Here is a 57,671-nt window from a genome sequence, read left to right on the forward strand (position 1 = left end):
CACGAAGCCCGTTGCGCGGGACGAGAAGTCCGCGGGCGCGATGGAGAAGTCCGCGGACGGGGCACAGGACGCCACGAACGGCTCGACGACGTCGGCAGGCGCCGCACCGACCGCCTGACCGCCGGACCGCCCGGCGTCGCCGTGAAGCCCCCGGTACGTCCATGAAGAACGGCCCCCGCGAGAAATCGCGGGGGCCGTTCTTCTGCTCGTCTGCCCGGGGTCAGCCAGGTGCTCGGTGCAGCCTCAGCGAGGCTGCTCTCCGTGCTTGATCTGAGCGCGGGGGAGTCGGAAGCGACGGATCTGGATGGCGCGCATGATCCCGTAGCCGACCAGGCCGCGCTCCACGGAGCCGAACTGCTCGGTGAGGCGCTTGCGCAGATGGCGGCGCAATACGAGCGAGTCGATCACGCACAGCAGGATCCCGCCCCACAGCACCACGATCATGCCGGTGCTCATCGTCACGTAGAGGTCCGGCTTGATCAGCGGCATGACCAGCGCGACGAGCATGAAGATCAGGGCGATCGGGAAGAAGTACTCGGCGACGTTGCGCCGGGAGTCGACCAGGTCCCGCACCATGCGGCGCTCGGGGCCGCGATGCTGCAGAGGCATCTTCTTCTCGTCCCCGGTCATGAGCGCCTGCTGCGCCTCGGCCCGCTCCTTCGAGGCGCGCGCACGATCGCGCTTGCGCGCCTCCTTCCGATCGTCGACCACGAGGGGCCGACGACGGGCCGCCTCGGCCTCCTTGCGGGTACGGGTGGGCCGACCCTTGGAGCCGGGGCGCACTGGCTGCGTCGGCTCGGGGGTCTCAGGGGTATCACGCTTGCGGAAGATCACCGGGGCATCCTAGTCAAGTTCTCCTGGGATTCCCCGGTGCACGCGCCGGCCCATGGCCTCAGGCCCCGGACGGGGCGCGTGTCGGCGGTACGGTACGTGCTATGACCACGTCGAACGGACCGATGACACCTCCCCCCGCCAGCAGCGATCCGACGGAGATCGACGCCTTGCGCGCACGTCTGGAGCAGTTGCTGCCCGGCGCCGTCGACGATCTGAAGGATCTCGTGCGCATCCCCTCCATCGCGTTCGAGGGCTATGACCGCGAGCCCGTACGACGCAGCGCCGAGGCGGTCGCCGCGCTGCTGCGGGGTGCCGGTATGGCCGAGGTGACCATCGAATCCGTCGCCGACGGCGCCCCGGCGGTGATCGGACGCACGCCCGCCGCCGTTGGACGGCCGACCGTCCTGCTGTACGCCCACCACGACGTCCAGCCCACCGGAGACGAGACGGCTTGGACCAGCGCTCCCTTCGAGCCCGCTCAGCGCGGTCGACGCCTGTACGGACGGGGCGCGGCCGACGACAAGGCGGGCGTGATGGCCCATGTCACGGCGCTGCGCCTGGTCGGTGAGGAGCTGGCCGCGGAGGGACTCGGTGTCACCGTCTTCGTCGAGGGGGAGGAGGAGGCCGGATCGCCGACCTTCCGTCCCTTCATCGAAGCCCATCGCGAAGCGCTCGAAGCGGACCTCATCATCGTCGCCGACTCGGCGAACTGGGCGGTGGGGACTCCCGCGCTCACCACCAGCCTGCGCGGGCTGGTCGACGTCGTCGTCGAGGTGCGAGCCCTGCAGCACGCCGTGCATTCCGGACTGTTCGGCGGCCCGGTGATGGACTCCCTCACCCAGCTGTCCCGTCTCATCGCGACCCTGCACGACGAGAACGGAGAGGTCGCGGTCGAGGGGCTTGCGCGCTCAGCGGATCCCAGCGTCGAGATGGACGAGGCGGACTTCCGTCGCGACGCGGGCGTGCCCGACGGGCTCGAACTGTCCGGCGGAGGGCCGCTGACGGCGCAGCTGTGGACCCGCCCGGCGCTGTCCGTGATCGGGATCGATGCGCCCGCCGTCCGTGACGCCTCGAACACCCTGGTCCCCGTCAGTCGCGCGAAGCTCTCGCTGCGCATCCCGCCGGGGGAGAGCCCGGACTCGGCGATGGCTGCCCTGGTGGCCCATCTGGAGAAGCACGCCCCGGCGACCGCGGAGATCACTGTGCACGAGGGGGAGAAGGGCAAGCCCTACAGCGCCCGCCAGCACTCGCCCGCCATGGATCTCGCCCGCAGCGCGCTCGGCGACGCCTGGGGGACCGCCGCCGTGGACACCGGACTCGGCGGATCGATCCCGTTCATCGCCGACCTGCTCGAGGTGTTCCCGGAGGCCGATGTGCTGGTGACCGGTGTCGAGGATCCGGAGTCGCGCGCGCACGGGGTCGATGAGTCGCTGCACCTCGACGAGTTCGCGCGGGTGTGTCTGGCCGAGGCTCTCCTGCTCCGCCGCGCGGGGTCCCTTGCTCAGGACGATTCATGAACGCCCCCGCACCGCGCCGGGACCCGGGGAGCGCGTCCCCGCAGCGGGGCTCCGCCGTCTCCGCAGCCACTATCCCGCTCCTGTTCCTGGGCCTGATGGTCGGCTTCTTCTCCGGTTACTTCCTGCTGTGGTGGGGCCTGGCCGTCGTGGTCGCCGTGTGCGTCCTGGCCTTCACGATGGTGATGTCCGGGAAGAGCAGGGATGCGGCTACCGGAGCGGTGGTCGGAGTGGTCGCCGGCTTCGGGCTGCTGCTCCTGGTCGCGCTGTTCCGCGGCGTCCTGTGATCGCCCTGTGAGCGTGGCGTCCGCTGCTGAGCACATCGCCCCGCGGGGGATCCCCGTTTCCCAGCCCGGGGGCGTATCCTGGATCGCACACGAGCTTCGAGGAGGATCGCATGACCACGCCCACCACTGAGCGCCCGGCCAAGGCGCATGGCGTCACCCTCACGTCCGGCGCGGCCGCGAAGGTCACCACGCTGCTGGAGCAGGAGGGTCGCGACGACCTGCGCCTGCGGATCGCCGTGCAGCCCGGCGGCTGCTCGGGCCTGATCTATCAGCTCTACTTCGACGAGCGACAGATGGAGGACGATCTGGTCGCGGACTTCGACGGCGTCGAGGTCGTCGTCGACAAGATGAGCAGCCCCTATCTCCTGGGTGCGGTGATCGACTTCGCCGACACGATCGAGAAGCAGGGCTTCACGATCGACAACCCCAACGCCGGGAGCTCCTGCGCGTGCGGGGACTCCTTCGGCTGAGCCGCTTGTGCGGTGATCCGTTCGAGGATTCGGGCTCGACCCGGTGACGATCTCGTCACCTGGTCGGGCCCGTTTTCCGTGGTGCAGTGGCTGAGAACGGATCACGGACCGGCAACGGCGCGAGCCGGGCGCGTGCCGATGCAGTACGCGCTCCGCGGAACACGTATGATGACAGTGTGCCGTCAACGGGCGGGCTCTCCGCCTGCCCGGGCCCGTTCCTCCGAACGGGCGCGGCACCCTGGGCATGTCAGCGCCCAGGTAAGTACCAACTCCGCAGTCCGGAGCCGCTCGCGACGCACAGCGCGAACGGAGCCCGGGAGCCGGAGACGACGAGCGGAAGGTCATCCCCTGTGATCCCCCAGGTCCCCCAGCGCGCGCGGCGAGGCCGCCGCGTGGCGACAGCAGGCCTAGCCCTGGCCACCCTGTTCCTGTCGGGCTGTACCGACGAGCAGCTGCGCGGCTTCATGCCCGGCTACTCCGACGGTCAGGTCACGGATCAGACGGGCCGGATCACCGACCTGTGGGTCGGGGCCTGGTCCGTGCTGGTCATCGTCGGCCTCCTCGTGTGGGGCCTCACCATCTGGTGCGCGGTCGCCTACCGCCGTCGCAAGAACGACACCGGCTTCCCGGTCCAGCTGCGCTACCACGTGCCGCTCGAGCTGATGTTCACGCTCGTGCCCGTGGTCATGGTCCTCACCTTCTTCTACTTCACGCAGCGCGACGCCCGCGAGGTCGAGATGCACGTGGCCGAGCCCGATGTCACCGTGAACATCGTGGCCAAGCAGTGGAGCTGGGACTTCAACTACGTCGATGAGAACGTGCACGAGCCCGCCGGCGTGCAGTCCTTCGAGACCGGCCAGGAGGGCGCGGCGGACTCGCTGCCCGTGCTGTACCTCCCGGTCGATCAGAAGGTCGAGTTCCGGCTCGACTCGCGCGACGTCATCCATTCCTTCTGGGTCGTGGACTTCCTCTACAAGAAGGACATGATGCCGGGCCACACCACCAGCTTCCAGGTCACCCCGACCCGTGAAGGCACGTATTCCGGCAAGTGCGCCGAGCTGTGCGGCGAGTACCACTCGGACATGCTCTTCAACCTGAAGGTCGTCTCCCAGGAGGAGTACGACGCGCACATGCAGGACCTGAAGGACCAGGGCCTCGAGGGTCAGCTGGGGGTTGACCTCAACCGCAACCAGGAGGAGTGGAGCATGCGCGAGAAGCATGACGACGCTGGTCCTCGCTACACCACTCCGGCGACAGAGGGAGAGAACGAGTGAGCGCCGAGACGACCTCCGCGCCGGTGACACCGGCGCCGGAGAGGTACCAGAAGACCGAGAGCACCAGCCTCGGCAAGCAATTCTTCAACCTGCTGACCACGACCGATCACAAGCTGATCGGCATGATGTACATGGGCATGGCCTTCGCGTTCTTCGCGTTCGGTGGACTGCTTGCCCTCGGCATCCGCAGCGAGCTCTGGGAGCCCGGCCTGCAGGTCGTGGCCTCCAAGGACCAGTACAACCAGCTGTTCACCATGCATGGCACGATCATGCTGCTGATGTTCGGCACGCCGCTGTTCAACGGCTTCGCCAACTACCTGGTGCCGCTGCAGATCGGCGCCGTGGACATGGCGTTCCCCCGGCTGAACATGTTCGCGTTCTGGATCACGCTGTTCGGTTCGCTGATCGTCGTGGCCGGCTTCCTCACCCCGCAGGGCGCGGCGTCCTTCGGCTGGTTCGCGTATGCGCCGCTGTCGGACACGACGTTCTCGCCCGGCCTGGGTGGTGATCTGTGGGTCTTCGGCTTGGCCTTGCAGGGCTTCGGCACGATCCTGGGCTCGGTCAACTTCATCACGACGATCCTCTGCATGCGCATGCCGGGCATGACCATGTTCCGCATGCCGATCTTCACCTGGAACGCGCTGATCACTGCCGTTCTGGTGCTGATGGCCTTCCCGCCGCTCGCCTCCGCGCTGCTGGCATTGGGAGCGGATCGACGCTTCGACGCTCAGATCTTCAACCCGGAGAACGGCGGTCCTGTCCTGTGGCAGCACCTGTTCTGGTTCTTCGGCCACCCCGAGGTCTACGTGCTGGCCCTGCCGTTCTTCGGCATCGCGTCGGAGATCATCCCGGTGTTCTCCCGCAAGCCGATCTTCGGATACAAGACCCTGGTGGGTGCGACGATCTCCATCGCCGCCCTCTCGGTGACCGTGTGGGCGCACCACATGTACACCACGGGTGCCGTCATGCTGGACTTCTTCGCCTTCATGACAATGCTGATCGCCGTGCCGACGGGCGTGAAGTTCTTCAACTGGCTGGGCACGATGTGGCGAGGCTCGCTGACCTTCGAGACGCCGATGCTGTTCACGCTCGGCTTCCTGACCACCTTCATCTTCGGCGGTCTGACCGGCGTCATCCTGTCTTCCCCGGTGCTGGACTTCCACATCTCCGACACCTACTTCGTGGTGGCTCACTTCCACTACGTGATGGCCGGAACCGTGGTGTTCGAGATGTTCGCCGGGTTCTACTTCTGGTGGCCGAAGATGTTCGGCTACAAGCTCAGCGAGGGCATGGGCAAGGTGCACTTCTGGCTCCTGACCATCGGCTTCCATATGACGTTCCTGGTGCAGCACTGGCTGGGCGTCATGGGTGCTCCCCGCCGTTACGTCAACTACCTCGCCGAGGACAACTTCGGCTGGCTGAACCAGGTCTCCACGATCGGTGCGGTCATCATGGGTGCGTCGACGCTTCCGTTCCTCCTCAACGTCGTGCTCACGCACGTGAAGGGGAAGAAGGTCGAGGTCGACGATCCGTGGGGCTACGGTGCATCGCTCGAGTGGGCGACTTCCAGCCCGCCCCCGCGCCATAACTTCCATTCCCTGCCTCGCGTCCGGTCCGAGCGCCCCGCCTTCGATCTCCATTACCCGGAGGTGGCTCTTCAGGACCATATGCTCGAGCAGGAGCCCGCTGTGAACCCGAGGACGAACTGACATGAGAGCATCTGCAAAGATCTTCTGGATCCTGGGAGTCTTCTTCCTGATCGTCGCCGTGGCGTACGGCTTCGTGACGGGGAGGTACGAGCCCATGGGCATCGAGCCCGTCGGTTTCCCGGCCTTGCTGGCCCTGGCAGGCCTGGGGTTCATGATCGCGATGGTCCTCACGCTGACCATCCGTCACAACGAGCTGAACTCCTCCGACGATTCCGACGCGGAGATCGCTCCGAATGCGGGCGTCCAGGGCAGCTTCTCCCCGTACAGCTGGGCCCCGCTGTGGGCTGCGATCGGCGCCGCACTGTGCTTCCTCGGAGTCGCGGCCGGCTGGTGGATCTTCGCCTTCGGCATCATGTTCGCGATCTTCGGCATCCTCAGCTGGGTTCTCGAATTCTCGGTGGGTCAGCACCAGCACTGAGTCCCGCTGATCCCGCTCGGGGATCTGCCGCAGCGGCCCCGCATCGATTCGTCGATGCGGGGCCGCTCGCTTGTGTGCAGAGGCGGGCTCGAGTCCGTCGCATCGGAGGACGGAGTGCGGAGACCGCTCGTCAGTGCCTGAGCTTCCCCGTGTCCGGGACGGCACGCGGGTTCCCGGTCGCACCGCGCGGAGTGCGGAGCGGATGCCCTCGCGCAGCAGGACAGCACGGTGCTCAACATGCTGATGCGCGCATTCAGACATGGGGGTCGCGGACCCTGGGGCAGGACGCTGCAGTCCCAGGAATACGACACGATGGTGTGCCGGCATGGGCATGGGCATGGGCATGGGCAGGGGCATGGGCATGGGCCTGGGAACGGGACTCGGCATTGGCGCCGGTGCAGACTTTGCGGTGATCGCACTCTCGGTGGATTCCGCGCCGGCTGTGCGCAGGGAGTCCTCTGACCCGCGTCCGAAGCTCTCTTCCTGAGCACAGCACCACGTCGAGCGAGCTGGCCCACGGTCCCCGGTGAGCACGGATCGAGCGCGCCGCCCTGCAGCCCAGCTGCGGTCACCGGCCCGTGGGGCGGGAGATGCTGGAAGGCTCCGCCACGATAGCGACAGCAGGAATAGCACGTCGGCATCGCAACAGCGTAACTAGTCTGTAAACGGTTGTGCCCGTGTGTGTATGCCTCCGCGAGTGCGTACACGTGCGAATGCATAGGGGGCGCAGACGAGACGGGCTGCGCGGAGGGCGGTCAGGTGTCCTGAACCGTGCCGGTGTTAGCGTTGCCGCACGACCACCGCAGGGAACACGACTCCTCGTGATGCGGCGGCAACCGGGAAGGGTGAGCACGATGATCGGTGGCGTCCGCAGGCCGAGCGACCATGCAGTCATCGAGCTCGAAACGCTGTTCGCCGAGAATGGTGGCGTAGGTGGCGGCATCGAGTGGGCGCGCACCACGCTGGCTGCCGAAGGCATGGACGCGAAGCGCGGGCCCTTGCGAGCAGTGCGTCGTCTGCGGCGCACTGAGCGGCGCCTGAGCATCATCGCGGCGCGCTATCTCGTGGATGCCGTCGCCGGGCGGCATCCGGGGGAGCAGGGGCCCCGCAGCCCCGTGCTGCGCTGAGCGAGACGCTCCACGCGGCAGCACGCGGCAGCACGCGGCGGTACGCGGTGGTACGCGTCGGCACGCGACAGTGCACAGCAGCACACCGTGTCACGGGGCGGTCCTGACGGGGCACGGCTGGACGGGCCACACAGGGGCGGGCTGGGCGTTCTCGGGTCCAACGCTGAAGGGCCCTGGGAAAGATCCCAGGGCCCTTCAGCGTTCGTTCCGCGCAGCGGCGGGAGTGGTCAGCCTTCCGGGTGAGCCTTCTCCGCCGGGGTGCGGTAGTCGCCACCAGTGACGGCGTCGATCTTGTGCTTCTCATGACCGGCGTGCTCCAGAGCAGCGCGCAGCTCGGCCGGGGTGACCGGCTCGATCCGATCCTTGAAGAAGAAGCTCGTGGCCTTCGCTCGGAGCGAGGACACGCCCTTGCCTGCGCGGAGCGGGCGGTAGTCGTCGTGCTGCACGAGGACCCAGCGATCGAACTCGTTGAGCGGCTCGTGGATCTCGAGCATCTGCCCGGCATCCGTGCGGACGACACGCGAGGTCTCGGTGCCGTGCAGCGCCTTCTCGCGAGCATGACGCTGGAACGACAGGCACAGCCGCTTCGTGATGAAGAACAGCAGCACCGGTGCCACGAAGATTCCGATACGGAATGCCCACGTGAGGTCATTGATCGACATGTGCAGGGCGATGGCGATGATGTCGTTCGTCGCAGCGAGGGCCAGGATCAGATAGATGCTGATCCAGGCGATGCCGAGACCCATCCGGACCGGCGCGTTGTACGGCAGGTCGTTGAGGTGGTGCTCACGGTCGTCGCCGGTGACCCAGGCCTCGAGGAACGGGTAGACCGCCATGAAGCCCAGCAGAGCGCCGTAGACGACGAACGGGATCAGCATGTTCAGCGAGACCACGTATCCGAAGATCGTGAACTCCCAGCCGGGCATCAGGCGGAGTCCGCCGTCCGTCCAGAGCATGTACCAGTCCGGCTGGGAGCCGGCAGACACGGGGGAGGGGTCGTACGGACCGTAGACCCAGACGCCGTTGATCGCGGTGGTCGCGGAGATCAGGGTGATGATTCCGAAGACCAGGAAGAAGAATCCTCCGGCCTTGGCAGCGTAGACCGGGAAGACCGGGAAGCCGACGACGTTGCGCTCGGTGCGGCCCGGACCGGGGTACTGCGTGTGCTTGTGCAGGACCAGCAGGACCAGGTGGATCGCGATCAGGCCGAGGATCATAGCCGGCACCAGCAGGATATGGATCGTGAACAGGCGCGGGATGATGTCGGTTCCGGGGAACTCGCCGTTGAACAGCAGCATCGACAGGTAGGTGCCGATGATCGGAATCGCCTTCATCAGGCCGTCGATCACGCGCAGGCCGTTGCCCGAGAGCACGTCGTCCGGGAGGGAGTATCCGGAGAAGCCGGCCACCATGCCCAGGACCATCAGCGTGAAGCCGACGAGCCAGTTGAGCTCACGCGGCTTGCGGAACGCACCGGTGAAGAAGACGCGGAACATGTGCACGAAGATCGCGACCATGAAGACCAGCGCCGACCAGTGGTGCATTTGGCGGAACAGCAGACCGCCCTTCACCTCGAACGAGATGTGCAGGGTCGACTCGAAGGCGCGTGACATCTGCTCGCCCTGGAGCGCCGTGTAGGGGCCGCTGTACACGACCTCCTCCATGGAGGGGTCGAAGAACATCGTGAGGAAGGTTCCCGAGATCAGCAGGATGACGAAGCTGTACAGCGCCACCTCGCCGAACATGAACGACCAGTGATCGGGGAAGATCTTGCGGGCCATGAACTTGACGAAGCCGCCGCCGGAGAGGCGCTGATCGAGCCAGTCGCCGCCCACCGCGCCGAGCTTGTACACGCGAGAGCTGCTCGCGTTGTCGGAAGTCTGCTTCCGGGTATCGGGAGTCGTGGTCGTCACGTGATCACTTGTCCTTGTGGAGGTTCCAGAAGCTGGGACCGATCGGCTCGGGGAAGTCGCCGGAGGCGACGAGGTAGCCCTCGTCGTCGACGTCGATCGGGAGCTGGGGGAGGGGACGGTGTGCCGGCCCGAAGATCACCTTCGCGCCATCGGTGACGTCGAAGGTCGACTGGTGGCAGGGGCACAGCATGTGGTGGGTCTGCTGCTCGTAGAGCGCCACCGGGCAGCCGACGTGCGTGCAGATCTTGGAGAAGGCGAGCACGCCCTCGACGCCGTTCGCCAGGCTCTCGTCGTTCTTCGCCAGCTTCGGGTCGATGCGGACGATCACGGTGGCGGCCTTTGCACGCTCCTCCATGAAGTGCGGAGTCTCGTCGGTCAGGCCTTCGGGCATGACGTGGAAGATCGAGTTCATCGCGACGTCGGAGAGCTTGATGGGCGTGCCGTCGTGGTCGCGAGCCAGGCGCTGACCGGGGTTCTGGCCCCAGAACGTGTGGTGCAGCTTGTTGCCCGGCAGGGGGCCGAGCGTCGACAGCGGTGCGAGAACCGCGATCGGCAGCGCTGCGAGCGAGGCGACCATGGCCGTGACGATGAGGGGGCGCCGGGCGATGCCGGACTCCTCGAGGCCGTCGGTGATGATGCCGGCGGCGACCTCGCGCACCTCGTCGGAGCTGCGGATGTCGTGACGCTCTTCGACCATCTCCTCATCGGGCATCAGGGTCTTGGCCCAGTGGACCGCGGCCGCACCGATGAAGAAGACGGCGATCGCGAGACCGAGGCCCGCGACGAGGTTCGACCACCACAGGGCCTTGGGGGAGCCCTCTGCGGCGAAGATGTTCGTGCCCGTCGGGGTGACGAGGAAGTAGGCGGCGATGAAGATCGCGGTGCCCACCACGGAGAGGAGGAACATGCCGGCGACGAGTCGTTCGGCGCGCTTCTCAGCGGACCTCGAGACGTCGGCCTGGCGATGGACGTGCGGGGGGAGCCCCGGGTTCGGGAAGCCGCCACCCTCCTTGGGGGCGACGGCGGTGACCGTGCCCTCGGAGGTGGTGCCGTCGGGATTCGTGTTCATGCTCGCATTCACTTGGCCTTCGCCCCCAGCCACACGGCGCAGCCGAGGAGCAGGGACAGGATGATCGTCCAGGCGTACAGTCCCTCGGTCACGGGGCCGAGGGAGCCCAGGGAGATGCCGCCGGGGGAGCCGTTCTCCTCCAGGGCCTCCAGGTAGGTGATGACATCAAGCTTGTCCTGCGGGGACAGGTTGGTCTCGCTGAAGACAGGCATGTTCTGAGGGCCGGTGTCCATGGCCTCGTAGACGTGCTTGCCCTCGACGCCGGTGACGGCCGGTGCGAACTTGCCGCGCGTCAGGGCGCCGCCCTGACCGGCCGCGTTGTGGCACATGGCGCAGTTGATCCGGAAGATCTCTCCGCCCTTGGTGGCGTCACCCTTCGAAGTGTCGAGGTACTCCTCGTCCGGAACGGCGGGGCCGGATCCGAGGGAGGCGACGTATGCGGCGAGCTGCCGGGTCTGCTCCTCGTTCATCTGCGGGGGCTTGCGCCAGGCCTGAGCGCCCGAGGACTGCATGGGCATGCGGCCGGTGCCGACCTGGAAGTCGACGGCGGCAGCGCCCACACCGATCAGCGAGGGGCCGATCGTCGAGCCGTCTGCGTCGAGCTCGCCCTCGGCATTGCGGCCGTGGCACGTCGCGCAGTTGGCGAGGAAGAGCGCCTCGCCCTCATCGATGTCGTCCTGCGTGTACGCCTCGGCCTGGGCCGTCTGAGGCTGGAACGCGACGTACAGACCGCCGGTCGCCACCAGGGCGAGCAGAAGGATCACGAGTAGCGCCATCGGGTGATGACGACGTGCGGCGAGTGCCTTCACGGTTCGAACCTCGATTCGTGGAGGGGGCGGGCTGGGGAGGGGCGGAGACGTGGGGACGCACCAGGCGGCGGAGCCTGTGCGGGCGCGGGGCTCAGAAGATGCTCCAGTCGAAGTCGACCGGGATGAAGTGGCCGGAGGTGAACAGCGACGACAGCGGATCGAGCATGTACACGATGAAGAACAGGACGATCCAGACGACGTCGACGAAGTGCCAGTAGTACGAGATGCAGATCGCCGAGACCTGCTCGTGCTGGGTGAACTTGTCCGCGACCAGTGCCCGCATGATCACCATGAGGAAGGCGATCAGACCGCCGATCACGTGGATGCCGTGGAAGCCGGTGGCGAGGTAGAAGATCGACCCGAACGGCGTGGACGAGAGCGTGATCCCGTTGTGCACGAGCTCGGTGTACTCGTACGCCTGGCCGGACACGAAGACCGCGCCCATGATGAACGTGAGCGTGTACCACTCGATCATGCCCCAGCCCGCGACGTTGAAGATCGAGCCCTCGCGGCGCTTGCGCGGGGTGAAGGTCTTCCCGTTGGGGAAGCGGCCCTCGGCGAGGTACACGCCGATCTGGCAGGTCACGGAGCTCAGTACGAGGATCGTGGTGTTCACGAGCGCGTATCCGTGGGCGAAGTGACCTTGTCCGGTCACGAAGGTATCCGGCGCCATGGATCGCAACGTGAAGTACATCGCGAACAGACCGCCGAAGAACATCAGCTCACTGGAGAGCCAGACGATCGTGCCGATCTGCGTCGGGTTGGGGCGGCCGACCGCTGGGGCAGCGGCGGCGGGGCGCTCAGGCAGGGTCGCAGTAGTCACGTCACCATTATGTCGTGTCGTCAGAATCGGTGCGCCAGTTCACGACGTGCAGGCTCACCGCAGGGCATAGCCCCGGAAGGACGGAGCCAGCATATCCCTCCTGACGCCCTGTCACGAACCAGGACACGCTTCCTCTCTGCGCAGGTGGCCGGTGCCAGGTGCGCGTGTGATGCATCTGTGATCCGCACCGTGACCGGAACGACGTTCCCGCGCCGTGAAGTGCGATCATTCAGGCATGAGCGAGAACATCCCGACCTGGTCCACGATCACGTCGCGCCTCGTGCGCGGCGAGGATCTCGACGTCCACGAAGCCTCCTGGGCGATGGACGAGGTCATGCTCGGAAACACCACCGCCGTCCAGCTGGCCGGGTTCCTCGTGGCCCTGCAGGCGAAGGGCGTCAGCAGCGACGAGCTCGCCGCCCTGGCCGATTCGATGGTGGCCCATGCCCGACCGGTGCGCTCTCCGCAGCGCTGCATCGATATCGTCGGCACCGGGGGAGACCTCGCCAAGACGGTGAACATCTCCACGATGGCGTCGATGGTGATCGCCTCGACGGGTCGGCCGGTGGTCAAGCACGGCAACCGCGCCTCGTCGTCGAAGTCGGGGTCGGCCGACGTGCTGGAGGAGCTCGGCGTGCGTCTGGACCTCCCGATCTCCGCCGTCGAGGACCTGGTCGAGGAGATCGGCATGACCTTCCTCTTCGCCCAGGTGTTCCACCCCTCGATGCGGTTCGCCGCGGAGGCCCGCAAGGGGCTGGGCATCCCGACCGTCATGAACATCCTCGGTCCGATCACCAATCCGGCGATGCCTCGGGCGAGCGCCGTCGGGGTCGCGGACGTCACCATCGCCCCGACAGTCGCGGGCGTCTTCGCCGCGCGCGGCACGAGCGCGCTGGTCTTCCGCGGGCTGGACGGGCTGGACGAGCTGACGGTCACCGGCGAGTCCCAGGTCTGGGAGGTCCGGGGCGCAGAGGTGCGAGAGCACCTGTTGGATCCTCACCGGCTGCTCGGCCTGTCGCGTGCCGGCCACGACGCCCTCCGCGGCGGGACGGCGGCCGAGAACGCGCAGGTCGCCCGGGATCTCTTCGACGGGTCCCGCGAAGGACGCATGGAGGCGGTGCGGGATGCGGTGCTCCTGAACGCGGCGTCCGGTGTCCAGGCGTTCGACGGGATCGGGCTCGAGGCGTCCGATGGCTTCGAGGACCGCTTCGTCGTCGCCTACCGGGAGGTCGAGGCCGCGCTGGACTCCGGGCGGCCCAAGGAGCTGCTGGAGAACTGGGCGGCGGCGTCGCAGCGGGTGATGTCCTCACAGGGCTGACCGGCGCAGCGCCCGCAGTGCGGGGCGCGCCCGATCTGCTCTGGTTCAGCCCTCGATGCCCAGATCGAAGGCCGCGTCGAGATCGCTCTTGGAGTAGGTCTTGAAGGCGATGTTCGTCGTGGTGTCCCGCACGCCCTCGACCTTGCCGAGCTGGTCGGCGATGACGCCGGCGAGGTCCTCGTGGGCGCGCACCCGCACGACGGCGATCAGGTCCACGTCACCGGTGACGGAATAGACCTGCTCGATGCCGTCGATGTCGACGATCGCCTCCGCGACCTCGGGGATGCGTGCGGACTCGACGACGATCGAGACGATGGCAGTGATCATGGGAACTCCTAGGAGACGAGGCGCCGAGCGCGCCAGGACGTGTGCTCCGAGCCTATGCCCCGACGCCCGGCTGGGTCCGGGCGAAGCGTTCGGCGAGATGATCCGCGTCGAAGCGTGCGCGCGCGGGCTGTCGCCATTCGCCCTCGGTGAGGACCGTGCGCACGCCGTCCCCCTCCAGCCAGTTCAGCAGGATCTCCGCCTCCTGGTGATAGCCCTGGCACATCGGTGCGGCGAGCTCCGCCTCACCGGTGCCGGTGAGGGCCAGGGAGCGTGCGACGGCGACGGGATCGGCCTGGGCGGGCACCAGTGCGGTGCCCGAGAAGCGACCGTGGCGCACGGCGAGGATCTCCCATCCGCGACCGCCGATGACGGGTTCTGAGCTCGGCCGTGCGGCGACCAGCAGGGGCACGTCGCCGATCGCGCGCAGTCGTGCCCCACGACGTGCTGCGGTGAGGAAGCTCAGCGCGAGGCGTCGTAGCTTCTCGGCGTCCTCGTAGCGGCCGGCGTCGACGTGACGGCGCATGCGCGAGGCCACGTGGTCGAGGACGGCCCGCGGATCCTCGCGCATGGCCCGCCGCAGCTGATCGTGGTGAGCTGCCCGGGGGAGCGGCTCCCGCCCGCCGGCACGCTCGAAGGATGCCCCGCGGCCCAGCACGGCGTCGGTGAGCAGGCCTCGCAGCGGGTCCACGTCGTGACGCGAGGAGAGAGGGCCGATCTGCACCGAGCCGTCGGCTTCCGTCCGGGCGAGGCGCGCTGCGCGCAGCCCGTCCCCGCCGCTGCCGAGCCGCAGCCAGAGCGCCTTCTCGGGGGTCAGGCCGTGCCGGTTCGACGGGGGCTTCTCGGCGCCGATGATGCGCAGCTCGCGGATCGCGGCCTCGGTGGGAGTGGTGCACTCGATGATTCGGATCGACTCCGCCTGCGGGAGCATGTCCAGGACCTTGCGCCGGGTCTCCGAGGCCGTGAAATAGGTGCGCACCCGCGAGCGCAGATTGCGGGAGGTGCCCACGTAGAGCACCGCGTCCTGAGCGTCTCGGAACTGGTAGACCCCGGGGACGGAGGGGATGCTCGCCGCGAGGTGCTTCTTGCGCAGCTGGACAGGCGTGGCCCGTCGGTGCGCGGAGGACAGGTCCTCGAGGGTGGACGTGCCGGTGGGGCCCAGGCGTTCGATGATCGCGTGGAGCACGTCGACCGTCGCCCGGGCATCGGAGAGAGCGCGGTGGTCCGGGGTGATGCTCGCTCCGACATGGGCGGCGAGGGTCGAGAGCTTGTGGTCGCGCACCTCGTCACGTCGGAACACGGTGCGGGCGAGCGCCAGGGTGTCCAGCACTGCGGGCCTCGGCCAGCCGATCTCGCAGCGGGCGGCCTGTGCCGTGAGGAAGGAGATGTCGAAGCGCGCGTTGTGGGCGACGAGGGCGGCATCGCCGACGAAGTCGAGGAACATCGGCAGCACCGTGGTGATCGGCGGCGCCCCGGCGACCGAGGCGTCCGTGATGCCGGTGAGCGAGGCGATGTAGGCCGGGATCGGTCGTTCAGGATCCACGAACGTGCGGAACTCCCCGAGCACCTCGCCGGCCCGCACCTTGACGGCGCCGATCTCGGTGATCGCGTCGGCCGAGGGATCCGTCCCGGTGGTCTCGAGGTCGACCACGACGAGGGTCGCGTCCATCAAGGGGGTGCCGAGATCATCGAAGCTCAGCTGGCGGCGCGCGGACATGCCCGCAGACTATGACGCGGCCCCGACACCTGAGCTCCTGACGCGTGGTGCGCGTGGTCACCCAGGTGCCGGGACCGGCACGGCGGAGCGGATCAGCTCGTGGGCTTGGGTCGCGAATAGATCTTCTCGATGACCGGGGCGAGATCCTTGACGACCACGTTGCGCTTGAGCTTCAGCGACGGGGTCAGATAGCCGTTCTCCTCGGTGAAGTCCGAGTCGATGACCTCGAAGGCGCGGATCGACTCCGCCTTGGAGACGGACCGGTTGGCCTTGTCGACGACGGTCTGCACCTCGGCGAGCACCCGCTCGTCCTGGGCGGCCTCGGAGATGCTCATCTCGGGCAGCGAGTTGTTCTTCAACCAGGTGGGAAGCATCTCGGCATCGAGAGTGAGGATCGCGGCGACGAACGGCTTCTGGTCACCGATGACCACGCACTGGCTGACCAGCGGATGAGATCGCAGCTGGTCCTCGAGCTGCGCCGGGGAGATGTTCTTCCCGCCGGCGGTCACGATGACCTCCTTGGTGCGTCCCGTGATCGTCAGCGCGCCCTGCTCGTCCAGGGACCCGAGGTCGCCGGTGCGGAACCAGCCGTCCTGCAGAGCCTCGGCGGTGGCCTCGGGGTTGTGGTGATAACCGGCGAAGACCATGACGCCCTTGACGAGGATCTCGCCGTTGTCGTCGATCGCGACGGTGGACCCCGGCAGCGGTGGGCCCACGGTTCCGGGCTCGACCGCCCAGGGCAGGTTCACGCAGACCGGCGCGGTGGTCTCCGTGAGCCCGTACCCCTCGAGCACCGTCACCCCGATACCGCGGAAGAAGTGGGCCAGGCGCGCACCCAGCGGTGCGCCGCCGGAGACCGCCCAGCGGACGTCGCCGCCCATGGCCTCTCGTAGCTTCCCGTAGACCAGCTTATCGAACAGCGCATGCTTCGCCTTCAGGCCGAACGGCACCTTCCCCGCGCTCTGCGCGAGGGAATAGGCGATCGCCGCGTCGGACGCGGCGGTGAAGATCTTGCCGCGGCCCCCGGCGATGGCCTTCGCCTCGGCCCCGTTGTAGACCTTCTCGAACACGCGCGGCACGGCGAGCAGGAAGGTCGGCTTGAATGCGGCCAGATCCGGCAGCAGGTTCTTGGTGTCCGGGGTGAAGGCCGTGGTGACGGGCCACGAGGCGGCCAGCACGGTGATCAGCCGAGCGAAGACGTGCGCGAGGGGCAGGAACATCAGCAGGCGCGATCCCGGGGGCAGCACCTGCTCACCCAGGAGGTTCAGGGCGCTGCGGGAGGTGTCCACGAAGTTCCCGTGGGTCAGCTCGGCGCCCTTGGGGCGTCCGGTCGTGCCGGAGGTGTAGATGATCGTGGCGACGTCGTCGAGGGTGCGCGAGGTGCGGCGCGCTTCGAGGTCGTCGTCGCTGACGTCCGCTCCGCGCGCGGTGAGCTCCTGGATGATGCCGTCGTCGATGACACCGATGTGCTCGAGCGCAGGCAGCTCGCTGCGCACGGACTCCATGTCCTCCCGGTGGCGGGTGGCCTCCACGATCGCGAAGCGCGCGTTGGTGTCCGAGGCGATCCACTGGATCTGGCTGGGAGAGGACGTCTCGTAGATCGGGACGCTGACCCCGCCCGCCCACCAGACGGCCCAGTCGGCCAGCGTCCACTCGTAGCGGGTGCGGGAGAGGATCGCGACGACGTCCCCGGACTCCACGCCGGAGGCGATCAGCCCCTTCGCGACCTGCTTGACCTCGGCGATGAAGTCAGCAGTGGACAGGGGCACGTAGCGGCCGTCGGACTGTGCGAGCTCATAGATCGGGACTGACTTGTCCGCACGCAGACGCCCCAGCAGGAGGTCCGTCGTATTCTCGTCTGCGCGGCTCTCGTGCTGCGGAGCCGTGGTGAACTGCTTCATCGAATCTCCTTCGATCCGGGAAGGGGCGCGATCCCGGAATACCGGAGGCCTGCCCGGAAGCGCTGGTCGGGTGGGGACGATCCTACGCCAGCGCCAATTACGATGGGTACGACGAGCTGGGAACCAGACACTGGAAACGACCTGATCACCTGTGATCGAGAAGGAGCGGCATGCTCTCCATCGGAGTGGACATCGGCGGCACGAAGATCGCAGCGGGAGTGGTCGACGAGGGCGGCGAGATCATCGCTGCGACGACCCGCAGCACGCCGGCGACGGATCCTGAGCTGATCGAGGCGGGAGTCGCCGACGCGGTCGCGGAGCTGCGCGCGCACCACGACGTGGTCGGCATCGGTGTGGGGGCGGCCGGCTTCGTCGGCGCGGACCGGCGCACGGTGAAGTTCGCCGCGAACCTCGCATGGCGTCAGCGGCCGCTGGCCGATCAGCTCGAGCGTCTGGCCGATCTCCCGGTCGTGATCGAGAACGACGCGAATGCCGCCGGCTGGGCCGAGTACCGCTTCGGTGCCGCGACCGAGGCGAAGCACATGCTCATGATGACCGTCGGCACCGGGCTCGGCGGCGCGATCGTCCTGGACGGTCAGCTGATCCGCGGCGGGGACGGCTTCGCCGGCGAGGTCGCCCACATGACGGCGGTCCCGGACGGCCAATGGTGCGGCTGCGGGCGCAAGGGCTGCCTCGAGCAGTACACGTCGGGCACGGCGCTGGTGCGCACCGCCAAGCATCGGGCGAGTGCCGGGGACTCGCTGATGGGGCCGCTGGTGCAGGCCGCCGGTGGAGATCGGGAGGAGATCGACGGCCCCCTCATCACCCGCCTCGCGCAGGAGGGCGATCCCGGCTCCCGCGAGCTGATCGCGGAGCTCGGCTCCTGGCTGGGTCTGGGAGTCTCCTCCATCTCCGCCCTGCTGGATCCCGACATGATCGTCGTCGGCGGAGGCGTCGTCGCCGCCGGGGACCTGCTGCTGGATCCCGCGCGCAGGTCCTACGGGGCGAACCTCACCGCTCGCGCGCACCGCAGCCTGGCGCCTTTCGTCGCGGCGAGCATGGGCAACCGCGCCGGGATCGTCGGCGCAGCGGATCTCGCACGCTGAGGCGCTCCGCGCCGCACGCCGAGGCAGTCCTGGTCGCCTGGTCCGCCGGCCCGGACCGGTCCTGCGACCCGGACCGGCGTCGCCGGCCAGGGCTCTCGGACCGGCAAGGTCGCTCGGACCGGCCGCTCAGAGCTGCGCGCCGTTGTCGTCCTCATCGCGAGTGCGCGGAGCCTGCAGCAGCAGCGAGATGACGCCGCCGAGAGAGGCGAGGGCGCCCAGCCATCCCAGGACCGACGGCAGCGCGACCGTCACGGACACCGCGATCAGCAGCAGCACCCCACCGATCAGAGCGGTCCAGGACCACAGGGTGCGGGAGGACATCTGCGGGAAGTCCGGGTCGGGCTGCTCGAAGTCGCCGTAGAGCACCTCGTCGTCGTCGAGCTCCCGGGGTCCCGCCGAGCCCCGGATGCCGGCTGTCGGGTCGGACAGTCCAGCAGCCGGATGCGCAGCACGGGAACGGGCCCGGGATTCTTCGCTCGGAGGCTCGGGCGGGGAATCCGCGCTGAACGGCCACTCGTCGTCGTCGGCCGAGGGCGACCCGGGGGAGAGACTCTGTGGGGAGGAGGCCGGTGCCGCCGGTTCACGAGGCGCGTCCCCGGGCCGCAGGACGACGCCCTCGCCTTCGAGCATGCGGGCGAACTCGGCATCGACGTCACGACGTCCGCCGGCATCGCGCGGCTCGTGGGGCTCGGTGTTCATCGCGGGCCTCCTTCGGCTCCCGGGGGAGAGGACATCTGCTGCTCGAGGAACCGGGCGGAGGTGTCGAACAGAAGCTGTGCGTCATGGTCCAGCGTGGCCAGATGATAGCTGCGCGTCAGCGCAAGACGCTCGACGGGACCGGAGACACCGGCCGCGACGATGTCGCTGTCCGTCGGGGGCACCGTGTGGTCCTGGCTCGAGGTGGCCAGCAGGAGTGGTGCGGTGACAGCTCCGAGACCGGCGCGGGTCGTGCGGAAGAGCCGGCGCAGCTGACCGACGGAGCGCAGCGGCATCCGGTCGTAGGCCTCCTCGGAGACTCCCTGCTTCGCGATGTCGGAGCCGATCCCGGGCAGCGTGCGCACGACCGGAGCGATCAGATCGGCGGCGACGGCCAGGGGAGGCAGCGTCATCCCGGGGTTCACCGCGACCAACGCCCCGATACGTCCGTGCAGATCCGGATCCTGGGCGAGGGCCAATGTGAGCGCGCCCCCCATCGAGAGCCCGCCCACCGCGATCCTGCCGTGCTCCTCGGACAGGGCCAGTGCCGCCTCCCGGAGACGGTCGTACCAGTCCTCTCGCCGCGAGGTGCTCATGTGCTGCCAGGTGGAGCCATGGCCGGGCAGCAGGGGCAGATCGACGACCCATCCTCGGTCCGCATGATCCTGCGCCCAGGGACGCATCGACTGCGGCGAGCCGGTGAAGCCATGGCACAGGAGCAGAGCCCCTCGGGGGTTAGAGTGACCCCGCGCGCTCCACGGGCGGGACAGTTCGCTGAACGCCATGGGTACATCGTCGCACCCGCGCGCACATGCTTCGTCCCCGTTCCGGTCCTGTCCGTGTCCCCCTGTCGTCCCCGCTCCGTCCCGCTCCCTTGCTCACCGCCCTGCGACCGCGCCGCTGCCGCGCCGAGCGCACACCCCCAGGAGACCGCCGTGCTGTACGAGATCGCCAAACCTTTCGTGATGGGCGTGGTGAGGGTGGTCTGGGATCCGACCATCGAGGGACGCGAGCACATTCCGGAGACCGGGGCCGTCATCCTCGCCTCCAACCATCATTCCTACGCCGACACGGTCTTCCTTCCCGGACAGGTGCGTCGCACCGTGCACTTCCTGGGGAAGTCCGACATCTTCACCGGCGCCTCCCCGTGGAACCGGGTGGCCGCCTCGATCATGCGCGGGCTGCATGTGATGCCGGTGGATCGCACCGGGGGCAGCGCCGCGAGCTCGGCGATCGCGGGGGCCCTGGCCGTGCTCGAGGCCGGCGAGATCCTCGGCATCTACCCGGAGGGCACCCGCAGTCCGGACGGTCGGCTCTACCGGGGGAAGACCGGCGTCGCCCGGGTCGCGCTCGCCACCGGGGCGCCGATCGTCCCGGTCGCGATGCTCGGTGTCCATGAGGCCCATCAGGGCCGGAAGTACCTGCCACGGCGTCGGCCCCGGATCCGGGTCGTGGTGGGGAAGCAGGTGGACGCCCGGTCGGTGGCGCTGTCCCTCGGCGCGGCCGACGAGGGCACCGTCCTGCGTGCGGTCACGGACCACGTCATGGACCGCATCCAGGAGCTGTCGGGCCAGGAGCGCACCGAGGAGTACGCGGCGGACGTCAAGCGCCGGCTGCGCGAGGCATCGGCACGGCGCGAGGTGTGATCCCGTCCACTGGATCCTGTCCTCCCCATCGCGAACCACTGCGTACCCTGTGGGGGTGACCCAGTACAGCCCCGATGCCCCCGCCCGCGCTCACGATTTCTCCCTGTCCTCGGCCGACGACGGCCTGGCAGCACTCGGCGCATGGCGCGAGTATCCGAGGGTGCAGCAGCCGGTATGGCCCGATGAGGCCGTGCGCTCGGAGGTCTTCGATGATCTGCGGGCGGCTCCGCCGCTGGTGTTCGCCGGCGAGGTCGACGTGCTCCGCGAGCGTGTTGCCTCGGCGGCGCGGGGCGAGGCCTTCCTGCTCGCCGGCGGCGACTGCGCCGAGACCTTCGCCGACTCCACGGCCGATCGCATCCGCAACAAGATCCGCACGATCCTGCAGATGTCGGCCGTGCTCACCTACGGTGCCTCCGTCCCGGTGGTGAAGATGGGACGGATGGCCGGCCAGTTCGCCAAGCCCCGCTCCGGCGACGAGGAGACCCGTGACGGCATCACCCTGCCGACCTACCGCGGCGATGCCGTCAACGCCCATGCCTTCACGCCCGAGGCCCGCAATCCCGACCCGCATCGCCTGTGGAAGACCTACACCACCAGCGCGAGCACCCTGAACCTGCTGCGCGCCTTCACCGGCGGCGGTTTCGCCGATCTGCGCCAGGTCCACTCCTGGAACCGCGGCTTCACCTCGGGCGCGGGCTACGACCGCTATGAGGAGCTCGCCGGTCAGATCGACAAGGCGATCCGCTTCATGGAGGCGATCGGTGCGGACTTCGACGCCCTCAAGGTGGTCGAGTTCTACGCCTCCCACGAGGCTCTGCTGCTGGACTACGAAGAAGCGCTGTCACGGATCGACTCCCGCACCGGAGAGATCTACGGCTGCTCCGGGCACTTCCTGTGGGTCGGCGAGCGCACCCGCCAGCTCGACGGCGCGCACGTGGACTTCATGGCCCGCCTGCGCAACCCGATCGGGGTCAAGCTCGGCCCGACCGCCACGGTCGACGACGCGCTGAGGCTCGTCGACAAGCTCGATCCCGAGCGCGAGCCAGGTCGCCTGACCTTCATCACGCGTATGGGCGCCGGCAAGATCCGCGACCGCCTGCCTGCCCTGGTGGAGGGAGTGCGCGACTCCGGCGCCCAGGTCGCCTGGGTCACCGACCCGATGCACGGCAACACGATCACCTCGTCCAACGGGTACAAGACCCGGCGCTTCGAGGACATCCTCGACGAGGTCGTCGGATTCTTCGAGGTCCATCAGGCACTGGGCACGATCCCGGCCGGCCTGCACATGGAGCTCACCGGCGACGACGTCACCGAGGTGCTCGGCGGTGCCGGGGAGATCGACGAGGAGGGTCTGACGCGTCGCTACGAGACGCTCGTGGATCCCCGGCTCAACCATCAGCAGTCGCTCGAACTCGCCTTCCTGGTCGCGGAGATGCTCTCCCGCCGCTGAGCAGCTCGCTCACGAGATCACCCCGGCACCGCACGCAGTGCCGGGGTGATCTCGTGCAGCAAGTGCGTGGTACCGCAAATGCGTCCGTCGTGCGTCGTGCGAGGTGCGAGGTGCGAGGTGGTGCCTGGGCGCCGGCTCAGAAGACCGTGATCGTGATGGCCGAACCCTTCGCGAGCTCCGCACCGGCCTCGGCGGACTGCTCGTAGACGAGGCCGAACACCGGCTCGCCCCGATCATGCTTCACGGTGACGTCGAATCCTGCGGCCTCCAGCGTCTTCTTCGCATCGGCCTCTGGCTTCTGGAAGACGTCGGGGACCTTGACCATCTCAGGCCCCAGCGAGGTCACCAGGGCGACGGTGTCGCCCCGATGGCCGGTGCCGGAGGCGGGGGACTGCGAGATGACGTTCCCGGAGGGCACATCAGCGGAATGCGCGCTGGAACTCGTCACGGTGAAGCCGGCCGATTCGAGGGCGGTGCGTGCTGTCTTGCCGTTCGCGCCGGTCTGATCGGGGATCGTGATCGGCTGACGGCCCTGGGAGACGACCACATGCACCTCCCCGCCCTCGGGCAGTGCATCGGCGTCCTGGGACTGGCTGATGACCTGCCCGGCGGGGACCTCCTCCGAGTACTCCGGGTCGTCCTCGACCAGCTCGAGCCCCTGGTCCTCCACCGCAGCGCGCGCCTCCTCGACGTCCGTGCCCTCGACCTCGGGAACGGGGAAGGTCTGCACGCCCTTGGAGACGACGAGCTCGACATGGTCGCCCTTCTTCACCGCGGCTCCGGCCGACGGGGAAGCGGAGATGACGTGGCCCGCGGGCACCGTGTCATCGAACCGCTCCTCGGTGCGGACGCTAAGGTCGGCGGCGTCGAGGATGGACTCGGCATCGGTCAGCTGGGTGCCGGCGAGGACGGGGATCGTCCGATCGGCTCCCGGGCCGGTGTTGAAATACCAGTCGCCGCCGGTCCAGGCGCCCGCACCGAGCGCTGCGACCAGGCTCAGCGTGGCGAGCAGCGCCATCGGAGCGGAGCGGCGTCGGGACGACGCCGGCAGATGCCGGCCGCGGCGTGCGCGCGGAGCGCGGACCACGACCGTGCGTGACGCGGAGTCCTGGTCGTTGTCGTCCCGGTGCTTCTCGCGCTCGGTCTCCTCGACCTCGGTGCTCTCCGCCTCTGCGAGGTCCTCGCCTTCCGTCTCGTCGCCGACGGGGAGCCTCTGGGCGGAGCCGGGACCGGTGGGGTCAGCGGCGTCGCTGTCGGACGCCGCCTGTTCCGGGCGCGCGGCGTCCTCCTGCGCGGAGTCCTCCGGGGTGTGCCCGGCCAGGAGACCAGGCGGGAACGCGCGAGGGTCCGAGGAGAGTTCGGCGACGACCTCATCGAGATGGGAGGTCGGGCGCACCACGTCGGAGGTGTCGGTGTCCTCGCGGGTCGTGGGGCGGGAGTCCAGCACGGCGGCCGGGAGCGTCTTGTGGAGTTCGCGCACGGCCCGCAGCAGGTCCGTCGCAGTCGCTGGGCGCTGCTCGACCTTCCTCGCCGCTGCCCAGGTGACCAAGGAATCGAGCTCCCGAGGGATCCCCGTGACGACGGTCGACGGGGCGGGGATGTCTTCGTGGACATGCTGGAAGGCGACGTGCACGGGCTGTTCGCCGCGGAAGGGCTGGCGGCCGGTCAGCATCTCGAAGAGCACGACGCCGAGGGAATAGAGGTCGCTGCGCTCGTCGCTGTGACCGCGCGTGACCACCTCCGGACTGATGTAGGCGACCGTTCCCAGCAGAGTCGAGCTGGCGGAGGAGTTGCTCGCTCCGATCGCGCGGGCCAGTCCGAAATCCGCGACCTTCGCGGTGCCGTGCTCGTCGATCAGGATGTTCTCGGGCTTGATGTCGCGGTGCACGATGCCAGCGGCGTGGGCGGCGACCAGCGCTTCGAGCACCTGGGCGGTGATGTCCAGGGTGTCCGCGAGGGTGAGGGTGTGCTGCTCGACGATCCGGGCACGCAGGGTCTCGCCCTCGACCAGCTCCATGGCAAGGTAGATGCGGTCATCGTCCGCACCCTGATCGAAGACGCCGACGACATTGCGGTGCGCCAGGCGTGCTGCGGCGCGTGCCTCCCTGCCGAAGCGACGACGGAAATCCTCGTCCATCGCGAGGTGAGGATGCATGATCTTCAGCGCGACCACGCGGTCCAGCCGTTCGTCGTGGCCGCGGTGGACGGTCGCCATTCCGCCGCGCGCAATGGGCTCCTCGACCCGGTAGCGGTCATCGAGGAGCAGGCTGATGCCGGGGGAAGTCGACGTCGCCGCGCTCACCCTGTCAATCTAAGCCGCGGTGGCGGGCAGACCCGGCACCGACACACTGAGAGCGCGCGCGTCGACCGTGATCGGGTGTGACGTGAGGCGGACGAAGGCGATGGGGGACGCCCAGAGGTGCGCGGCGGGACCGGTGCATGGCACTCTGGAGGCGTGAATGCCCTCGACGAACTCATCACCGACTGGTTGAACCTCCCCGATGTCGCCCTGCAGCTGGACCTCGAGGTCTCGCGTGTGCGCCGTCTCATCGAAGACGGGGAACTCGTCTCCGTGCGCCGAGGCGATCCCGAGGTGCGCATGGTTCCCGCGGAGATGCTCACGGAGAACGGCATCGCGCCGCACCTCCGGGGGACGATCACGCTCCTGCGCGACGGTGGTTTCGACGATGTCGAGCTGCTGACGTGGCTCTTCACCGAGGACGAGACCCTCCCGGGACGCCCGATCGATCAGCTGCGCCAGGGTCAGCGGGGAGAAGTGCGCCGTCGGGCGCAGGCGCTCGCCCTGTGAGCCCGTCGCCCGCTCCTGTCGCCGCCTGCACGCCGTATCGCGCGGAGAGATGATCAGGACCGGAGCGAGCTGAGCTCGGTCGCGAGCTCAGCCAGCTGCGACAGGCCCGTACGGCCCAGCAGACCGAGTCGCGCCTCTGCGAGCAGCGTCTGCCCCAGTTCTGCCCGCGTGCGGATCTCGTCGGCCACCGCACGCACCGCACCGGTGGAGGCCATCAGCTCGTGCACCTCGGCGATCTGGGCCGCGGTGGCTCCGGGGTTGCCGACGACCTGCGCCAGCAGACCGCGGCCGGCATCGTCCGACGCGGACTCCGTGCGCGCCAGCAGCACCGTGCGCTTGCCCTCGACGATGTCCCCGCCGATCGGCTTACCCGTCTCGTCCTGATCCCCGACGACGCTCAGCAGGTCATCGCGCAGCTGGAACGCGGTCCCCACCTCGATCGCCCAGTCCGAGAGCTGCCCGAGGACGGCGTCGCTCGCGCCCATCAGCGCAGCGCCGATGCGCACCGGCCGCAGCACCGTGTACGGGACCGTCTTCCAACGGATCACCGACAGGGCGGCCTGCTCGGCATCCGGTGAGGACTCGTAGCCCCCTGCCTGGTGAAGGATGTCCAGGAACTGGCCCGACATGACCTCGGTGCGCAGGGCGTCGAACTCATCGCGAGCGCGAGCCGTGCCGGAGAGGTCGCCGCGGACTCCGGAGGCGACCTGTTCGGCCCAGCTCAGCGCGAGATCGCCCTGCACGATCGCGGTGGCGATCCCGAAGTCCTCCGCGGAGCCGACGAGTCCGGCCTCACGGTGACGGGTCGCGGCCTCGACATGGAGGGACGGACGGCCGCGGCGCACGGGGGAGTGGTCGATGACGTCGTCGTGCATGAGCGCGGCGGCCTGGACCAGCTCGATCGCTGCACCGCAGCGGGCGAGGGAATCGATCTCCTCGTCCGTGGGCTCGCGACCGAGGGCCGCGACACCGCCCCAGAAGCAGAAGCGCGGACGCAGGAGCTTCCCGCCCTCGAGGTAACCGGCGACGGAGTCCACCAGTTCTGCGGTCTCCGGTGAGATGGTCGCCAGGTGCTGGCGCCGCGTCGAGAGTGCCTCGTCCGTGATCGCCCTGACCCCCCGGACCAGGGCGTCGTCGAGCACGCGGAGGCTCTCGGCGCTCGGCAGCGCGTCGTCGGCAGGCATCAGGACTCCTTTTCCTCGGTACCCAGGGATCCTCCCACGACCACCTGATCGGCCGGGGCCCGCTCCGGCACCTTTCCTCCACAGGCCGTGCCGGTCCCCACTCCGGGTCCGGCACTGTTCGGCACGTGCACGGGGCACGAAGGTCGGTGCATGTCGACCAACACCTCATCCAGCATCCCTTCGGCAGGGTCCGGACGCCGGGTCCTGCACACCGACGACCCCTCGGAGTTCCTCGCCGAGACGCGCATCAGCCTGAAGCAGGCGCCCACCGACTGCCTGATCCTCCTGGGCCACGGGGGCCACGGGGGCCACGGGGGCTACGGGGGCCACGGCGGTCACGAGGTCGTTCCCGTCGTGACGACCTCGAGCCTGTCGGATCTCTTCGCCGACGACCGCATGACCCACCTGCAAACGCTCCTGGGCATGCTGCTGGACAAGGGCATGACACGCGGTGCGGCCATGCTCGTGCTCGGGGACGGGTACGAGGAGATCGCCCCGGACCTGGTGGAGGACATCACGATCCTGTCCGCCTCCCGACTCCTGCTGACCGCATCGAGCCTCCTGCCCGACCCGTTCCCCCTCGACGCCGTCTGGGTGGTGGGCAACAGCGAGGGCCGCCGTGTGCTGCTGGGATCACCGGACGGGGACGGGGAGAGGATCCTCGTCTCACCGCCACGACCCCTTCGCGACTTCGCCGAGACCCGCGCAGCGGCGGGGGAGGTGTACACCGGGCGCCTCGTACCGCTGCAGGGCGACCGTCGCGCTGCCGTCGGTCGACTCGAAGCGGTGCCCCGCTCCCTGCGCCTGGAGCGCACCGGGCTCGCTGCGCGCTGCGATCCCGGTACCCTCTTCGCCGAGGCCCGTGGCGCACTGGGACGCTTGCAGGCGTCCTCCCGAGGTCCGGAGGCGCCCGGCTTCGTGACGGACTGTGAACGGGTCGCCTCGCTGCTGTCCGCGGTCGCGGTGGACCGCCTCCATTGGGAACTGCTGGCGCAGTGCGTGGATCTCGGGAACGCCGCCACGATCGACCGCGAGGAGCTCCTGCAGCTGCTCGTGCGCGACGGTTCTTGGCGCCCACATGAGGACGTCTGTGCAGGTGGGAGCTGGTATGAAGCGCTCAGCACGCTCCGCGAGATCGCGCGTGGTGCCATGACGGAGCTGCCGATCGCGCAGCGCGGCATCGCCCGTGAGGCGTGGCGCGGTCTCACCGCGATGCTGGTGATCCTCTCCTGGTGGAATCACCGCTTCTCCACCGGTGGCTGCTTCGTCGATGAGCTCTGGGAGCGTGAACCGGAGTCGTCTCTGGCACCCTTGCTGGCACGTATGACCGACACGCCGATCTTTCCGGCCTGGTGGCCCAGCACCTGACCCCAGGACCGCTGTCGCCTGCCGGGCGGGAATGCAGGGAGGAGGAGCCGCCGATGACCGTTCTCGGAGCTCTGGGACGGAGAGTGTCGGCTGCTGCGTCGACCACAGCCACGACGGACTTCGCATCGACGCAGGCTGCCATGAGCGAGGACGGCGCGGCTGCGACACCGCGGAGCGGGATCGTCGAGGGAGGTGCGGGCGCCACGACGGCGACCACCACGACCGCGACCACCGGGGCCTGGCTCCCCGAGCACGGCGTGGGAGACCGCCGGTTCCTCGACATCGGCGACGTGGAGCTCGAGAGCGGGGCCGTGCTCCAGGACGTGACCATGGCCTACGAGACCTGGGGGACCCTTGACCCCGATGGTGGCAACGCGATCCTGGTGCTCCATGCCCTGACGGGCGACTCGCACCTCCGCGGGCCGGCGAGCAGGGCCCACGCCAGCCCCGGATGGTGGGAGCAGATGGTCGGCCCGGGGTGCCCGATCGACACCGATCGCTACTACGTGATCGCCCCGAACATCCTCGGAGGGTGTCAGGGCAGCACGGGGCCGAGCTCCATCGCCCCGGACGGACGGCACTGGGGCTCGCGGTTCCCCCTGCTGACCGTGCGTGATCAGGTCGAGGCGGAACGTCGGCTGCGCGACGCCCTGTCGATCCAGCGCTGGGCGCTCGTGGTCGGCGGCTCGATGGGCGGCATGCGCGCGGTCGAGTGGGCCGCGTCCTATCCCTCGGAGGTCGAGAGGCTCGCGGTCATCGCGAGCTCGGCGCGGGCGACCGCCGACCAGATCGCCTGGAACACCGCCCAGAGCGCGGCGATCCGTATGGACCCCGAGTTCCGGGGCGGCGACTACTACGACGTCCCCGGCGGTCGTGGCCCTCAGCACGGTCTGGGCATCGCCCGGCGCATCGCCCACACGACCTATCGCACCGCCGATGAGCTCGAGGACAGGTTCGGCAACCGGCCCCAGGCCGACGAGGACCCGTTCGACGGCGCGGGCCGCCACCAGATCACGAGCTATCTCGAACACCATGCCGGGAAGCTCTCACGGCGATTCGACGCGAACTCCTATCTGCTCCTGGCGCACTCGATGAACACGCACGACGTGGGTCGCGGACGCGGGGGAACGGCGGCGGCCCTGGAACGGGTCCGAGCCCGGACCCTCGTCGTCGCGATCGACACAGATCGACTGTTCCCGCCAGTCCTGGTCGAGGAGATGGCCACGCACATACCGCACTCGGACTGGCGCGTCGCGCACTCCGTGATCGGTCACGACGCGTTCCTGCTCGCCCATCCCGATCTCGACGAGTGGATCCGCGGCCTGCTCGGTCGCTAAGCTGGCCGGATGAGCCGACGTCCCGGGAGGGATGTTGCGAGAATCGTCCCGAGAAGGAGCAGGCGCATGACCATCGTCGTGGCATACACGCCGTCTGAACAGGGCAGGGCAGCACTGCAGGCCGCTGTGAGGTCCGCGCGTCGTTCCCGGGAGGGGCTGGCCGTCGCCTACTACGAGTTCGGGGAGGCCGACGACGGTCTCGCCGCACCCTCGGAGGAGGACGTCCGCTCCGCGCTCGCCGAGGCGGACGTCGAGGGGCTCGACGTGACGCTCCACCGCCGTTCGATGACGGACATCGGCGAGTTCCTGCTGGCCGTCATCGACGAGGTCTCCGCGTCGCTGCTCGTGATCGGGCTGCGCAGGAAGTCACCCATCGGCAAGCTCAACCTCGGCAATGCCGCACGCCGGGTCGTCCTCGGTGCTCCCTGTCCGGTGCTCGCCGTGAAGGACGGACTGCGCGCCGCGGCCTGAGGACGCGCGCCGCGGCCCCGGCCGGGGGCCGATCCAGCACGCCGGATCCGGCACATGCAGGGGGCCGAGAGGGTCCGCAGCCACGCGCCGGAGCCGCCGACTCCCCGGGGAAACCGGGCCTGGGAATAACTGCACGCGCAGGACGTTATACTCATGAGGCTTGACGGCACCGTGCCTTCGTGCGCCATGAAACCGAGACCCACCGGTTCGCCGGCCGCGCGCAGGATCCGCTGGCCCCGCCGAGATGACTGATCGCCCGAGTGTGGCGGCTCGCCCCCAGGGGCGCCGCCGGAAGAAGGAACTCTGTGACCTCCTCCAAGACCGCCGAGACCGCCGACGACACGACCGCTGAGGCGGCCGAGTCCACGGCGGACGCGACCTCGAAGCGTTCCGCGTCGACCGCGAAGAGCACGTCCGCGAAGACCGCCGGAACCACGACCAAGAAGACCCCCCCCGCGAAGAAGACCGCCGCGCGCAAGGCGCCGGCGAAGAAGACCTCCACGGCGAAGGCCTCCAAGGCCACCGCCGCGTCCAAGGACACGGCGGAGGACATCGAGGAGGAGACCGAGGAGACGGAGACCAAGAAGGAGACCTCGGAGACCGACGCCAAGGTCGAGGCCTCCGGCGGCTTCGTCTTCAACGCCGCCGAGGACGACGCCCCTGCCCAGCAGGTCGTCACTGCCGGCGCGACCGCTGATCCGGTCAAGGACTACCTCAAGCAGATCGGCAAGGTCGCGCTGCTGAACGCGGCCCAGGAGGTCGAGCTCGCCGAGCGCATCGAGGCGGGCCTGTACGCCGAGCAGAAGCTCAAGCGCGACGAGTCGATCGTCAAGACCAAGGCCGGGCGCGAGCTCGGCATGGTCGCCGAGGACGGCCGTGCAGCGAAGGATCACCTGCTCGAGGCCAACCTCCGTCTGGTCGTCTCCCTCGCCAAGCGCTACACCGGGCGTGGCATGCTCTTCCTGGATCTCATCCAGGAGGGGAACCTCGGCCTGATCCGCGCTGTGGAGAAGTTCGACTACGCCAAGGGCTACAAGTTCTCGACGTACGCGACCTGGTGGATCCGTCAGGCGATCACGCGCGCCATGGCCGACCAGGCCCGCACCATCCGCATCCCCGTGCACATGGTCGAGGTCATCAACAAGCTCGCGCGCGTGCAGCGCCAGATGCTTCAGGACCTGGGCCGCGAGCCCACCCCGGAGGAGCTCGCCAAGGAGCTCGACATGACCCCGGAGAAGGTCGTCGAGGTCCAGAAGTACGGCCGCGAGCCCATCTCCCTGCACACCCCGCTGGGTGAGGACGGCGACAGCGAGTTCGGCGACCTCATCGAGGACTCCGAGGCCGTCGTCCCGGCCGATGCCGTGAGCTTCACGCTGCTCCAGGAACAGCTGCACTCGGTGCTGGACACGCTCTCCGAGCGTGAGGCAGGCGTGGTCTCCATGCGCTTCGGCCTCGAGGACGGACAGCCCAAGACGCTCGACGAGATCGGCAAGGTCTACGGAGTCACGCGTGAGCGGATCCGTCAGATCGAGTCGAAGACGATGTCGAAGCTGCGCCATCCCTCGCGCTCGCAGGTGCTCCGGGACTACCTCGACTGAGGAACGACCCCGCAGGACTTCTCCGACGGCGCCGGTGACCCCAGGGTCCCGGCGCCGTCGCCGTCGCGGTTGCCGAGCGCACGACAAAGAGAGGGCACCCACCAGCTGGTGGGTGCCCTCTCATCGTCTACGTGTCCACGGCCCCGATCGCGGTCCTCACGGACGGCAGGGGTCAACGGGGCAGAGGCATCGGCCCGTCGCGGGGCCGTCCCTCCGTGTCAGTCGTCGACGGGCTCAGGCTTCGCGTGGAGGCGCTCGGTCTCGTCGATGACCTCGGAGGCGATGTCCTTGAGGGCGTCCTCGTGAGCGCGAGCATGGTGTGCGCAGAACATCAGTTCGCCGCCTGCCGACAGGAGTACCTTCACGTACGCCTGGGCACCACAGCGGTCGCAGCGGTCGTGCGCGGTGAGCCGGGGGGCTTCCAAAGTCATGTTCATAGGTCTTTTCTAGCATCGGATCGGCCAGGAGGGCAGTGCTGCGGCCGCTGGTTCGCTGGGGGCGCAACGACTCTGTGAGCGGAGCCGCAATGCGGCGATCCGGGGCGTACGACCCGTAGGATCCACGGTGTGACCCCCTCTTCCTCCGCTTCGAAGACAGCCGCCTACGACGCGCGCAACCTCCAGGTCCTCGAGGGCCTGGAGGCAGTGCGCAAGCGTCCTGGCATGTACATCGGCTCGACGGACTCCCGCGGTCTCATGCATTGCCTGTGGGAGATCCTCGACAACTCGGTCGACGAGGCCCTGGGCGGCCACGGCGACTCCATCGCCGTGATCCTGCATCCCGACGCCTCCGTCGAGGTCCGCGACACCGGCCGTGGCGTCCCGGTGGACGTCGAGCCCCGCACCGGTCTGACCGGCGTCGAGGTCGTCTACACGAAGCTCCACGCGGGCGGGAAGTTCGGCGGCGGCTCCTATGCGGCCTCGGGCGGTCTCCACGGCGTGGGTGCGAGCGTGGTGAACGCGCTGTCCGGTCGCCTCGATGTCGAGGTGGACCGTGCGGGCAAGACCTATGCGATGAGCTTCCGGCGCGGCCAACCGGGCGTCTTCGAGGACACCGAGGGACCGGACCCGACGTCGCCGTTCTCCCCCGCAGCGGGCCCGGATGCTCTGCGGACGATCGGCAAGGTCAAGCGCGGCGTCTCGGGAACCCGGGTGCGTTACTGGGCCGACCCGCAGATCTTCATCAAGGGCTCCCACTTCTCGCTGGACGACCTGAACCGGCGAGCCCGGCAGACGGCGTTCCTCGTGCCCGGCCTGCAGATCTCCGTCACGGATCATCGCCCCGAGGCGAACCCTGACCTGCCGGCCACGAGCACCTACAAGTACGACGGCGGGATCAGCGAGTTCGTCGAGTACCTCGCCCAGGACCAGCGGATCACCGACGTCATCCGCCTGCAGGGAACCGGTGCGTACACCGAGACGATCCCGGTGCTCGACAAGAACGGTCACATGGTCTCGACGGACGTGGACCGCACCTGCGAGGTCGACATCGCCCTGCGCTGGGGGTCCGACTACGACTCGACGATGCGATCCTTCGTGAACATCGTCGCGACCCCCAAGGGCGGGACCCACGTCACCGGTTTCGAGCAGGCCCTGGTCAAGACCTTGCGCAAGCAGGTCGAGAACCAGGCGCGCCGAGTGAAGTTCAACGCCAAGAACGAGAAGATCGAGAAGGACGACACGCTCGCGGGTCTGACCGCCGTGGTGAGCGTGCGCATCGACGAGCCGCAGTTCGAAGGCCAGACCAAGGAGGTCCTCGGCACCCCGGCGATCCGTGCGATCGTCGGCAAGATCGTCGAACAGCGTCTGACGGAATTCCTGGTCTCCGCGAAGAAGGGCGAGAAGGAGCAGGCCGCCCTGGTCATCGACAAGGTCGTCTCCGAGATGCGCGCCCGCATCGCGGCGCGCATGCACAAGGAGGTCTCCCGCCGCAAGAACGCGCTGGAGTCCTCGACCATGCCCACGAAGCTCGCGGACTGCCGCACGCACGATGTGGACCGCTCCGAACTGTTCATCGTCGAGGGCGATAGCGCGCTGGGCACTGCGAAGAACGCCCGCTCCTCGGAGTTCCAGGCGCTGCTGCCCATCCGCGGGAAGATCCTCAACGTGCAGAAGGCGTCCATCACGGACATGCTGAAGAACACGGAGTGCGCCACGATCATCCAGGTGATCGGCGCCGGCTCGGGTCGTACCTTCGATCTCGACGCGGCCCGCTACGGCAAGATCATCATGATGACCGACGCGGATGTCGACGGGGCCCACATCCGCACGCTGCTGCTGACGCTGTTCCATCGCTACATGCGCCCGCTGGTCGAGGCCGGCCGGGTGTATGCCGCTGTGCCGCCTCTGCACCGCGTGGAGATCATCCACGGGGGCAAGAAGAAGAACGAACTCGTGTACACCTACTCCGAGGCAGAGCTGAACAAGCTCCTGAAGAACCTCGAGCGCCGCGGCAAGAAGTACAAGGAGCCGATCCAGCGCTACAAAGGCCTGGGGGAGATGGACGCCGATCAGCTGGCCGACACCACGATGGACCCCGGCCACCGGACACTGCGACGGGTGCGCATCGAGGATGCCGAAGCGGCCACTGCCGTGTTCGAGCTCCTCATGGGCTCCGAGGTGGCACCCCGCAAGCAGTTCCTCATCGAAGGAGCCGAAGAGCTCGATCTGGAGAGGATCGACGCATGAGTGTCGCCGTCCGTGTGATCCCCTGCCTGGACGTCGATGCCGGCCGCGTCGTCAAGGGCGTCAACTTCCAGAACCTCCGTGATGCGGGTGACCCGGTGGAGCTCGCCGCCCGGTACGGCGCAGAGGGTGCTGATGAGCTCACCTTCCTCGACGTCACCGCGTCCTCGGGTGGACGCGACACGATGATCGATGTGGTGCGGGCCGCTGCCGAGCAGCTGTTCATCCCGCTCACCGTCGGCGGCGGTGTGCGCTCGGCGGACGACGTCGACCAGCTCCTGCGGGCCGGCGCCGACAAGTGCGGTGTCAACACCGCCGCGATCGCCCGGCCCGAGGTCATCAGCGAGATCTCCCGCCGTTTCGGCAATCAGGTGCTGGTGCTGTCGATCGATGCGCGGCGGGTCACGGACGAGACCCCGGAGGGCACAGCACGCAGCGGCTCGGGCTTCGAGGTGACCACGCACGGCGGCCGTCGTGGCACCGGCATCGATGCGATCGAGTGGATCCGCGAGGTGACCGAGCGGGGCGCCGGCGAGATCCTGCTGAACTCGATGGATGCCGACGGCACCGAGCAGGGCTTCGATCTCGAACTGATCCGTCTGGCCCGGGCGGCGACGACCCTGCCGCTGATCGCCTCCGGAGGCGCCGGGCAGCCTGAGCACTTCGCCCCCGCGGTGCACGCCGGGGCGGACGCCCTGCTCGCCGCGAGCGTGTTCCACTTCCAGAAGATGACCATCGCCGAGGTGAAGCGGTCGATGGCGGCTGACGGCATCACGGTGCGGTGAGCGCACCGCTCTCGGTCGCCCCGCCGTCCGTCGTCTCCCGGCGGCCCCGAGCGCGATGGGCTGCGACCGGGGCGCTCGCAGGGCTGCTGGTCGCCCTCCTCGGCGGGGGATGGCTGCTCTGGGACAACCGCCGGCTGGACATCACCGGCTACGACGTCCCGATCGACCAGCTGCCACCTGGAGCGGAGGGGCTGAGCATCGCCCAGGTCTCGGACCTGCGCCCGGACCTGCTTCGCGAGCTCGAGGCGCTCGGCGTCGTGATCCTGCGCGACGAAGCGGTGACCGTGGAGGTCGCCGGCACACCGCTCACGCTCGTCGGCCTCGACGATCCTCGCGTTGCTGCCTCCACCGACCGAAAGGCGTCCTCCCCGCGCGATCTCCTTCGCGCCATGGAACTGCCGGAGGCTGCGACCACGGTGCTGCTCGCGCACCGTCCGGAGCTGCTGGGGGACTACACCGGCGTCGGCGTGGATCTGGTGCTCTCTGGCCATGCGCACGGTGGGCAGGTGCGCGTGCCCGGCATCGGCGGCGTGTACGCCCCGCACCAGGGAGTGCTCCCCGTGCTCACCGAAGGCGTGCACCTGCGGGACGGCACCACCATGGTGATCAGCCGCGGACTCGGCAACAGCATCGCGGGGGTGCGGGTCAACAATCCGCGTGAGCTCGTCCTCGTGGAGCTGACCGCACGCTGACCTCATTCCTCACGCCTCATGATGTCGTATCGCCTCGCCGGACCGTCCGGCCGACGATCGGCCCTCACCATGCGTCGATGCCCCGGCCCGCAGGGGCCGGGGCATCGGGCATGGGCGATGGGCGATGGACGTAGCGCAACACTCGGGCGGAGCAGTGCCGGACCGGCTCACCGCAGGGGGAGCCGGGAGGTCACGAGCGCTCTGAGGAAGAGACGCTCCTGATCGCGCACCGCCTGCGCGGCGGCCTCCTGCCGGCGGGCCTGCCGGATCGCGCGCCGACGGACGGCGTCGCGCCGGCCGGAAGCCTCCGGCGTCGCCGTGCCCATCGCAGTGGCTGCAGCGGGACGCTGCGGGGGAGGGGTCGGCGGCCGTGGGGGCTGCGTGTCTCGTCGGGCCCGGGCAGCGGTCATCGCGACGGAGTCGGTCGGGGTGGAAGAGGTGTCGAGGGGTGTCCGAACGGACATGGTGGGGCTCCTGAGAAGGGTGATGTCGCGAGTTCGCCATGACGTCCTGGCGCGGCCGTGCGAGGCGTGCCGGGACAACGAGGCCTGGTGGGAGAACTGGGCGTCACGATGCGCTCGATGAGCATCGAGAAGACGTCATGAGGGGAGCGCCAGCAGCGTGCTGCGACGCGTCACGACGCGGGAACGGTGGCCCGGCGTCGGGGCGGGGCCATGAGGCCCTGGTCTATGAGGCCCTGTCGGCGGTGCTGCGGCCTCCACCGGCCGCTCGCACTGGCACGGAGGATCCGTGTCGCCGGAGAAGGGATGCAGCAGCGTCGAACGGGCCCAGGGTCATCTGGGCCGGATTCGGGGTGGTGTGCATCTCCATACGGACAGTCGACCACTCCTCCGGCTGTGGAGACAAGTGAATTACTCGCGGGCGACGGGCGACGGGCGACGGGCGACGGGCGACGGGCGACGGGCGGCGAGGACCAGGAGGGTGGACGACGAAGGACCCGACCCTGCCCCGTGCGGGGGCATGGCCGGGTCCGTGTCGGAGGACCGCGAGCTCAGCAGCTCACGCGCGGCTCAGTGCTCGATGCGATAGGTGACGCCGAGGGTGTGGGAGGCCCCGGGCGCCAGGGACACGAAGCGGTCCTTCGCGACGGCGGGCTCGACGCACACGAACTCGGGCCACGAGGAGTCCGGGAGGTCCGCCATGCCGGTGACGAGCGCGTCCCACGGGTTCCAGACGACCGTCTTCGCGGTGCCCCGCGGAGTGGACACCAGCCGTCGGGAGGCGGTCTCGTCGACGATGGTCACCTCGCCGTGCGCATCGACGATCCGGTCGGTGGAGCCGGCCAGACGCAGCGGCTCGTCGCCGAGGACATCCGGTGCGAGCCCCCGGGTGTTGTCGAGGTACTCCGCGTTCTCCAGACCCTCGATCGCGATCCGGCGCACGTCACCCACGGCGAGGTAGGTGTGCAGAGCGGCCTCGAGCTCGAGCGCCTCCTCGCCGGCGGTGAGGGTCAGATCCACGGAGAGCTCGGCGCCGATGCGGAACACGGCGGTCGCGGTGAGCGTGGCGGTGTCCTTCGTACTCGTCAGCTCGAGCACGATGTCGTCCCCGTCCGGCTGCGCGGAGACCAGGTCCCAGCGCGATGTGCGCAGCCAGCCGTGCTTGACGCTCCGGGTGCCGTCACGGCCCGGCCCGAACCACGGGCCGATCAGCGGGATGCCGCCCCGGATCGCCGCGCCATGGCCGAACTCCGACTCGGGGCTCAGCCACAGCAGATCGGACTCCCCGGAGGGGACCCAGCTGGTGAGATGCGCTCCGTCGAGGTGGAGCACCGCCCGCGCGGCGGAGGTCTCGACGAACACGGCGTCGGCCCCGTGATCCTGATCGAGACGGACCCCGCGGGGGAGAGCGGCGGACGTGGCAGTGCTCGCGATGTTCATGATGCTCATCGTCCCACGGGGCGGGCAGGCGAGTGCGAAGGGTGGCACCCAGTTGCCGTCGGCCCGGGTCACCGCGCCAGGTCGGGATCCTGGTCGTGCAGCGTCGCCTCGGCAAGCGCCCGGGTGCTGTCCCCGGCGGCGGAGACGGTGCGGATCAGCAGCAGGAGCCACACGTACACGGTCACCGCCGCGCCCATCTCGAAGGCCGTCATGTTCAGGTACCCGACCACATCGAACATCACGATGAGCATCACGAGGATCCCGAACGCGATCCCGGTGAAGAGCAGCAGGCCGCCGGGCAGTCTGCGCAGCAGTGCCGGGAAGAGGAGGAGAGCGAGTCCGAAGACCACCACGAGCGTCTCGGCGACGACGTTGTGCCAGTACTTGCTGACGTTCAGGGAGATCAGCGCCACCAGTGCGAGGTGGGCTCCGAGCACCGCCAGGGTCGCGTGGACGACCCGCACCTTCCAGAACGGCTCACCGGTCTCGCGCGCCCAGAGTCCGAGATCGTGCGCCAGGAAGTCTCCGACCGCGATGAAGGCCAGCCCGGTCACGAGTAGGGTGAGGTTGAAGGTGAGCCCTGCCTGGTCGGAGCCGGCTCCGAGCTCGGAGAAGAACCGCTCCCACCAATAGGGGTCAGGACTCAGCATCGCGGCGGACAGCACCCCGACCGTCAGGAAGACCATCAGGAGCGTCGCGAGCGACCGACCGTCGAGAGCGGCCGCACCGGCGCCGACCACATACGCCCAGGCGCCCGTGCTCGCGCTCACCCAGAACGTGCTCGCGAAGCGATCCAGCGCCACCCCGAGGAAGGCCTGCTGCAGCACGGCGAACATGGCCCCGGTCAGCAGGAAAGCGAGGACCGCGTAGACCAGGGCCGGGCCGAGGACCGCCAGGGCGCGTCGCCACCATGGCAGCGCACGCATCCACGGATGGCGTCGCGGGGCCAGGACTGCCAGCGAACACGCTGCGACCAGGCCGGACACGGCCAAGGTGGAGAGTGCCGCGATCTGCCCGATGGAGCCGGGCCCGGACAAGGGCGCGGTCCCGCGCAGGAGGACCAGACCGACCACGAGGCCGACGACGGCACCGGCGGCACCCAGCGCGAGACTCGTGCTCTCGGCACGGATCGGCTCGGTCGTCCGGAGCCGCCGGCGAGACTGCGCCCTGCCGGAGACGGGAGCCCGCTCGCTGGGGATCATGGGGTCGTCGGCCGGGCCCGATCAGCTGATCGCGGCGATCGGCACGGCGACCGGCGTGCCGGAGCCGTCGCGTCGTCCGGTGGGTTCGGGAAGATCGATCGGCTGGCCCGCCTCGGAGGAGGCCCGGGCGGGATGGGGGACCACCCAGGCACCGATGAGGGCGTCCTCGCCGCGCAGGAAGCGATGGCAGCGCATACCGGCCGTCGCGCGACCCTTCGCGGGGAACTCGGTCAGCGGCGATACCTTGAGCGATCCCGTCTGCAGCAGCGGCAGGGTCCCCGAGGTGCCCGAGACCGTCACGACGTCCGCGGCGGCGGTCACGTCGATGACTCCGAAGAAGACCACGTGCGAGTCCTCGGGGAGCTTGATCCCGGCGACGCCGCCGGCACCGCGGCCCTGGGGGCGCACACCGGAGGCGGGGAAGTGCAGCAGCTGCGCCTCGGACGTGACGAAGACCAGGTCCAGGTCGGTGTCCTCTTCCAGGTCGACCACGCCCACGACGGTGTCGCCGTCCTTCAGCGCGATGATCTCGAAGCCGTCGGAGCGGGGGAAGTCCAGCTGGACGCGCTTGACGACGCCGTGACGCGTGCCGAGGGCGATCGCGCCGCCGCGCGCCAGATCGTCCTCCCCGAGGCGGATCAGCCCGAGGGGACGCTCATCGCGCTCCAGGTCGAGCAGATCGCGCAGGCGCGTGCCGCCGGCGAGCGAGGGCGCGCCGGCGGTCGGGGCGAGCGAGGGCAGCTCCACGACCGACAGATGCAGCACACGACCCTGGTCGGTGACGACGCCGACCGTCGAGCGGGTGCTGGTCAGCACGTCGGAGACGATCACGTCGTGCGAGGCGCGGGGCCCTTCGCGCAGCAGCTCCGCCTCCCCGGCCACCCGTGCCACCAGCGAGGTGCCGGTCAGGAGCACGTGGCAGGGCTCATCGGGGACCTCGAGAGATCCACCGGCCTTCGCGACCGGCTGGTCCGCGGCTTCGAGCAGGACGGTGCGCCGGGAGTCGCCGTGCTCTGCGGCGACCGTGGCGAGCTCCTCGGAGACCAGTGCGCGCAGCACGGCGTCGGAGCCGAGGATCTCCTCGAGCTCCTCGATCTCGCGACGCAGCTCGTCTCGCTCGGCCTCGAGATCGATCTGGGAGAACTTCGTGAGGCGGCGCAGACGCAGCTCGAGGATGTACTCGGCCTGCAGCTGGGAGAGGTCGAAGACCCCCATCAGGCGAGTACGGGCCGACTCCGCGTCATCGCTGGTGCGGATGATCTGGATGACCTCGTCGATGTCGACGATGGCCAGCAGCATGCCCTCGACCAGGTGCAGGCGGGCCTTGCGCTTGCCCAGCCGGTGCTCGGTGCGGCGCCGCACCACCTTCAGCCGGTGGTCGACGAACACCTCGAGCATCTGCTTCAGGCCCAGCGTGCGCGGCTGCCCCTCGACCAGGGCGACGTTGTTGATGCCGAACGATTCTTCCAACGGCGTGTACCGGTACAGCTGGTTCAGCACCGCCTCGGGGTCGTAGCCCGATTTGACCGCCAGCACCAGGCGGAGGCCGTGGTGGCGGTCCGTGAGGTCCTGATAGTCCGTGATGCCCTGGACCTTCTTGGACTGCACCGCGTCGCGCAGCTTCTCGGCGACCTTCTCGGGACCCACCTGGTAGGGGAGCTCGGTGACGACGATGCCCTTGCGTCGCGAGGTGATGTTCTCGACGCGCGTGGTGGCGCGGATCTTGAAGGAGCCGCGGCCGGTGCGATACGCGTCGCGGATACCGTCCAGGCCGACGATCCGCCCACCGGTGGGCAGATCGGGCCCGGGCACGAAGCGCATGAGGGCCTCGAGATCGGCGTCCGGATGCTCGATCAGGTGGCGCGCCGCGGCGATGGTCTCCACGAGGTTGTGCGGGGCCATGTTCGTGGCCATGCCGACAGCGATGCCGGAGGCGCCGTTGACCAGAAGGTTCGGGTACTGCGCCGGGAGCACCTCGGGCTGGAGGAGCTGATTGTCGTAGTTGGGCACCATGTCCACGACGTCCTCGTCCAGCGAGTCCGTCATCAGCGGTGCGGCCTTGGCGGGCCGCGCCTCGGTGTAGCGCGGTGCGGCCGGCCCGTTGTCGAGGGAGCCGAAATTGCCGTGGCCGTCCACGAGCGGCATGCGCATGTTGAAGCTCTGCGCCATGCGCACGAGGGCGTCGTAGATCGCGGAGTCGCCGTGGGGGTGGAGCTTGCCCATCACCTCGCCGACCACGCGCTGGCTCTTCACGTGCCCACGGTCGGGGCGCAGGCCCATCTCGGCCATCATGTACAGGATGCGGCGCTGGACCGGCTTCAGTCCGTCACGGGCGTCCGGCAGCGCTCGCGAATAGATCACGGAGTACGCGTATTCGAGGAACGACGACTCCATCTCGCTGGTGACGTCGATGTCGACGATCGTCTCGTCGATCTCCTCGTCCCCCGCGGGCGGCTGGGTGCTTCGTGATCGGGCCATGAGGGACATCATGGCGCATGACCGGCCACGATTCCGGGAACCAGGCCTGGTCCGGGACGTGAATCCCGTCTATCCCACACCGGACGACGATAGGATCCGAGCATGTCCGACAGTCGCGAAGCCCGGCGTGAGCCCGTCAACCCGCTGCGACGCCGGGCCTCCGCCGATGCCGGCTCGTCGAGCACTCCCGCGTACCCGGACCACTGGGAGGCCGACATCGGCCTGCGTGACGGGTCCGCAGCCCACCTGCGCCCGATCCTCCCCAGCGATGCCGACGCCCTCCAGGACTTCCACCAGCGTCAGTCCGAGCATTCGAGGTATCTGCGCTTCTTCGCGGCGATGCCTCGACTCTCCCGACGGGACCTGGAACGGTTCACCCACGTCGATCATCACGACCGGGTCGCGTTCGTCGTGCTCGTCGGCGAGAAGATCATCGCGGTGGGGCGGTACGACCGGACCGATGCGCACGCCGCCGAGGTCGCCTTCAACGTGTCCGACGCCCGCCAGGGGACCGGGCTCGCCTCCGTGCTGCTCGAACACCTTGCGGCCGCCGCGCGGGAGCGAGGGATCAGCGTCTTCACCGCCGAGGTCCTCCCGCAGAACGCGAAGATGATCAACGTCTTCACCGATGCCGGCTTCGACGTCGACCGCATGATGGATGACGGCGTCGTCATGGTCTCCTTCCGCATCGATCCCACCAAGCGCTCGCTCGCCGTCATGGCCGAGCGGGAGCACCGCGCCGAGTCGCGCGCCATGGAGCGCCTCCTGCATCCCGAGTCGGTGCTCCTGATCGGTGTCTCCTCGAGGGCTGATTCGGCGGGCGGGCGCTTCCTCACCGCTCTCGAGCGCTCGGGATACTCAGGGGCGATCCACGTCGTCTCCCGCGATGCCTTCGAGCTGCGCGGACATCCCACCCATGCACGGATCCAGGACGTCCCCGGCACAGTCGACCTCGCCGTGATCGCCCTGCGTCCGCACGCGTGCCTCGAGGCGATCGAGGAGTGCGCTGCGATCGGGGTGCGCGGTGTCGTGATCCCGACGGAGGGGTTCACGGAGACCGAGCACGGTCGCCGGCTGCAGCGTGATCTCGTGGCCCGCACCCGACGCCACGGGATGCGCCTGCTGGGCCCCGGATCGCTGGGCTTCCTGCGCACGGGCCCGGAGGCGATCAGCCTGTCGATGGCCCCGAAGATGCCTCGACCCGGACCGGTCGCCCTCGCCGGTCAGTCCAGCGCACTCTCGGCGATGCTGCTGGCCGGCACCGACTCCCGGGGGATCGGACTGCACGAGTTCGTCGGTGTGGGCAACCGTGCGGACGTCTCCCTCAACGACACCCTCCAGCACTGGGAGGACGACGAAGCGGTGGGCGTGATCGCGCTCGCCCTCGAATCGATGGGCAACCCGCGCAAGTTCACGCGCTTGGCCCGGCGGCTCACCCGGAGGACTCCCCTGATCGTGCTGCGGCCGCCCGGCGTCGGCACCGACGCGCCTCCCGGGCACGACGTGCGCCGGTCGACGCTGCCGCGACGCGCTCTGGACCAGGTGCTCGGCTCGGCCGGCGTGGTCCAGGCCACCGGGGTCGATCATCTCCTGGACATCACCGACGCCATCGGCCGGCAGGGGCTGCCGCCCGGTGCCCGCGTGGGGCTGCTCTCGAACACCCCTGCGCTCGGCGCCTCGCTGCGCGGCGCGACCGACTACGCGGGACTCGACGTCACGGCCGACAACCGCAGCGTCCCCCTCGCGGCGGATCCGCGGATGATGCAGCGCGCCTTCACCTCCATGGCGGCGCTCGGCGAGGTCGACCTCGTGATCGCGGGGATGCTCGATCCGCTTACCGGCGATCCCGTCGAGGTGATCCGCCAGATGGCGACCGTGGCCCGCCATTCCGAGGTCGTGCTGCTGATCTGCCTGATCACCGACACCGAGCGATTCGCGCAGGTGCAGAAGGCCGTGCGCGAGGACCCTGAGCTGCCACCGGTCCACGCGACCCCCTACGGTGCGGTGCGCGCCGGGGCCGGGATGCTCGCGGCCACCCTGCGCCCGGCGGCCGACGACGACGATCCGGCCGTGCGAGAGGACGTGGACCATGAGGCCGCGCGAGGTCTCGTGGACGGGATCGTGGGCGGCACCGAGGACGGCACGCGCCAGCTGACCGATCAGGAGGTCGCCGACCTGCTGGGTGCCTACGGCATCACGATGCTCCCGGCCTGGACGATCCATGACGCCGACGAAGCGGTCCTGCGGGCCGAGGAGCTCGGCTACCCGGTCGCTCTGAAGAGCACCGACAGCATCCTGCGCCACCGGCCCGACCTCGGCGGTGTGCGGTTGGAGATCTCCGACGGGGCGCAGCTGCGCCAGGCGGTCGCCGGGATGCGTCGGGATCTCTCCTTCTCCACCGCGCCGCTCGAGGTCCAGGCGATGGCCCCGCCGGGCGTCCCCATGGTGGTGCGCAGCGTCGAGGATCCTTCGCTGGGGCCCGTCGTCTCGCTCTCCGTCGCCGGGGACGCGACCGAGCTGCTCGACGACATCGCCTACGCCATCCCGCCGTTCAGCGAGGACGGTGCCGGCCGACTCGTGGCCAGTCCCGCCAGCGCGGTCAAGCTGCGCGGCGGCGGGGGGCTCCCGCCGGCTGATCAGGCAGCCCTGGCGGACCTCGTGGTGCGGGTGGGGCTGCTCGCCGAGGACGTTCCCGAGCTCGCGCGGCTCGAGCTCTACCCGGTGACCGTGGCACAGGACGGAGTCTGCGTGGTCAGCGCATCGGCACGGCTGTGCCCGGCACCGAACCGCACCGACGGCTCCCGTCGAGCGCTGTCCGTGCCCCCGGAGTCGTGACCGCCTTCCGGGGGACCCGTGGGACAATGGGGCGATGACCACAGCTCTACCCGCTGATCTGCTCGCGGAACTCGAGACCGCGGGGTACTTCCCGCAGACGGCTGCCCAGAGCGTGCAGCTCTCGTTGCACGGGGCGCGTCCCCTGGCGCACCTGATCCGCCCGGAGACCACCTTCGACGGCCCCGAGGTGCGCCGACACCTGACGGTCGTCGTGCTGACCGCGACGCACCTCCTGGTCACGCACCTCGATGACGACCCGGCGGATGCCCTGAACCCGAGCCAGGTCGTCTCCACCACCGAGCGGGTCGCGCTGCGTCGGATCATCTCCACGGGGCTCTCCCAGGTCTTCGACACCGATGGACAGATCGTGCCGGGTCGCGAAGCGGAGATCACACTGGGCATCACCTGGAACGGGAGCCGACGCGTGGACCTCGAGCGTGCCGTCTGCGAGGACCCGAACTGCCAGATCGACCACGGCTACACCGGCACGCTCGCGCCCTCGGATCTCGCTCTGCGAGTGAGTGCCCTGGCAGACGGCGACGAGGCCGTCACCACCGCCCTGCGCTTCCACGCCGAGCTCGTCGACGCGATCGACGCGATCGAGTCCTGATCGGCCCGCCCATGGATCCGAACCCGCCGACCGGTCTGACGCCTCCGACCCCGCCGACACGTCTGGCCCGTCCGGCTCAGCCCGTGTCGGTCGCCTGGCCGGAGGACCTGTTGCCGCCGCCCTTCGCCGACGGCGCCCGCCCCGGCCTGCTCGACATCATCGGACCCCTCGCCACCGACCCCCGCCCCGGCCGGGACGTCGTGGTGCTGCTGGACGGCGTCGGGGCAGGACTGCTCGCCCGGCACCGCGCACTCACCCCGACCCTGCGCGGGCTGGAGGACCGCACCACCCGCGTGCGCACGGTCTCCCCGTCGACCACCGCCGCGGCGATGGTCTCCCTCCACACCGGCCTCCCGCCGCTGGTGCACGGCGTGCTCGGCTATCTCACCCATGATCCGAGCAGCGGTCGCCCGCTGAACCAGATCACCGGTGACAGCACCGTGGACCCCGAGGCGTGGATGCCCGAGGAGACCCCGGTCGAGCGGGGGACGCGACGTGCCGTGCAGGTCGCCCCAGCCAAGCACGCCCGCTCCCACCTCAGCAGGGTTGCCTACCGAGGATGGGACTTCCTCGGTCACGGGCGGGGCGATCGCGTCGAGGCGGTGCGCACCGCGCTGCATCGGGCCGGGCCCGACGGTCTCGTCCATCTCCACGTCGACGACGTCGACCACGCCGGGCACCGCTACGGGATCGACAGCGACCAGTGGCGTGCCGCTCTCGCCGACGTCGATGCCCTCGTCGGCACCTTGCTGCGTCGCCTGCCGCGGGGGACCCGGATCCACCTCACGGCGGATCACGGCATGGTCGACACCTCGCCCGGCATGACGGTGGATCTCGCCGATCATCCGCACCTGCAGCGGCTGGCGTCCTCGATCGCGGGGGAGGCCCGGGCGCTCGCGCTGCGCGCCGTCGAGGGCCAGGGGGCGGCCGAGGAGCTCGCGAGCGGGCTGCGCGATCTCATGGGGCCGCGGGCTATGGTCCTGAGGCGCGACGAGATGCTCGAGGTGGGGCTGCTGGCGCCGGCCGGCACTGCCCTCAGCGAACGGGTCGAGGCGCGCCTGCCCGACGTGCTCGTGCTCGGTCGCGATCGATGGACCGTGGACGACTTCTCGCAGCGCCCGCCGTCCGCCCGCGCGATGGTCGGGGTGCACGGTTCGCTCACCAAGGCCGAGAGCATCGTCCCCCTGGTGCGCGTCACCCTCTGACCACCGTCTGACCGGGCACCTGCCGCGCCGTGCGGGGCCGTGCCGGGTTGGTGCCAGGTCGCGTCGTCGGGCCCCGCCCTGCCGGGTTACGTGGTGCCGGGTCGCGCTGTCGGACCCTGCCCTGCCGGGTGGCGCCGTCGTTCCGGTCGGCCGTGACCGAACGAGTCAGCGCCGGCCCGGCGCGGGCAGCGCGAGATCGGCCGCCGGCCGGAGCCGGCTGACCGGCGACGCTGAGAGCGACGTCACTCGTGCTTCGAGCCGAAGACGATCTCGTCCCAGCTGGGCATGGACGCCCGCTTGCTGCGCGACTTCGTCGGCTTCTCCGATCCGCCGGAGCTCGAGGAGGCCGAGCCGTCGGCCGGAGACGCTCCGGGCTCCGCAGCGGAGTCGGGGGAGCTGCCCGAGAAACCGGGCAGCGGAGTGAGGTCGACGGTGTCCTGATACTGCAGGTCCGTCGCCGGTGCAGCGGGGGCCTCGGCAGCGGAGGAGCTCTCGGACTCCTCGGACAGGGCCGCGAAGGGGGCCGATCCGTCTGCGTCCGACGTCGCCGGCTCCGCCTCGGCGTCCTCCGCGGCGCTGGAATGCTCAAGGAGCGCCTCGCGGTCACGAGCGTCCGAGGCGCCGGCGCCTGCGGGCTGCCCGCCGTCTCCGGCGGAGTTGTCCTTGATGTCCCTGATGCCCTTGATGTCGCCGTCCGAGTCCACGAGCGGGGACGACAGTGAGGACAGCGACGACTCCAGGGGCTCGGGATCCGACGGATCAGAAGCGTCTAAGTGCCCTGCTGACAGGGACTCGGGGGAGAGGGCGCTCGTGGGCGCCGGATCTTCGGCGTCGAGCGTGGTCCAGACGGTCGCGGAGTCGTCGACCGGCTGCGGCACCGAGCGCATCCCGCGGCGGGCGTTGAGCGCATCGAGCTCGCTGTCGTCGAGGGCCGAGGGGCGATTCCCGGAGACGGGCCTCTCGCCCGGCCGGGGGGCCCGGCCGCGGCGCGGACCGGCCTGCTCGTCGAACGAGCCATCGGCCTCGAGGTCGTACACCGAGCTCTTGACGGCCTGCAGACGGGCACGGCCGCGGGTCGGCTCCGGCGGTGCGTCCTCGTCGCTGATCCAGCGGGCCTCGTCGTCGATCGGTGCGACCGAGCGATTGTCGAGATCCGCCACCCAGTGCGCCTGACGGGTGCGGCTCGCGGCGGAGAAGGTGAGTTCGAGCGTCCAGGTGCTGTCCGGGCGGCGCCAGGCGTCCCAGGCGGTCTCCTCGGTGGCCTCGCGGGCGGCGAGGCGCTCGGCGACGACCTCGTCGAGGCTGGGGCCGCCGCGACCGACCGGGAACGTGCGGGCGCGCTGGGCGGTCCACTCGCGCTCGGCGAGGACGGGCCCCTCATACCGGCGCACATGCTCGAGCGGGATGTCCGCCGCCTCGGCGATGTCCTCGGCGCTGCGGCCGGAACGCAGCATGGCCTGGATCTCTCGCGGCCGCACCGGAGCGGCATCCGCGGCCTGGATCATGCCCAGCGCCGGGCGGTCGGTGCGCACCGCGGCCCGCAGGGCCTTGTCGATGCGCAGCGTGTACCGCTCGCTGTCGGAGTCGACCAGGATCACATGCTCCCCGTCGTCATGGATCCCGTCGAGTTCGAGCTCTCGCATCGTCGTCCTCTCCGTCGCAGCCCGTTCGGTGGCGTGCAGAAGTCTAGGCCGCGACCATATCCCCTAGCACTGCCCCGTGCCGGTCATCGACGCCCCGCGCGCCGCGTGTTGCCGGGACCCGACCGACACTGGTTGCTCAGCACAGCCTCCTCTGCAATAATGCCGCCGCATTCAGCGTTGGGAACCGGACCGGCCCGCAGGGGGCGAGGCGATCTTCACACGCTGGATCTGCAGAAGCCTCCAGGTCGGATGACCGCCCGGATACACGAGAACGGACCGTAGATGGCCACTGATTACGACGCCCCGCGCAAGAACGACGACGAGTCGAACGATGACTCGATCGAGGAGCTGAAGGGGCGCCGGAACGAGGCGGCGACTCCGACGGTCGATGAGGATGAGGCGGAAGCTGCGGACTCGTACGAGCTGCCCGGCGCCGACCTCTCGGGTGAGGAGCTCTCCGTGCGGGTGCTTCCCCGCCAGGCCGATGAGTTCACCTGCGCCAGCTGCTTCCTGGTCAAGCACCGCAGCCAGATCGACCACGTCGAGGGGACCCTCATCATCTGCAAGGAGTGCGCGGCCGCCTGAGCGTCCCGCCTGCTTCACGCCGAACGGCGCCGCATCCTCCCGGATGCGGCGCCGTTCGGCTGTCGGGGCGGACGGGGCCCGGTGCTCAGGCCTGCTGCTGCGCTCAGGCCTGCTGCTGCGCTCAGCCCTGCTGCTGCGCTGCGACCTGCTGCTGCGCACTGCGCACTGCGAGAGCGAGGTCATGGGGGCGACGGGTGGAGGTGACCCACGCGGTGGTCGGGTCCTCCTCGTCGAGCACCTCGATGCGGAGGCCGGCATGGACCCAGCCCCGTATGCAGTGGTGGGCGAGCGGCTCGAAGTCCTGGCCGATGGTGAGGGACCACTCCTCGCCGGTCAGCGGGGCCGGATCGCCGAGCAGCGAGACGTCGATACGGGCGCGGCCCAGGGAGAAGCGCCCATCGCGGACCTCCACGACGGGCGAGTACAGCACAGCCAGCACGATCGCGACCACGATGCAGACGGCGCCGACGACCAGCGCGAGCGTGAAGTTCAACGGCACGAGCACCAGGCCGAAGATCGAGCCGAGGACCGCGGTCACGATCCAGCCCGCGACGCCGGGGAGCAGGCGCTCCCGGTACAGCGGCTGCTGTGCCGCGGCAGGTCGCGCGGAGGGTGAGGGCTCGCCCTCGACGGAGGAGGATGCGGAAGGGTCGGGCGCTGCGGTCATGCTCCGATGATCTCACGCACGTCCTGGGTACTCACGGGCGGGACCACATACCCTGTGCCCATGCCTGTAGAGCCTGACACCCTGAGCGCGGCCGCCGCCGGCGCCCCCGACCCGACCGCTGCCGCTCCGCTGAGGATCCGACTGGCCCCGGGCGGGACGATGCCCGAACGCGCCCACGCGGACGATGCCGGCCTGGATCTGACCAGCGCCGAGGACGTCGAGATCCCCGCCGGAGGCCGTGCCCTGGTGGACACCGGCATGGCCGTCGCACTGCCCGCGGGCACCGTGGGTCTGGTGTGCCCCCGCTCCGGCCTCGCCGCGAAGCACGGTGTGACCGTGCTGAACGGTCCCGGGGTGGTCGACGCCGGCTATCGCGGGCACATCAAGGTCTCGCTGCACAACACCGATCTCGACGCACCGTTCGCGCTGCGGACCGGCGACCGCATCGCTCAGCTGGTCGTGGTGCCGTTCCTGGCGCCCGTGCTCCAGCAGGTCGACGACCTCGACACCACCGACCGCGCCGCCTCGGGCTTCGGCTCCAGCGGTGGCTTCGGACACGCCCCGGCCACGGCCGGCACCGACGAGAACCCGGAGGGTTGATCCATGGGACTGTTCTCCCGCTCGAAGAAACGACGCACCGAATCCGCGCTCGACTCCACGACGACCGAGCCCGCTGACACTGAGCAGGCCGAGCAGGCTGAGCAGGCTGAGCAGGCCGAGCTGACTGAACTGGCTGAGCCGGCTGACGACGGCGCTGAGGCGGAGAACGCCGAGGGCGCCGATGCAGCGGACACGTCAGACGCGACGAGGGCTGGAGACTCTGCGAATGCCGCGAACACTGCTGAGCCCGACGAGGCGGACCCCGCGCCCCGCGGCGAGCATCTCGAGGACGGCCCGTACGACGTCGCCGACGCGCCTGAGGAGGATCGGATCGATCTGGGGGGCCTGCAGGTCCCGACGATCGACGGGATGGAGCTGCGCATGGAGGTCGATCAGCGCACCAGTGCGGTCACGGGCGCGAACCTGGTGATCGGAGGGTCCTCCCTCCAGGTGCAGGCCTTCGCCGCTCCGAAGTCCCGCGGACTGTGGGAAGAGGTGCGCACCTCGCTGCGCGACTCGGTCGTCAAGCAGGGAGGGACCGCGGAGAGCCGCCCCGGCGCTTTCGGGACCGAGCTGATCACGCGGCTGCCGGTCAAGCGGACGGACGGCCGCACCGGATATCGACCGGCTCGATTCATCGGGATCGACGGTCGACGCTGGTTCCTGCGCGCCATCCTCACCGGCAAGGCCCTGAGCGACAAGGAGCAGGCGAAGACCTTCGAGACCCTGATCTCGCGCCTGGTCGTCGTGCGCGGAGGCGAGGCGATGGCGCCCCAGGAGCTGATCCCGCTGGGCCTGCCCGGCCAGCGCCCCGGACTGAGCCAGGTCAAGGCGGGCCCGCTGGATCCGCTGGCTCGCGGCCCCGAGATCACCGAGATCGGATGAGCGCCGCGACCCCGCCCCCGGAGGGCCCGCGCCACCGCGCCGGCGACGGAGAGAGGCCCGCTGCGCGCGAGGCCACGGCCGGCCCCGCGGAGGCAACCGACCGTCGGAGCGGCCTCGGCGGCGTGCTGCAGCGGGACGAGTTCTCCGTGCGCGACGCGATCGGCGGACCACGGGGCATCGTCGAATCCGTCCTTCCCACCCTGCTGTTCATCATGCTGTTCGTGCTCACGCGCTCGGTGCCCGTGGCATCGGTCGCCGCGGTCGTCGTGGTCGCCGTGCTCTTCATCGCGCGACTGATCCAGCGTCAGAGCCCGGCGACCGTGCTCGGCGGGTTGATCGGCGTGGGTCTCGGCGCGGTGCTCGCGATCCGCTCCGGTGACGGCACGGACTTCTACGCCCCCGGTATCGCGATCAACGTGATCTCGCTTGTGGTGCTGCTCGTGTCGCTGATCGCACGCAGACCGCTGATCGGACTGCTCGTCGGAGCACTGGACCCGAGGGTCGAGGACTGGGCGAGCGATCCTCTGGCCCGCAGGGTGTACACCCGCGCCACCCTGCTGTTCGCGGGCCTCTATCTCGCGAAGCTGGTGGTGCAGGTCCCGCTCCTGCTGACCGGTCACGTCGCCGCGCTCGGTGTGGCGAAGCTCGCGATGGGGCTGCCTGCCTTCGCGGTCATCGCCTACCTCGTGTGGCTCATGCACCGGTCTCTGCTGGCCCGTCGAGAGGGCCGTTGACACCCCTCGCCGGTGCTCGATTCTCGAATCGGTCCGCCTGGTGAGACACTGGTCCTCGACGAGATCCTGAGCAGGCCCGGCCATGGCCGGAGAGCACGACCGGATCGAGCACAGAGCGAACAGCGGTGGTCCGCGACGACGTGACCACCCGTGGACGAAGAGGGAGCGGAGCGATGAGCCCGGAGGCCGAACGAGTGTCGAGCACACCCACAGCCGGGGGACGTCACCTGACCCTCACCGTCGGACCACCCGCCGCCGGAGGCACCTTCGTCGCGCGCCACGAGGGCCGAGTGGTCTTCGTGCGTGGCAGTGCGCCGGGAGAGACGGTCACCGCGCGACTGGTCGATGATCCTGAGCAGCACGCCAACGCGCGCTTCTGGCGCGCCGAGGCTGTCGACGTGCTCGAGGCGGGCGTGGACCGGGTCCCCACCGTCTGGCAGGAAGCCTCGGTCGACGGGGTGGGCGGCGCCGAATGGGCTCACATCGCCCTGCCCGCCCAGCGCCGCATCGCCAGCGAGGTGATGCAGGAGCTGCTGCGCCGCGCCGGAGTCACCAGCTATCCGATCGAGCAGGTCCAGGTCGAGCCCGCTCCCCATGACGTGGACGGGCTCGGCTCCCGTACCCGTGTGCGCTTCGCGGTGGACGAGGAGGGCCGTGTGGGCATGCGCGGTTGGCGCTCCCACGAGGTCCGGGACGTCGGCGAGAACCCGCTGGCCGCCCAGGGCATCCGCGATCTCCGGCTGGGGGAGTGGACCGCGCCCGAGGGCACCGAGGCGGTCGACGCCGTGGCGCCCTCGGCCGGCCCCGTCTCGGTCGTGCTCGTCGGTCGCGATCTGGACCCCGCCTCGCTCGAGATCCCCGAGTCCTGGGGCGACGCGGACGTGGCCGTGCGCACCGGGCGCGGCCTGGTCCCGCTGCGCGGCGACGGTCTCGTGCACGAGCGCGTCGGCGAGCGGCTCTTCTCTGTCAGCGCGACCGGTTTCTGGCAGGGCCACCGACGGGCGGCTGAGCTGCTCAGCGACGTCGTCCAGAGCGTCCTGAAGGCTCCGCACGGCGGCAGCGCCTGGGACCTCTACGGGGGTGTCGGTCTGTTCGCGGCGATCGCCGCGGAGCAGGTGGGCTCCGAGGGAGCCGTCGTCACGGTCGAGGGGAACCGTCGGGCCTCCCAGCTCGCGCAGGAGAACCTCGAGGACCTCCCTCAGGTCTCCACCGCGACGGCGGATGTGGCGGACTGGGTACGGGCCCGACGCGGCGGCGTGGACGTCGTCGTGCTGGATCCGCCGCGCAACGGGGCGGGTGCGGAGCTCATCGAGCTGTTGGCCCGAACGGTGCGCCAGCGCATCGTCTACGTCTCCTGCGAGCCGTCCACGCTCGCGCGCGACCTGGCCGTCGCCGAGAAGGCCGGATGGAAGGTCGTCGATCTGCGGGCGTTCGACCTGTTCCCGCACACCCATCACGTGGAGTCCGTGACGGTCCTCGAGCGCGCCTGACGTGCATCGGCCGCCGGACGCTCCAGAACGTGTCCGGCGGCACACCCTCCCAAGCTGACGACCTGTCAGAAGGATGCGGTCCGCCGTGGTAGTATTTATCTTGACTTCAAGATAACTTCCGGAGATCACTCCGGAGACCCTGGCGGTCGCACGGGGAGGGCTTCCTCGCGCCGATCGCTGCGTTCGCCTGTCCGCGGGAGCGGCCGAGCCTACGATGGTGGGGTCGCCTCAACACCCAAGGAGTTCGCTCATGAGCACTGCCAACTCATTCGCCGCGAAACAGGATCTCACCGTCGGCGGGACCGACTACGAGATCTTCGCGCTCGACGCCGTCGACGGCGCCGACAAGCTGCCGTTCAGCCTCAAGATCCTGCTCGAGAACCTGCTGCGCACCGAGGACGGGGCGAACATCACCGCCGACCACGTGCGTGCGCTGGCCGGCTGGGAGCCCTCCGCGGATCCGTCGGTCGAGATCCAGTTCACCCCGGCCCGCGTGATCATGCAGGACTTCACGGGCGTGCCCTGCGTCGTCGACCTCGCCACGATGCGCGAGGCCATGAAGGACCTCGGCGGCGATCCCGAGAAGATCAATCCGCTCGCCCCGGCCGAGATGGTCATCGACCACTCCGTCATGATCGACGTGGCCGGCCGTCTCGATGCGCTCGAGCAGAACATGGAGCGCGAGTACGAGCGCAACCGTGAGCGCTACCAGTTCCTGCGCTGGGGCCAGACGGCCTTCGACGACTTCAAGGTGGTCCCCCCGGGCACCGGCATCGTGCACCAGGTCAACATCGAGTACCTGGCTCGCACCGTCATGACCCGCGAGGTCCCGAACAGTGCGGGGGACGGTTCGGTCCTCCGTGCCTACCCCGATTCATGCGTCGGCACGGATTCGCACACCACCATGGTCAACGGCCTGGGCGTGCTGGGCTGGGGCGTCGGCGGCATCGAGGCCGAGGCCGCGATGCTCGGTCAGCCGGTGTCGATGCTCATCCCGCGCGTGGTCGGCTTCAAGCTGACCGGTGAGATCCCGCCCGCCGCGACCGCGACCGACGTGGTGCTCACCATCACCGAGAAGCTCCGCGACCACGGCGTCGTCGGCAAGTTCGTCGAGTTCTACGGCGAGGGCGTCACCCAGGTGCCGCTGGCCAACCGCGCGACCATCGGCAACATGAGCCCCGAGTTCGGCTCCACCTGCGCGATCTTCCCGGTCGACGAGGTCACGGTCGACTACATGCGACTCACCGGCCGCACCGAGGAGCAGCTCGCGCTGGTCGAGGCCTACGCCAAGCGCCAGGGCCTGTGGCACGACCCCTCCAAGGAGGTCGAGTACTCGGAGTACCTCGAGCTGGACCTGTCCACCGTGGTGCCCTCCATCGCCGGCCCGAAGCGTCCCCAGGACCGCATCGTCCTCACCGAGGCGAAGGAGTCCTTCCGCGAGGTGCTGCCCTCCTACGCGACCGGTCACCCGGCCGTCACCAACGGCGACGGCTCCTTCCCGGCGTCGGACCCGGCCGCTCCCGACTCGGACAACGAGTCCGGCGGCAAGGCTCCTGATCACCAGCACGTGGCCGGACGCGCCTCGGATCCCATCCAGGTCGCCGGCGAGGACTTCTCGATCGATCACGGCATCGTCTCGATCGCCTCGATCACCTCGTGCACCAACACCTCGAACCCGTCGGTGATGATGGCGGCCGGCCTGCTGGCCCGCAATGCGGCCGATCGCGGCCTGGTCTCCAAGCCCTGGGTCAAGACCTCGATGGCTCCCGGTTCGCAGGTCGTCACCAACTACTACACGAAGGCTGGCCTGTGGCCCGCCCTCGAGGCGCTCGGGTTCCACCTGGTCGGCTACGGCTGCACCACCTGCATCGGCAACTCCGGGCCGCTGGCTCCCGAGATCTCCGACGCGATCGCCGAGAAGGACCTCGCCGTGACGGCCGTCCTCTCGGGCAACCGCAACTTCGAGGGCCGCATCAACCCCGATGTGAAGATGAACTACCTGGCCTCGCCGCCGCTGGTCATCGCGTACGCCTTGGCGGGCACGATGGACTTCGACTTCGAGAACGATCCGCTGGGCACCGACAAGGAGGGGAACGAGGTCTACCTCCGCGACATCTGGCCGAGCCCCACCGAGGTCGAGAAGGTCATCGGTGAGTCCATCTCCCAGGAGATGTTCACCGAGGACTACAAGGACGTCTTCACCGGCGATGAGCGCTGGCGGAACCTCGACACCCCCGAGGGCGCGACCTTCGCGTGGGACGACGAGTCCACCTACGTGCGCAAGCCCCCGTACTTCGAGGGCATGGGCCAGGACCCTGAGCCGCTCGGCGACATCGAGGGCGCCCGCGTCCTGGTGAAGGTGGGCGACTCGACGACCACCGACCACATCTCGCCCGCCGGAGCGATCAAGCTGGATTCCCCGGCCGGTCGCTACCTGCAGGATCACGGGGTGTCCCGCAAGGACTTCAACTCCTACGGATCCCGTCGGGGCAACCACGAGGTCATGATCCGCGGAACCTTCGCGAACATCCGCATCAAGAACGAGCTCCTCGACGGTGTCGAGGGCGGGTACACGAAGAACTTCCTGACCGGTGAGCAGGAGTTCATCTACGACGCGGCCCAGGCCTATGCGGAGAAGGACATTCCGCTGGTGGTGCTGGCCGGCAAGGAGTACGGTACCGGCTCGTCCCGCGACTGGGCGGCCAAGGGCACCAAGCTCCTCGGCATCGAGGTCGTCATCGCGGAGAGCTTCGAGCGGATCCACCGTTCGAACCTCATCGGCATGGGCGTGCTCCCCCTGCAGTACCCCGAGGGCGAGTCCGCGGAGTCGCTCGGCCTGGACGGCACCGAGACGTTCTCCGTCACCGGTGTGACCGCCCTGAACGAGGGCACCGTCCCCAGGACGGTCGCGGTCCGTGCACAGAAGGAGGACGGCACGTCCGTCGACTTCGACGCGGTCGTGCGCATCGACACCCCCGGCGAGGCGGAGTACTTCCGCAACGGCGGCATCCTGCAGTACGTGCTGCGGTCGCTCGTCGCGGCCTGACAGCCACCGCCTGCGCGCAGAGCGCCCCGGTCCTTCTCGGACCGGGGCGCTCTTCCGCGTGTCCGTGTGCGAGGTGCGTCGCCTGCTCGCGCGCGGGACGAGCCGGCTCACCGGATGCCTCGGCGCACTACTTCACGTGCACGGATGCGCGTCCGCTGCGCACGGTGATGCAGACCGGGCGGTGTCCCGTGAACCACCGGTGAAGATCTGCACGAAGGTGAGCATTGCGTGCGTCGGCACAGGTCAGCTCGCCCTAGGCTGGCAAGATCCTGTCCCCGACACCGAGGGAGGATCGCCCCGTGTCGACGATCCATGAGCACCCCGAGCGCGCTGTCCGGGGCACCATCCCGCTCGATCCTGCGGGCTCCGCGCTGCCGCGGTCCCTGCAGGAGACGCGCTCCCTGCAGGGGAAGCTCGACCCGTCCACCGGAGGCGAGACAGCCGCGATCCCTGAGGATCCCGAGCAGCTGCGCGCGCTGCCGGTCGCTTCGCTGCCGGCCCTCGCTCGCAGCCTGCGCCGACGGCTCGTGGAGATCACCTCCCGCGCCGGCGGCCACCTGGGGCCGAACCTCGGCGTCGTCGAGCTCACCATCGCGCTGCACCGCGAGCTGCGCTCCCCGCACGAGGCGATCGTCTTCGACACCGGTCATCAGGCCTATGTGCACAAGATGCTGACCGGGCGCGCCGACCTCGTCGGTCTGCGCCGGGCCGGGGGAGTGGCCGGATACCCCGATCGCCGGGAGTCCGCGCACGACGTGGTCGAGAACTCCCACGCCTCCGGATCCATCGCTTGGGCGCACGGCATCGATCGTGCGCACCGGCTGGCCGGCGAGGACGGCGTCTGCGCGGCAGTGATCGGCGACGGCGCGCTCACCGGCGGCATCGGCCTCGAGGCGCTCAACGAGCTCGGGTCCGACACCGGCTCGCGCACGATCGTCGTCCTCAACGACAACACCCGCTCCTATGCGCCGACGATCGGGGGCATGGCGCGACACTTGCAAGCGCTGCGGGACGGCGCCGTGCCGACCGGCACCGACCTGTTCAGCGCGCTGGGGCTGACCTATATCGGCCCGATCGACGGACACGACCATGCCGCTCTCGCCGAGGCCCTGCGACACGCTCGGAGAGCCGCCGAGGATCCTGCTCTGGCCGGAGTGATGCTGCACGTCGTGACCCGCAAGGGCGCCGGGTTCGCCCGCGCCGAGTCCGACGCGCTGGATCGTTGGCATTCGACCGGCCCGTTCGCCCTCGATCCGGCCCCCTCGATAGAGGCTGAGCAGGCTGAGCAGGCTGGCCAGGCTGAGCAGCATGAGGAGCCCGTGAGGACTCCTGCCGCTGCGACGCCGGCGGCGACCTGGACCTCCCGGGCCGGGGCGGCGCTCCTGGATGCGGCCCGGGCCGATACCCGGATCGTTGCGCTGAGCGCCGCGATGGTCGACCCCGTCGGGCTCAGTCCGCTGCAGCGCGAGCTGCCGTCGCGGGTGATCGACGTCGGGATCGCCGAGCAGCTCGCGCTGGCCACGGCCGCGGGGCTCTCGCGAGGTGGTGCGAAGCCGGTCGTGGCGCTGTACGCAACATTCCTCAACCGAGCATTCGACCAGCTGCTCCTGGACGTCGCGCTGCATCGGGAGGACGTCACGATCACTCTGGATCGCGCGGGGGTGACAGGCGACGACGGGCCGAGCCACCACGGGATCTGGGACCTGGCGATGGCCGCGCAGGTCCCCGGGCTGTCGCTGTGGGCGCCGCGGGACGGTCTCCGGCTGAGCGCAGCGATCCCGGCCGCGATCGGGCACGCCGGGCCCTCCGTCGTGCGGTTCGCCAAGGGGGCCTGTCCCGCGCCGCTGGACGCCGTCGCCTCGCTCGAGGCCGGTGACGTGCTGTGGGGCGACCCGCATGCCCCGGTGGACGTCCTCCTGGTGTCGATCGGCGCGCTCGCGCATCGCGCCGTCGACGCGGCACGCACGGTGACTCAGTCCCGCCCGGAGGTGAACGTGGTGGTCCTGGACCCGGTCCGGGCACTGCCCTTGACCGAGCCGCTGCTGGCCCTCGCGGAGAGGTCCCCCGCCGTCGTGACCGTGGAGGACGGAGTCGCCGAGCGCGGCATCGGCGCGGCGCTCGCGGTGCGGCTGTCCCAGCGGGCCGCACGGCGATCGCCGTCTCCGCTGCTGCGCACGCTGGGCGTCGCCCAGGAGTTCATCCCGCACGCCTCACGGGATCAGATCCTCGCAGCCGAGGGCCTGGACGGCGAAGGGATCGCCCGTGCGCTCGAGGACGTCCTGGATCTCTGAGCTCACGGAGATCGCTGAGTCCGCGGCGATGTCGCGGGCTCAGGGCAGGGAGCTGCGCGGGGAGGGGTCGTCGGCGCGGGCGGTGAGCACGATCGGCTCGCCGTCGGTGACGTAGAGGGTGTGCTCGGCGTGAGCACCGCGCGAGCCGTCGGCCGAGAGCTGGGTC

Annotated in this window: 50 protein-coding genes (2 of these 50 cut by a window edge); 30 read left to right on the plus strand and 20 right to left on the minus strand. The window is 69.6% G+C overall.

From position 1 onward, the window contains the following. On the plus strand, positions 1-118 hold the 3' portion of the coding sequence (gene aspS / locus CIK71_RS06485; RefSeq protein ID WP_096164377.1) for an aspartate--tRNA ligase. It extends 1,739 nt beyond the left edge of the window; only the last 118 of its 1,857 coding nucleotides appear in the window; the start codon falls outside the window, past its left edge; the stop codon is at positions 116-118. Between the two features lie 125 nt (positions 119-243). On the opposite strand, the gene CIK71_RS06490 is transcribed toward aspS, so the two are convergent. Beyond that, positions 244-834: a DUF3043 domain-containing protein gene (locus CIK71_RS06490; protein WP_096164378.1), complete on the minus strand. Its 591-nt coding sequence runs from the start codon at positions 832-834 to the stop codon at positions 244-246. A gap of 101 nt (positions 835-935) precedes the next feature. On the opposite strand from CIK71_RS06490, the gene CIK71_RS06495 reads away from it, so the two are divergent. The 7 genes from CIK71_RS06495 (at position 936) to CIK71_RS06525 (ending at position 7,633) form a co-directional block, all read left to right on the plus strand. Next, positions 936-2,351 (plus strand): dipeptidase, encoded by a 1,416-nt coding sequence (locus tag CIK71_RS06495; protein ID WP_096164379.1) that lies wholly within the window; start codon positions 936-938, stop codon positions 2,349-2,351. After that, the gene (locus CIK71_RS06500; RefSeq protein ID WP_096164380.1) at positions 2,348-2,635 is read left to right on the plus strand and encodes a hypothetical protein; all 288 of its coding nucleotides are present in this window, start codon (positions 2,348-2,350) and stop codon (positions 2,633-2,635) included. The genes CIK71_RS06495 and CIK71_RS06500 overlap by 4 nt, the downstream gene beginning before the upstream one ends. A 110-nt stretch (positions 2,636-2,745) precedes the next feature. Continuing rightward, complete coding sequence (locus tag CIK71_RS06505; RefSeq protein ID WP_096164381.1) at positions 2,746-3,105, plus strand: HesB/IscA family protein; 360 nt, start codon at positions 2,746-2,748, stop codon at positions 3,103-3,105. A gap of 350 nt (positions 3,106-3,455) precedes the next feature. Continuing rightward, positions 3,456-4,379, plus strand: coding sequence for an aa3-type cytochrome oxidase subunit II (ctaC, locus tag CIK71_RS06510; protein ID WP_096164382.1), 924 nt, complete (start codon positions 3,456-3,458; stop codon positions 4,377-4,379). Further along, positions 4,376-6,088, plus strand: coding sequence for an aa3-type cytochrome oxidase subunit I (ctaD, locus tag CIK71_RS06515; protein WP_096164383.1), 1,713 nt, complete (start codon positions 4,376-4,378; stop codon positions 6,086-6,088). The genes ctaC and ctaD overlap by 4 nt, the downstream gene beginning before the upstream one ends. A 1-nt stretch (position 6,089) precedes the next feature. Then, positions 6,090-6,506: a cytochrome c oxidase subunit 4 gene (locus CIK71_RS06520; protein ID WP_096164384.1), complete on the plus strand. Its 417-nt coding sequence runs from the start codon at positions 6,090-6,092 to the stop codon at positions 6,504-6,506. 845 nt (positions 6,507-7,351) lie between these two features. Next, positions 7,352-7,633, plus strand: a complete 282-nt coding sequence (locus tag CIK71_RS06525; RefSeq protein ID WP_096164385.1) for a hypothetical protein — start codon at positions 7,352-7,354, stop codon at positions 7,631-7,633. Positions 7,634-7,860: 227 nt separating this feature from the next. On the opposite strand, the gene qcrB is transcribed toward CIK71_RS06525, so the two are convergent. From qcrB to ctaE, 4 genes are all read right to left on the minus strand, one after another. Then, positions 7,861-9,546 (minus strand): cytochrome bc1 complex cytochrome b subunit, encoded by a 1,686-nt coding sequence (gene qcrB, locus CIK71_RS06530; RefSeq protein WP_096164386.1) that lies wholly within the window; start codon positions 9,544-9,546, stop codon positions 7,861-7,863. Positions 9,547-9,550: 4 nt separating this feature from the next. Then, positions 9,551-10,615: a cytochrome bc1 complex Rieske iron-sulfur subunit gene (gene qcrA, locus CIK71_RS06535; protein ID WP_096164387.1), complete on the minus strand. Its 1,065-nt coding sequence runs from the start codon at positions 10,613-10,615 to the stop codon at positions 9,551-9,553. A gap of 8 nt (positions 10,616-10,623) precedes the next feature. Beyond that, a complete protein-coding gene (gene qcrC / locus CIK71_RS06540; RefSeq protein WP_096164388.1) occupies positions 10,624-11,424 on the minus strand; it encodes a cytochrome bc1 complex diheme cytochrome c subunit in 801 nt (266 codons plus the stop codon). A gap of 91 nt (positions 11,425-11,515) precedes the next feature. Further along, complete coding sequence (gene ctaE, locus CIK71_RS06545; RefSeq protein WP_096164389.1) at positions 11,516-12,247, minus strand: aa3-type cytochrome oxidase subunit III; 732 nt, start codon at positions 12,245-12,247, stop codon at positions 11,516-11,518. Between the two features lie 235 nt (positions 12,248-12,482). Here ctaE and trpD point away from each other — a divergent pair, with 235 nt between their 5' ends. Beyond that, entirely contained in the window at positions 12,483-13,565 is a 1,083-nt protein-coding gene (gene trpD / locus CIK71_RS06550; RefSeq protein ID WP_096164390.1) for an anthranilate phosphoribosyltransferase, read from the plus strand. 45 nt (positions 13,566-13,610) lie between these two features. On the opposite strand, the gene CIK71_RS06555 is transcribed toward trpD, so the two are convergent. The 3 genes from CIK71_RS06555 to CIK71_RS06565 all read right to left on the minus strand — a co-directional run bounded on the left by CIK71_RS06555 (position 13,611) and on the right by CIK71_RS06565 (position 17,507). After that, positions 13,611-13,892, minus strand: a complete 282-nt coding sequence (locus CIK71_RS06555; protein WP_096164391.1) for an Lrp/AsnC family transcriptional regulator — start codon at positions 13,890-13,892, stop codon at positions 13,611-13,613. Positions 13,893-13,944: 52 nt separating this feature from the next. After that, positions 13,945-15,606: a DEDD exonuclease domain-containing protein gene (locus tag CIK71_RS06560; protein WP_096164392.1), complete on the minus strand. Its 1,662-nt coding sequence runs from the start codon at positions 15,604-15,606 to the stop codon at positions 13,945-13,947. 92 nt (positions 15,607-15,698) lie between these two features. Beyond that, positions 15,699-17,507 (minus strand): AMP-dependent synthetase/ligase, encoded by a 1,809-nt coding sequence (locus tag CIK71_RS06565; RefSeq protein ID WP_096164393.1) that lies wholly within the window; start codon positions 17,505-17,507, stop codon positions 15,699-15,701. Positions 17,508-17,677: 170 nt separating this feature from the next. On the opposite strand from CIK71_RS06565, the gene CIK71_RS06570 reads away from it, so the two are divergent. Continuing rightward, a complete protein-coding gene (locus CIK71_RS06570) occupies positions 17,678-18,613 on the plus strand; it encodes an ROK family glucokinase (RefSeq protein WP_096164394.1) in 936 nt (311 codons plus the stop codon). Between the two features lie 126 nt (positions 18,614-18,739). Here CIK71_RS06570 and CIK71_RS06575 read toward each other — a convergent pair whose 3' ends face one another. Together CIK71_RS06575 and CIK71_RS06580 are read right to left on the minus strand one after the other, a co-directional pair. Beyond that, positions 18,740-19,312, minus strand: a complete 573-nt coding sequence (locus tag CIK71_RS06575; protein WP_096164395.1) for a hypothetical protein — start codon at positions 19,310-19,312, stop codon at positions 18,740-18,742. Continuing rightward, complete coding sequence (locus tag CIK71_RS06580; protein ID WP_096164396.1) at positions 19,309-20,094, minus strand: alpha/beta hydrolase; 786 nt, start codon at positions 20,092-20,094, stop codon at positions 19,309-19,311. Before CIK71_RS06580 ends, CIK71_RS06575 begins: the two co-directional genes overlap by 4 nt. Before the next feature lie 150 nt (positions 20,095-20,244). Here CIK71_RS06580 and CIK71_RS06585 point away from each other — a divergent pair, with 150 nt between their 5' ends. Together CIK71_RS06585 and CIK71_RS06590 are read left to right on the plus strand one after the other, a co-directional pair. Then, positions 20,245-20,955, plus strand: a complete 711-nt coding sequence (locus CIK71_RS06585; protein WP_096164397.1) for a lysophospholipid acyltransferase family protein — start codon at positions 20,245-20,247, stop codon at positions 20,953-20,955. Between the two features lie 55 nt (positions 20,956-21,010). Further along, a complete protein-coding gene (locus CIK71_RS06590; RefSeq protein WP_176485570.1) occupies positions 21,011-22,405 on the plus strand; it encodes a class II 3-deoxy-7-phosphoheptulonate synthase in 1,395 nt (464 codons plus the stop codon). A gap of 136 nt (positions 22,406-22,541) precedes the next feature. On the opposite strand, the gene CIK71_RS06595 is transcribed toward CIK71_RS06590, so the two are convergent. After that, positions 22,542-24,707, minus strand: a complete 2,166-nt coding sequence (locus CIK71_RS06595) for a Stk1 family PASTA domain-containing Ser/Thr kinase (protein WP_096164399.1) — start codon at positions 24,705-24,707, stop codon at positions 22,542-22,544. A 153-nt stretch (positions 24,708-24,860) separates the two neighbouring features. Between CIK71_RS06595 and CIK71_RS06600 the strand changes: the two genes are divergently transcribed. Continuing rightward, entirely contained in the window at positions 24,861-25,214 is a 354-nt protein-coding gene (locus CIK71_RS06600) for an Rv2175c family DNA-binding protein (RefSeq protein ID WP_096164400.1), read from the plus strand. A 53-nt stretch (positions 25,215-25,267) separates the two neighbouring features. Here CIK71_RS06600 and CIK71_RS06605 read toward each other — a convergent pair whose 3' ends face one another. Then, positions 25,268-26,398 carry a polyprenyl synthetase family protein gene (locus tag CIK71_RS06605; RefSeq protein WP_096164401.1) on the minus strand — a complete coding sequence of 377 codons (1,131 nt, stop codon included), beginning with the start codon at positions 26,396-26,398 and terminating at the stop codon, positions 25,268-25,270. A 150-nt stretch (positions 26,399-26,548) separates the two neighbouring features. On the opposite strand from CIK71_RS06605, the gene CIK71_RS06610 reads away from it, so the two are divergent. The 4 genes from CIK71_RS06610 (at position 26,549) to CIK71_RS06625 (ending at position 31,172) form a co-directional block, all read left to right on the plus strand. Further along, entirely contained in the window at positions 26,549-27,766 is a 1,218-nt protein-coding gene (locus CIK71_RS06610) for a hypothetical protein (RefSeq protein ID WP_096164402.1), read from the plus strand. Positions 27,767-27,819: 53 nt separating this feature from the next. Further along, positions 27,820-29,103 (plus strand): homoserine O-acetyltransferase MetX, encoded by a 1,284-nt coding sequence (gene metX, locus CIK71_RS06615; protein ID WP_245857342.1) that lies wholly within the window; start codon positions 27,820-27,822, stop codon positions 29,101-29,103. Positions 29,104-29,169: 66 nt separating this feature from the next. Beyond that, on the plus strand, positions 29,170-29,574 hold the full coding sequence (locus CIK71_RS06620) for a universal stress protein (protein ID WP_096164403.1): 405 nt from the start codon (positions 29,170-29,172) through the stop codon (positions 29,572-29,574). Between the two features lie 305 nt (positions 29,575-29,879). Further along, the gene (locus CIK71_RS06625) at positions 29,880-31,172 is read left to right on the plus strand and encodes an RNA polymerase sigma factor (RefSeq protein WP_096164404.1); all 1,293 of its coding nucleotides are present in this window, start codon (positions 29,880-29,882) and stop codon (positions 31,170-31,172) included. Between the two features lie 218 nt (positions 31,173-31,390). Here the strand turns inward: CIK71_RS06625 and CIK71_RS06630 are convergent, their stop codons facing one another. Further along, positions 31,391-31,609, minus strand: a complete 219-nt coding sequence (locus CIK71_RS06630; protein ID WP_096164405.1) for a DUF7455 domain-containing protein — start codon at positions 31,607-31,609, stop codon at positions 31,391-31,393. Between the two features lie 129 nt (positions 31,610-31,738). Between CIK71_RS06630 and CIK71_RS06635 the strand changes: the two genes are divergently transcribed. Genes CIK71_RS06635 through CIK71_RS06645 form a run of 3 tightly spaced genes read left to right on the plus strand, consistent with a single transcriptional unit; the run spans position 31,739 to position 35,333 of the window. Continuing rightward, positions 31,739-33,859, plus strand: coding sequence for a DNA gyrase/topoisomerase IV subunit B (locus tag CIK71_RS06635; RefSeq protein WP_096164406.1), 2,121 nt, complete (start codon positions 31,739-31,741; stop codon positions 33,857-33,859). Beyond that, on the plus strand, positions 33,856-34,641 hold the full coding sequence (gene hisF, locus CIK71_RS06640; RefSeq protein ID WP_096164407.1) for an imidazole glycerol phosphate synthase subunit HisF: 786 nt from the start codon (positions 33,856-33,858) through the stop codon (positions 34,639-34,641). The genes CIK71_RS06635 and hisF overlap by 4 nt, the downstream gene beginning before the upstream one ends. Continuing rightward, on the plus strand, positions 34,638-35,333 hold the full coding sequence (locus CIK71_RS06645) for a metallophosphoesterase (RefSeq protein ID WP_096164408.1): 696 nt from the start codon (positions 34,638-34,640) through the stop codon (positions 35,331-35,333). The genes hisF and CIK71_RS06645 overlap by 4 nt, the downstream gene beginning before the upstream one ends. Positions 35,334-35,500: 167 nt before the next feature. Here the strand turns inward: CIK71_RS06645 and CIK71_RS06650 are convergent, their stop codons facing one another. The 4 genes from CIK71_RS06650 to CIK71_RS06665 form a co-directional block, all read right to left on the minus strand. Next, positions 35,501-35,797 (minus strand): hypothetical protein, encoded by a 297-nt coding sequence (locus CIK71_RS06650; protein ID WP_096164409.1) that lies wholly within the window; start codon positions 35,795-35,797, stop codon positions 35,501-35,503. A 567-nt stretch (positions 35,798-36,364) separates the two neighbouring features. Beyond that, the gene (locus tag CIK71_RS06655; protein ID WP_096164436.1) at positions 36,365-37,243 is read right to left on the minus strand and encodes a D-hexose-6-phosphate mutarotase; all 879 of its coding nucleotides are present in this window, start codon (positions 37,241-37,243) and stop codon (positions 36,365-36,367) included. Positions 37,244-37,302: 59 nt separating this feature from the next. Next, complete coding sequence (locus CIK71_RS06660; protein WP_096164410.1) at positions 37,303-38,436, minus strand: DUF998 domain-containing protein; 1,134 nt, start codon at positions 38,434-38,436, stop codon at positions 37,303-37,305. A 21-nt stretch (positions 38,437-38,457) separates the two neighbouring features. Continuing rightward, positions 38,458-40,914, minus strand: coding sequence for a DNA gyrase/topoisomerase IV subunit A (locus tag CIK71_RS06665; protein WP_176485571.1), 2,457 nt, complete (start codon positions 40,912-40,914; stop codon positions 38,458-38,460). 102 nt (positions 40,915-41,016) lie between these two features. Between CIK71_RS06665 and CIK71_RS06670 the strand changes: the two genes are divergently transcribed. From CIK71_RS06670 to CIK71_RS06680, 3 genes are all read left to right on the plus strand, one after another. Next, positions 41,017-43,749 (plus strand): bifunctional acetate--CoA ligase family protein/GNAT family N-acetyltransferase, encoded by a 2,733-nt coding sequence (locus CIK71_RS06670; RefSeq protein WP_096164412.1) that lies wholly within the window; start codon positions 41,017-41,019, stop codon positions 43,747-43,749. Positions 43,750-43,783: 34 nt separating this feature from the next. Then, positions 43,784-44,359 (plus strand): DUF5998 family protein, encoded by a 576-nt coding sequence (locus tag CIK71_RS06675; protein ID WP_096164413.1) that lies wholly within the window; start codon positions 43,784-43,786, stop codon positions 44,357-44,359. An 83-nt stretch (positions 44,360-44,442) separates the two neighbouring features. Then, a complete protein-coding gene (locus CIK71_RS06680) occupies positions 44,443-45,564 on the plus strand; it encodes an alkaline phosphatase family protein (RefSeq protein WP_245857344.1) in 1,122 nt (373 codons plus the stop codon). Between the two features lie 242 nt (positions 45,565-45,806). Here the strand turns inward: CIK71_RS06680 and sepH are convergent, their stop codons facing one another. After that, the gene (gene sepH, locus CIK71_RS06685) at positions 45,807-47,207 is read right to left on the minus strand and encodes a septation protein SepH (protein ID WP_096164415.1); all 1,401 of its coding nucleotides are present in this window, start codon (positions 47,205-47,207) and stop codon (positions 45,807-45,809) included. Positions 47,208-47,489: 282 nt separating this feature from the next. Between sepH and CIK71_RS06690 the strand changes: the two genes are divergently transcribed. Then, positions 47,490-47,792, plus strand: a complete 303-nt coding sequence (locus tag CIK71_RS06690) for a DUF4193 domain-containing protein (RefSeq protein ID WP_010550618.1) — start codon at positions 47,490-47,492, stop codon at positions 47,790-47,792. A 121-nt stretch (positions 47,793-47,913) separates the two neighbouring features. On the opposite strand, the gene CIK71_RS06695 is transcribed toward CIK71_RS06690, so the two are convergent. Continuing rightward, entirely contained in the window at positions 47,914-48,459 is a 546-nt protein-coding gene (locus CIK71_RS06695; protein WP_096164416.1) for a DUF3093 domain-containing protein, read from the minus strand. A 60-nt stretch (positions 48,460-48,519) separates the two neighbouring features. Between CIK71_RS06695 and dut the strand changes: the two genes are divergently transcribed. The 6 genes from dut to CIK71_RS06725 all read left to right on the plus strand — a co-directional run bounded on the left by dut (position 48,520) and on the right by CIK71_RS06725 (position 57,505). Next, on the plus strand, positions 48,520-49,059 hold the full coding sequence (dut, locus tag CIK71_RS06700) for a dUTP diphosphatase (protein ID WP_096164437.1): 540 nt from the start codon (positions 48,520-48,522) through the stop codon (positions 49,057-49,059). A gap of 3 nt (positions 49,060-49,062) precedes the next feature. Continuing rightward, entirely contained in the window at positions 49,063-49,944 is an 882-nt protein-coding gene (locus tag CIK71_RS06705; RefSeq protein WP_245857346.1) for a DUF3710 domain-containing protein, read from the plus strand. Continuing rightward, complete coding sequence (locus CIK71_RS06710; RefSeq protein ID WP_096164417.1) at positions 49,941-50,678, plus strand: DUF3159 domain-containing protein; 738 nt, start codon at positions 49,941-49,943, stop codon at positions 50,676-50,678. Before CIK71_RS06705 ends, CIK71_RS06710 begins: the two co-directional genes overlap by 4 nt. A gap of 194 nt (positions 50,679-50,872) precedes the next feature. Beyond that, positions 50,873-52,168 (plus strand): class I SAM-dependent RNA methyltransferase, encoded by a 1,296-nt coding sequence (locus CIK71_RS06715; protein ID WP_245857348.1) that lies wholly within the window; start codon positions 50,873-50,875, stop codon positions 52,166-52,168. Positions 52,169-52,418: 250 nt separating this feature from the next. Next, complete coding sequence (acnA, locus tag CIK71_RS06720; protein WP_096164419.1) at positions 52,419-55,214, plus strand: aconitate hydratase AcnA; 2,796 nt, start codon at positions 52,419-52,421, stop codon at positions 55,212-55,214. Between the two features lie 299 nt (positions 55,215-55,513). Continuing rightward, positions 55,514-57,505, plus strand: a complete 1,992-nt coding sequence (locus CIK71_RS06725) for a 1-deoxy-D-xylulose-5-phosphate synthase (protein WP_245857356.1) — start codon at positions 55,514-55,516, stop codon at positions 57,503-57,505. 39 nt (positions 57,506-57,544) lie between these two features. On the opposite strand, the gene map is transcribed toward CIK71_RS06725, so the two are convergent. Continuing rightward, a protein-coding gene (gene map / locus CIK71_RS06730) for a type I methionyl aminopeptidase (protein ID WP_096164420.1) crosses the window boundary here: on the minus strand, positions 57,545-57,671 show its final stretch. 695 nt of this gene lie beyond the right edge of the window; the window shows 127 of its 822 coding nt (coding positions 696-822); its start codon lies off the right edge, out of view — the gene reads right to left on this strand; the stop codon is at positions 57,545-57,547.

Origin of the sequence: Brachybacterium alimentarium (assembly GCF_002332425.1) — a bacterium.
Lineage (GTDB): Bacteria > Actinomycetota > Actinomycetes > Actinomycetales > Dermabacteraceae > Brachybacterium > Brachybacterium alimentarium.

Excerpts from the sequence above, each read along its gene's own strand:
- CIK71_RS06495 (WP_096164379.1), top strand. The coding sequence starts at position 936 with ATGACCACGTCGAACGGACCGATGACACCTCCCCCCGCCAGCAGCGAT.
- CIK71_RS06500 (WP_096164380.1), top strand. The coding sequence starts at position 2,348 with ATGAACGCCCCCGCACCGCGCCGGGACCCGGGGAGCGCGTCCCCGCAG.
- CIK71_RS06505 (WP_096164381.1), top strand. The coding sequence starts at position 2,746 with ATGACCACGCCCACCACTGAGCGCCCGGCCAAGGCGCATGGCGTCACC.
- CIK71_RS06520 (WP_096164384.1), top strand. The coding sequence starts at position 6,090 with ATGAGAGCATCTGCAAAGATCTTCTGGATCCTGGGAGTCTTCTTCCTG.
- qcrA (WP_096164387.1), bottom strand. The coding sequence starts at position 10,615 with ATGAACACGAATCCCGACGGCACCACCTCCGAGGGCACGGTCACCGCC.
- trpD (WP_096164390.1), top strand. The coding sequence starts at position 12,483 with ATGAGCGAGAACATCCCGACCTGGTCCACGATCACGTCGCGCCTCGTG.
- CIK71_RS06555 (WP_096164391.1), bottom strand. The coding sequence starts at position 13,892 with ATGATCACTGCCATCGTCTCGATCGTCGTCGAGTCCGCACGCATCCCC.
- CIK71_RS06560 (WP_096164392.1), bottom strand. The coding sequence starts at position 15,606 with ATGTCCGCGCGCCGCCAGCTGAGCTTCGATGATCTCGGCACCCCCTTG.
- CIK71_RS06565 (WP_096164393.1), bottom strand. The coding sequence starts at position 17,507 with ATGAAGCAGTTCACCACGGCTCCGCAGCACGAGAGCCGCGCAGACGAG.
- CIK71_RS06570 (WP_096164394.1), top strand. The coding sequence starts at position 17,678 with ATGCTCTCCATCGGAGTGGACATCGGCGGCACGAAGATCGCAGCGGGA.
- CIK71_RS06575 (WP_096164395.1), bottom strand. The coding sequence starts at position 19,312 with ATGAACACCGAGCCCCACGAGCCGCGCGATGCCGGCGGACGTCGTGAC.
- CIK71_RS06580 (WP_096164396.1), bottom strand. The coding sequence starts at position 20,094 with ATGGCGTTCAGCGAACTGTCCCGCCCGTGGAGCGCGCGGGGTCACTCT.
- CIK71_RS06605 (WP_096164401.1), bottom strand. The coding sequence starts at position 26,398 with ATGCCTGCCGACGACGCGCTGCCGAGCGCCGAGAGCCTCCGCGTGCTC.
- CIK71_RS06610 (WP_096164402.1), top strand. The coding sequence starts at position 26,549 with ATGTCGACCAACACCTCATCCAGCATCCCTTCGGCAGGGTCCGGACGC.
- metX (WP_245857342.1), top strand. The coding sequence starts at position 27,820 with ATGACCGTTCTCGGAGCTCTGGGACGGAGAGTGTCGGCTGCTGCGTCG.
- CIK71_RS06620 (WP_096164403.1), top strand. The coding sequence starts at position 29,170 with ATGACCATCGTCGTGGCATACACGCCGTCTGAACAGGGCAGGGCAGCA.
- CIK71_RS06630 (WP_096164405.1), bottom strand. The coding sequence starts at position 31,609 with ATGAACATGACTTTGGAAGCCCCCCGGCTCACCGCGCACGACCGCTGC.
- hisF (WP_096164407.1), top strand. The coding sequence starts at position 33,856 with ATGAGTGTCGCCGTCCGTGTGATCCCCTGCCTGGACGTCGATGCCGGC.
- CIK71_RS06650 (WP_096164409.1), bottom strand. The coding sequence starts at position 35,797 with ATGTCCGTTCGGACACCCCTCGACACCTCTTCCACCCCGACCGACTCC.
- CIK71_RS06655 (WP_096164436.1), bottom strand. The coding sequence starts at position 37,243 with ATGAGCATCATGAACATCGCGAGCACTGCCACGTCCGCCGCTCTCCCC.
- CIK71_RS06660 (WP_096164410.1), bottom strand. The coding sequence starts at position 38,436 with ATGATCCCCAGCGAGCGGGCTCCCGTCTCCGGCAGGGCGCAGTCTCGC.
- CIK71_RS06665 (WP_176485571.1), bottom strand. The coding sequence starts at position 40,914 with ATGGCCCGATCACGAAGCACCCAGCCGCCCGCGGGGGACGAGGAGATC.
- CIK71_RS06670 (WP_096164412.1), top strand. The coding sequence starts at position 41,017 with ATGTCCGACAGTCGCGAAGCCCGGCGTGAGCCCGTCAACCCGCTGCGA.
- CIK71_RS06675 (WP_096164413.1), top strand. The coding sequence starts at position 43,784 with ATGACCACAGCTCTACCCGCTGATCTGCTCGCGGAACTCGAGACCGCG.
- sepH (WP_096164415.1), bottom strand. The coding sequence starts at position 47,207 with ATGCGAGAGCTCGAACTCGACGGGATCCATGACGACGGGGAGCATGTG.
- CIK71_RS06690 (WP_010550618.1), top strand. The coding sequence starts at position 47,490 with ATGGCCACTGATTACGACGCCCCGCGCAAGAACGACGACGAGTCGAAC.
- CIK71_RS06695 (WP_096164416.1), bottom strand. The coding sequence starts at position 48,459 with ATGACCGCAGCGCCCGACCCTTCCGCATCCTCCTCCGTCGAGGGCGAG.
- dut (WP_096164437.1), top strand. The coding sequence starts at position 48,520 with ATGCCTGTAGAGCCTGACACCCTGAGCGCGGCCGCCGCCGGCGCCCCC.
- CIK71_RS06705 (WP_245857346.1), top strand. The coding sequence starts at position 49,063 with ATGGGACTGTTCTCCCGCTCGAAGAAACGACGCACCGAATCCGCGCTC.
- CIK71_RS06710 (WP_096164417.1), top strand. The coding sequence starts at position 49,941 with ATGAGCGCCGCGACCCCGCCCCCGGAGGGCCCGCGCCACCGCGCCGGC.
- acnA (WP_096164419.1), top strand. The coding sequence starts at position 52,419 with ATGAGCACTGCCAACTCATTCGCCGCGAAACAGGATCTCACCGTCGGC.